The organism is Paenibacillus phocaeensis (assembly GCF_900021165.1).
GTDB lineage: Bacteria > Bacillota > Bacilli > Paenibacillales > Paenibacillaceae > Fontibacillus > Fontibacillus phocaensis.
The window spans coordinates 57672-115342 of sequence record NZ_FCOQ01000014.1 but is presented as its reverse complement, the minus strand read 5'-3'; the positions used below and the strand labels follow the sequence as shown (position 1 = coordinate 115342).

Here is a 57671-nt window from a genome sequence, read left to right as displayed (position 1 = left end):
TGTTGATGATCCGGTCGAAGCCGCGGTCATACTTGTTGCGGTGATAAGCAATATCCGGCGTCAAATAGGTATACGTACCGTCATTTTTCACCAATACGCGGTCTTTGTCGTCGCCGTAATCCGTCGTTTTCAGCCAGGTTGCCCCTTCCTGCTCATACGTCTGCCCCTTGTCGCGCAGCTCCGCGAGGGAAGCTTCCACTTGGCCATCCTGATACAGGGAGGTCTCGCTGAACCAGACGTCGAACCGAACCCGGAAGCGCTCCAGGTCGCGTTGAATTTTGGCAAGCTCTTTGTCCAGGCCGAATTTGCGCAGGAATGCTGTCCGCTCCTCCTCTGACATGCCGAGCAGTTTATCGCCTTGCTCAGCGACCAGCTCCTTGGCGAATCCTTTGATATCTTCACCGTGGTAGCCGTCTTCCGGCATCTCCACATCCTGCCCCAGCTCTTGGCGGTAGCGAGCCTCGATCGATTTGATCAAATTGACGATCTGGTTTCCGGCGTCGTTGATATAGTATTCGCGCGTCACGTCATAGCCGGCAAAATCCAGCACGTTACACAGCGCGTCGCCCACGGCTGCGCCCCGGGCGTGACCGAGGTGCAAGCTGCCTGTGGGGTTGGCGCTGACGAATTCGACCTGCACCCTTTTACCATTTCCGAGCCCGGTACGGCCGTAGTTCTCACCTTCTCGGTACACCTGCAGCAGAATCGGATACAGGTAGCTCTTGCTGAGCGTAAAATTGATAAACCCCGGACCGGCAATCTCCGCCTTCTCGATCCCGGCCTGCCCGTGATCCAGCTTGCCGAGAATCTCCTCGGCGATTTGGCGCGGGTTCTTCTTCGCGATCCGCGACAGCTGCATGGCCGCATTGGTGGCGAAATCACCGTGAGCCTTCTCCTTCGGGACCTCCAGCACGATAGCCGGAATTTCCTCCCGCTGCGCCAGGCCTGCGGATACGATCGCATCCAGGATCGCCTCTTTCAGCGCCTGGTTCATTTGTTCCAACGGATTGTGTGGCATTTAAACGTCCTCCTGTATATATAAACTGAGTTCAAAACGTCCGGATAGTTCCTCAAACACGTACAAATCGTATTCCCAGACCACCTGACCCACCGCGCCATCCCAATTCGACTCGAGCTTCACGGTATCGGTAGACAGGTTGAATCGAGTGAAGGGAGATCGGTAAAATCCCGGAATTCGGGAGCCGCTGCGAAAGGTCTGCTCCGCCTCCACGCCTCCGTGCCGCATGATTTTCAGCTCATCGCCGGTTAATTTGATCAGCGTGCGCGTCGTTGCGCCCTCCGGCCCCGAGTCGGGCTCTTCATACCGAATATAAACGGCTTCTCCTCGTCGGACGGCATCTCCGCGCAGGTGCTGCACCGTTTCTTCCGCTCCCTGCCGGCTCGTCAGCACAAGGCTTACCGGCTTGGTTTCCGGCATATGACCCATCTCCTTCCGGCATCCATCCTTACTGTACTACTATAGCCAGTTCGCCCCGGCAATTCAATACATTCGCGGCTCCTCTCGCCCCGCGACCAAAAAAAGAAGCCGCTGCAACAGCGGCTTCCTACTCGACATCATGCCTATAAGGGCTGGCTTAACACCATATATTGGACTTTGCCGTTCGTAAAATAAACGTGGAACCGGAAATAATCCCCGACCTTATAACTCCAGCAGCTGACCAGCTTCAGCGCCTGCGGCCCCAGCTTCGCCAACACCTCGTCCGTACCGATCCCCGTCTTCACCCCGTCCGCAGACTGATGCTCCGGCCGGGTAAATACGATCTTCCGATTTAAAGCCAGCACCCCATCCTTCAACAAACGAGCCTCCCTCACCTGGCCGGTGCCGTCGTCGTAATACGGCTTCGCCCAAACGATCTCCTCCGGTTGGGCCTTGGCTAACCGCTGCTCCCAGCCCTCGAAGTCGAGCCCATCGACCTGTGCGGTCTCCGCGTCCAACGGATCCGGGTCGACCGTGCCCGCCTGCTCTTGCTCCACCCGGGCCTGCTCCAGCAGCGCATCCAGCGACGCCAGCTCCTCTTGCTCGCGGAACAACCCCTGCATCAACAGCAACACCTGGTCGTCCGCGTAATAATACTGCCCTTGGTACTCAAAAGCGTTGTCGGTCAAATCATAGGTTAGCTCATAGCGGGTATCCGCCAGTTGAAATTGCAGCACGACCGGCTTCCGGGAAGCCGCTGGAATCGGAGCCGCAAGCGCACTCTTCATATCCGTGTAGCGCAGCGATTGCAGCAGCACGAATTGCCGTTCTGCCGGAATGTCCGCGTCGATGCCGTTCCCGCCGCCCGTAATCGCCTGGACTTCTTCTTCCTTAAAGGGAAGATGGTCCAGCAAATAGGGCGATTCTTCGGCTTGATCGAGATTCCCTTCCCCAGCGGGGCCGTCCCCCGGCTCTGCCGCCGGGGATTGGACCGCAGCGTTCATCGAAGGCTCTTCGGACGGCGCATCGCCGGGGCGGCCGTAAAAGATCCAGCCAGCCACCAGGACCACTATGATCATCGTAAGGCCCGCAAGCATGCTTCGAGCCGAATTGTTCGTTCTGATAAAAATCCCGCCTTCTCCCATAAGAAAGTACTGACATAAATCATCCTAACATACTTGAAACGGCTTGTTTTATAGTCCGAACGGCATATTTTATTTCACAAATCTGTGCGGATCTCCCGACTCCATGAAGCTGCGGCGGTTTGGGGATGCTCTACTTCACAAGATCCTCGACGAATTTGGGCAATACGAACGCGGCCTTATGGATTCGCGGCGTGTAATATTTCGTGTCCAGATCCGGGATCTTCGTCTCATCCACCTGCAGCGGATCATACACCTTGCTGCCTATCGTGAACGTCCACAGCCCGCTGGGGTAGGTTGGGATGTTGGCGCCGTAGACACGAACGATCGGAAAGATCTCCTTCACGTCCTTGTTCACTTTCCGGATTAAATCCGCCTTAAACCAAGGGTTGTCGGTTTGCGCCACGAAGATGCCGTCGTCCTTCAGCGCTTCATAAATCCCCTGGTAAAAGCCGCGCTCAAACAAAGGCGCCGCCGGTCCAACCGGCTCGGTGGAATCAACCATAATGACATCGTATTGATTTTTGCTTTCAATAATATGCATGTAGCCGTCGGCCACTTGCACGTCAACCCGCGGATTGTCGAGCTCCCCGGCGATTTCCGGCAAGTATTTTTTGGAATATTCAATCACCTTGCCGTCGATCTCAACCAGCACCGCCTGCTCGACTTCGGGGTGCTTGATCACCTCGCGAATGACCCCGCCGTCCCCGCCGCCGACCACGAGCACGCGCTTCGGATGCGGATGGGTGAACAGTGCCGGGTGCGCCACCATTTCGTGGTAGACAAACTCATCCTTAATCGTCGTCATGACCATGCCGTCCAGCACGAGCATCCGGCCAAATTCCTCCGTATCCAGCATCGCCAAATCTTGAAACTCGGTTTGTTCCGTGACCAGCGTTTCGCGTATTTTCGCCGTAATCCCAAAGACGGGTGTTTGCTTCTCCGTAAACCATAATTCCATAGGCTCAACCTTCTCTCCTTAAGATCGGTGGATTTTCCGTCAAAACATCTCTCCTATATTGTACCAAACGAAAAAATAATAACACACCTCCCGGAAATTCCGCGCTGCCGCCGCTTTCGCCGTGAATGATCTCTCCCAAACTTTCCCATACTAAAACCAGGATAACCGCAGCGTCGGTTACGCTTTAGGATCGGAAAGGAGAGTCCTTCGTGCAGAAACTCGTTCGCAGTGACCGACATCAACATAAGCGCAAACCTCGCCGTCCGTGGATTCTGCTGTTCAAGCTGACGATCGGCACCGGATTGCTCGGCCTCTGCGCCGCCGGCATCCTGCTCCTCTATTTGTCTCAAGCGGAGCTGCCGCTCGCCGATTCGGACCAAAATTCCCAGCTGATCAACAGCAAAGGGGAGACGATTGCAGTGTTCTCCGATGGCGGGAAGAATCGGGAAAGCGTCGAGCTGGCGAACATCTCGCCCTGGCTGGTCAAAGCGACGCTGGCGACCGAAGACCGGCACTTTTACAATCATTTTGGCTTTGATATAAAAGGGATGGCCCGGGCTGCCCTCGTTAACCTCAAGGAAATGGGCACCGTCCAGGGTGCGAGCACCTTAACCCAGCAGTTGGCGCGAAATTTATACCTCTCGCATGAACGGACCTGGTCGCGGAAAATCAAAGAAGCGATGTACACCGCCCAGTTGGAGATGAAATACTCCAAAGACGATATTCTGCGCATGTATTTGAACGAAATCTATTACGGACATGGCGCTTACGGGATCGAAGCCGCCGCCCAGATGTATTTCGGGAAGCCCGCCAAGGATCTGAGCCTGGCGGAAAGCGCGATGTTGGCCGGGGTTCCGAAAGGGCCGACCTATTACTCGCCGTTTAATCATATGAAGAACGCGAAGGACCGTCAGCGAACGGTGTTATCCGCCATGGTCGCCACAGGCGAAATTACGCAGCAGGAAGCGGATCAGGCCTACGAAGCCATGCTGAAGTTCCAATCGCCGAAGCAGCAAAGCCCCACCGACAAAGCCCCTTATTTCCGCGATTATATCCGGAATGTGGTGGTCGGCGAGCTCGGCTTTGATGAGACGCAGTTGGAACACGGCGGGCTCAACATCTACACGACGCTGGATCCGGAGGCCCAGCAGGCCGCGGAAGCCGCGGTGACCTCCGAGCTCGGAAACGCGCCGGAGCTGGAGGCGGCCCTGGTCTCCATCGATCCGCGCAACGGCTACGTCAAAGCGATGGTCGGCGGCGCGAACTACAAGCGGAGCCAATACAACCATGTCTTTGCCTCAACCCGCCAGCCCGGCTCCAGCTTTAAGCCGATTATGTATCTCACGGCGCTCTCCTCGGGAAAGATGACCAGCGCCAGCAAGTTTAGCAGCCAACCAACCTTGTTCCATTATGATGATAACCGCAAAACGTACAGTCCGAAGAACTTCGGCGACAAATATCTGGGTGAAATCGATATGCGCCAGGCGATCGCAGCTTCGGACAATATCTATGCCGTCAATACGATCCTGACGGTCGGGGCGGAGCAAGTCATCGAGATGGGGCGGAAAATGGGAATTACCAGCCCGCTTCAGGCCGTCCCGTCGCTGGCGCTCGGCACTTCGCCGGTCAGCCCGTTCGAAATGGCTACGGCGTTTGCGGTCATCAGCAACCAGGGCCGCAGTGTCAAGCCGGTGGCGGTGCTGAAGATTACCGATGCCAGCGGACGCGTGTTATATGAGGCCAAGCCGGCCAAAAGCGAGCAGGTCGTTGAGCCCTCCGCCGCCTACGTGCTGACACAATTAATGGAAAGCGTATTTGAAACCGGAGGAACGGGCAACCGTGTCTCGAACGAAATTAAACGGCCGGTTGCCGGCAAAACCGGGACGACCAGCACGGACGCCTGGCTGGTTGGCTTTACGCCGGAGCTGTCGACGGCGGTGTGGGTCGGCTATGACAAAGGCAAGACGCTCGGCACCGCCGAGTCGCGCAAGGCCGCGCCGATTTTCGCCAAATACACGGAGAAGGCCCTGGAGAAGGTGCCCCCGAAAATCTTCCCGATCCCCGACGGCGTTGTCAGCGTATATATCGATCCGGAGACGGGCCTGCTGGCCACGAAGGATTGTCCGGATAAGAAGCTCGAAGTGTTCATTCAAGGCACCGAACCCACCGAGTTCTGCACCGCACACGGGGAAGGCGACCCCGAACCGCTGCCGCCTCCTGCCGAAGAGGAGAAGAAGGAGAGCCATTCCTGGTGGAACGACCTGAAGCGCTGGTGGATGGATTAAACTCCGTAACCACGTGCGGGTTGGACAACATGCGCAAAAGTTCTTACGATATAAGGAAGCAAACCGGAATTGAAAATTGATGAAGGAGACTTCCTGATCTATGGACCCTATCTTGAAACCGATTATACCGGGGGCGCCGCTGCCCCCGGCTTTTTATCGCTTGCCGGCGCTGGAGGCCGCCCCTCTGCTGCTGGGGCAGACGCTTGTTCGCCGTACGGAAGAGGGCGACATCCGCTGCCGCATCGTCGAGACCGAAAGTTACGGCGGCATCGAGGACAAGGGCAGCCATGCCTATGGCGGCCGCCGGACGGCACGGACGGAGATCATGTTCGGCCCGGGCGGGACGGCCTACATCTATCTAATTTATGGCATGTACCATTGCCTGAATATTGTGACCGGCTCGGAAGGCGACCCGCAAGCGGTTCTCGTTCGGGCCGTAGAGCCCTTGACGCCGGCGGATGAAGCGCGAATGCGCCGCTACCGCGGGACCGCCGCCCGCAAGCCGGCGGATCTGTCCGGCGGCCCCGGCAAGCTGTGCCGCGCGCTGGACATCAGCAAGGCGCTGAACCGCCTGCCGCTGGATCAGCCCGGAGGGCCGCTTTGGCTGGAAGGCGGCCGGGAGGCCGCGGAGCTCGGGACCGCGGAGACGATCGTTCAGGCGCCGCGGATCGGCATCGCCTATGCGGAAGAATATGCGGCGAAGCCGTGGCGCTTTTATTTTCGCGGCAACCCTTATGTTTCGGTTATCGACAAGCAGGCTGAGGTTTGGCCGGAAGGCCGTCCATAATCGTGAATATGATCGCCGATTATTGGATTTTCCAGGGAATGCCACAACTTTTTGCAACATGACTTCGTCTCTTCCTAAGAAGATATGATTTCTACTTAGGAGGCATTGAACATGAAAGTGCATTCCAACCCTTTCCTTAAACGGGTAACGGCAGCATTCGGTCTCATTCTGATCGTCTGGGCCGGGTTCGCACCGGGCTTATCCCCATCGCCGACCGCTGCCGCTGCATCATCGAAGCAGGAACTGTTTACCTACGGGCTCGAACACCCGACCTTTAAGCAATCCGGCCAGCTTTATGTGCCGCTGAAGGAGGTTGCTCCCCTGCTCGATCTCCAAGTGGGCTACGATGCGAACCGTAAAGAGGTCCTCGTCACCGGCCTTCAGCAATTCGCTAAACTGAAGGTCGGCAAATCCAAAGCCACCGGGAAAAATAACGTCACCGTCTCTCTGGGAGCGCCCGTGCGCGTAGTCAAGGGCGACACTTATGTGCCGGCCACATTATTGTCTAAAATGTTCGGTATTCCCATCTCCGTTCAGAACGCCAAGGAACCGCAGGTGATTGCGACCGCCTACGCATCCAAATATCTCACGATGCGCACCGGCAACATGCTGTTCTGGATGAACCGGACGCAAGGAACCTTGTACGCCGGGCCAAATGGCCAACTGCCAGCCAAGGCCGGGAAAGTGACCCTTCAAAGTCCCGATTGGCTGGACGGAAAGGCTCGTCAAGTGGACGGTTCCACATTCGTGCTCGATGTAAATAACGCCCACGGCGAACCGCATATTTTCAATGACTGGTGCCGGGTTCTCATTCATGACGGCAAAGTGGCGCAACAGGCGGTGATGTCCTTCGGCGGTCCTTCGCTCGTTCACCTGATGGAGAACGTAGCCTCCTCAGAAGGCCTCATCGTCCTGAATGACGGGCATCAAGCCAAGCTGGTTACGCTGGAAGGACAGCTGGCCGAGACGCTGGATCTCGATCAGTTGGGCGGGGCCGAAGATGTCTACAGCCTGGAAGCGATGGAGAAGGATTTCCTGCTGATTCGCCCTTATTCCACCGGAAGGCTGCTGCTGATTGACCGGCAGTCCGGCGAACGAACCGCATTGTACTTGAGCCTGTTGGATCAGGAGATCATCGAACAACTGGAAAGCGACGACCTGGGGCTTAACGACGGGCTAGTCTATACTGGCCGTTCCGGCTCCGTATTGAATTTCAGCTGGCATCCCCCGTATAGCAGCGAGACCGAAACCAAATCCTTTGACATGTCCAAGTAACTTCATTGAACCTTAGAAACCAAAGGCCCCTCTCCAGCATCCAGCCGGTGAGGGGCCCTTCTTCTATCGCTTCGTCTATTCGATTACGCCTCCAGCGCCGCCTTCAGCTCTTCCGGTGTGCGATCCCACCACTCCGCGTTGGTCTCGATCAGCAGCCGTTTCAGCCCTGCCTTCTGGTCTTCGCTAAGTCCGTCCAATATCACTCTGCGCTTCAGCGCATAGTCCATTTTGTTCACATGGTCGGCGAGGATTTTCCAGCCGCGGCGCGCCTCTGTGTCAATCCACATCTCGCAGGCGGTCATCCCGCCGTAGAATTGCCCCTCGGGTCCCCGATCGACCGCTACCCATACGATCCAGACCTGCCGGCCGTTAGGAACGTCCTCGCGGTTGGTCGAGAACTTAATGCCCTTCTCTACCTTGCTTTTGGCATGCATCGCCCCAACGTCGATGTAGACCTCGTCGCCGTCGATGATGACCGGGGACATGCTGTTCAAATCGATCGAACCTGCGCCAAAACCTTTATGTTTGCTCTTCTCGTCGTTGCTGATAATATTGAGGGCAAAAATTTTTTTACCCGTTTTTGGTGTCTGATCCATCGTTCCCTCCATTTTCCCGCGATCTTGCCCTTTCAAGAATCCAGGGTCGGTTGAGTTCAAGATGCTCTTGTCGAGTACGCCTCCAGGGCTGCTTCGTGAGCAAAAGCCTTCTTTTTGAACTACCTCTCAATTTTAGCTAATAATCTTCCAATTGCAAACATATACATGCTGTAGATGCTTGTCAACGGGAGGTATCCATTGTATGACCCGACGTACTATAGTCTACAGCATTTCCATCCTTGCCTTGTGCCTCACCCTCGGAGCTGCCTGGCTGGCCCTGCGGGGAGGCGGGGATACGCCGGCTTCATTCGTCTCGACCAAGGCGGGGCCCAAAGCGGTCCAAAAAACCGGACAAACCCCTGCCCCGCCGCAAGCCGAAAGCATTCAGCAGCCGACCGCTGAAGTGCTCAGCAATCGGGTCGCCGAATACCACATCGATGTCCGGCTGAACGAGCAGGACGGCACGTTGACCGGCTCGGAGACGTTGACCTGGACGCATCCCGGCAAAAAAACGATCAACGAAGTCTATCTGCATTTGTACCCTAATGCATTTTCTTCCGAAGATACGACCTTTATGAAGGAATCGGGCGGAAAGCTGCGGAACGACATCATGCCTAAGGACGGTTGGGGATCCATGGAGATCACCGAACTGCGGACGACCGACGGCATTTCCCTGCTGCATCGGATTCAATACGTCCAGCCGGATGACGGCAATGCGAAGGACAAAACCTTGGCCAAGGTGCGCTTGCCCGTGTCGGTTCAGGGCGGCGAGAGCCTGACGTTGCGGATAAAGTTCACCGTAAAGCTGCCCAAGATCTTCGCCCGGATGGGCATGACCGACGATTTCGTCATGGCCGGACAGTGGTTCCCTAAGATCAGCGTATATGAACCGGCCGGCACTCGGGGGCGGACGTCGGAAGGCTGGAACCTCCACCAGTATCACGGGAACTCGGAATTTTACTCCGACTTCGGGATATTCAGCGTCAGAATCAATGTTCCTGAGACGTATACGGTAGCGGCCACCGGTTTCCAGACGAAAAGAGCGGTTTTGAAGGACGGACGGAAAACGGTGCAGTTCTACGCTGACGACGTCCATGATTTCGCTTGGTCTGCCTCACCGAATTTCATTTATGCGGAGGAGCCGTTCTCCTCGGCGGAGGTTCCGGGCGTTCGGATCAAGCTCTATCTCGATCCCGCTCACAAGGACCTGAAGGAACGCTATTTCTATGCCGCCAAGGTGGCGCTGGCCAACTACAGTAAATGGTACGGACAATATCCTTATTCCACGTTGTCTGTGGTTGTCCCGCCGGCAAGCGGCAACGGTGCAGGCGGTATGGAGTATCCAACCCTGGTCACCGCCTTCGGAGCTGTCAGCGATTCACCCGGCTACGACGAGCTGGAGCGGACGGTCATTCACGAGATTGCCCACCAATTCTTCTACGGAATGATCGCCAACAACGAGTTCGAGGAAGCCTGGCTGGACGAGGCCTTTGCCTCCTACGCGGAGGATAAGCTGATGGAGCAGGAATTCGGGATGGCCCCGAACCTGCCGATCCAATCCGCTTTGATTACTTCTCCGGCTCCGCTGACCCAGAATGCCTGGAAATACGGCTCCGGGGACGGGTACGCCAAGAACGTGTACTATCGCGGCAAGCTGATCCTGCTCGATATCGAGCAGCAGGTCGGGAGCAAGACGATGAAGCGAATTCTGAGTACTTACAGTCATAAATACCGGTTTAAGCACCCGACGACGGCTGACTTCCAGCGGGTCGTTGAGCAAGTGACCCGTCGCAGTTGGAAGAGTTATTTTCAACAATACGTCTATGACGGGAAAATGGCTGATTTTGCAGTAGACCGAATTCAAGTGACCCCGGTCGGTCCGGAGAGCGAGCGCGTGTATGAGTCGAGCGTGGTCTTCTCCCGCAAAGGGGCAACCCACCCGAAGGTTCCGCTGCTGTTTACTTTTACGGATGGACATACGGTGCGCAAGCAATGGAGCGGAGAGGACGAACGCGTCGAGATCAAGCTGCAATATAAAGCGCCGCTGGCTTGGGTACAGATCGACCCGGAATACACCTTAACGGTGGAGAACAGGCACATCAACAACTACCTTAAGGCGGAAATCCCGGAAACCACGCGGTCCCGCTCCAATATGAGCGTCACCAAGCTGCTCGAAGCGGTCCTCGGGGTGTTCCTGTGGTAGCCTCACCCAAGCGAGTCAACCCTTCACACCGATTCACTACAACGGTGAACCCGTATCCAGAGATTCGTGACTACCGATCGATGTTAATCCACCTCTAAAGGAGGGAAAAATATGAGTTTCGTTCGTTTGGGGTGGACCACCCTGAAAAGCCAATTTCCCTCGGTCATCATCTTGTTCCTGTACCAGCTGCTGTGGGGATTGTTCCTATACCGACTCGTCGATACGGCCGTGACGGCGCTGCTGCAACGATATCCCGACCCGCCGCCCACCGCACTGTCGCAAATCCTGTTCTTGCTGGAGGGACAAATCAATTTATGGAGGAACCCCGATATCCGGCTGTATTGCTGGCTGCTGGCGGGAATGATCGTCCTGCGCATGATCCTGACCCCGTTGATTCAAGCCGGGATCTTCTACGGCTTCACACCGGTCGACAGCCGAAGTCCGGGATTCCCCCTGTTCCGGGGAATGAGGGAGTTCGGCAAACCCGTCATCCTGTTCTACGCGCTGGAGCTCGTGCTTACCCTTCTGCCTGCCTTCTGGATTGTACCCAGGCTGCTGTCCCTCTGGCCGGGATTGGCAGGAGTAGAGACCCCGGTGTCGACCTGGCTAACCGGGCTCGGGTTGATTATAGGCTGGTTCATCTATGGCTGGTTGGTCCGGCAGTGTCTGCTCTTTGCCCAGTTTGGCTATCTGTTCAAAGCCGGTGTATGGAATTCGCTGCTTCTCTGCTTCCGGAGCCTCTTACAGGCGATCTCCATTTCGGTCATTCTCGGGGCATTCGGACTACTTCTCTTCCTTCTGTTCGGGACCGTCTCTTGGATCGGTACGGGCATGTTAGCCCTCATCCTGCAGCAGGCCTATCCTCTTTTTCGCTGCACGGTTCGGGTTTGGAAGGTCGCCTCTCAATTTCATCTTTGGCAGTCAAAGGCACAAAGAAGTTAAATTTTTTTAACCCCTCCAAAACCCAGCAAACTCAAGGCCTTCGCCGTTTGGCGGAGGCCTTGAGTCCTATTTTCCCCTCTTAATCTTGCGAATTAACCATTGCCAAAAGATACCTGCTTTTGTTACAATAACAGCAACGCAATTTCAGTAACAGTTTTGTAATTATTTTTGTCATCATTGGCAGGAGAATGACGCCGGATGTCGAATAAGTAAATTCAGGTGTGAAATCAAAGCCGAATTCCCTTCGCCAGGGGAACGGGGGAACCACTTTGGGTGAATTGATCTCGCTTTAGAGGGATCATAGGGAACCTTCAACCGAATCCTTAAGCTAACCTCGTAGGCATTGGAAGGAGCATAACTTCTTGAAGAAGCGTTTGACAGTAGCAGCAGTAAGTTTTGCCTTGCTTTTCACCATTGGAACTGGCAGCGTTTTCGCCGATTCCAAACTGGACAGTGCAATCGACGGCGCGCTTGGAAGCGACTATCTTGCTGGCGGAACCACCACAGCCGGGTTCGACTGTTCTGGATTTACCATGTATGTCTTCTCGAAAATCGGCATCAAGCTTCCTCACCAATCCGGCTCTCAGTACAAAATGGGAACCGAGGTTGAGAAGAGCGAATTGATCGCCGGCGATCTGGTCTTCTTCAATACTTCCGGCAAAGGGATTTCGCATGTCGGCGTCTATGTCGGCGACGGCAAATTTGCTCATGCCTCCTCTTCCAAAGGCGTAGTCATCAGCAAATTAAGCGAGAAGTATTATGTCGAGCGTTACGTTGGTGCCAAGCGCATCATGAGCACCGACAAGTATGAAGATGTGACCGGTGATGTAGCTGAACACGATGATGTTCAATAAGACTTGCCAACCGAAGCCCGTGGGGATGTTGATAACAACGTCTCTGCGGGTTTTTTCCTTTGCGCCCCGGCCCCTTAGGAACCATTACCCACGCAGTCCTTCGTCAAAACAGGCCAAAAGAAGCCTTTTTCCTAGCAAACTTGTCAACTCTGGACACCTTTGGTAGAATGAACAACGTAAAAGGTAACAACTTTGTAATGATTGTTGTAACTGTTCCATTGCAGCATCTTGGGTGCAACTACTACAATGAATAGCCGAATTCCCAGGCACCCGGGAAACGGGGGGCCCACCATAGGGTGAATTGATCTCGCGATAAGGTTCATAAGATGACTTTTTAACCCACCTTATAGTGAGATCATAGGGAACCTTCAACCGAATCCATAAGCTAACCTCGTAGGCCTTGGAAGGAGTATGACAGCTTGAGAAAGACATTGACAGCAGCGGTAACGAGTTTAGCCCTCCTATTCACCTTAGGGGCAGGGAGCGCTTTAGCCGATGCGGAAGCCGCAGAGACAACGCCGCTCACCAGTATCGTCGATTCTGTGTACGGAACGCCTTATAAGTACGGAGGCACCACGGCATCGGGCTTCGATTGTTCCGGATTTACCCGGTTCGTATTCAGCCAAATGGGCATCAAGCTTGCACGCGTGTCATCTGCCCAGTATAAGCAGGGAACACCGGTACCGAAGAGCGAACTCCAGGCAGGGGACCTCGTCTTCTTCAAAACCACGGGGAACGGCAAAGTCTCCCATGTCGGCGTATACGTAGGCGAAGGTGAATTCGCCCACGCCTCCTCATCCAAGGGGATCCGGATCGACAAGTTAAGCAACAGCTACTATCAGAACCGCTACGTTGGCGCGAAGCGGGTTCTAAGTAAATACGGCTATTCCGTCTACGCTGCGGAATCTTAATCTATCGGTTTCTTCAAGTTCATCATCTCTCGCCGCAGGTCGCGTTCCGATTCGGAACCGCTTGCGGTCTTTTTTTATCCGCACCCTTACCTATATAACGAGACATCCCGCCGAAAGGTTACCGAAAAGTTGAAAATCCCGCGAAAAATCCATGATTTCCCTCCTGAAAGCGTACACCTTTACAAGCTGCGTAAATCCGGCTATTGTGAGGGTAAAGAATCGAACTACACCGGACTTTCCTCTAATAAAGGAGGGGTAATATGGACCCATTGATTTCTCCGTTTCGGATCGTGCCCATGGAAGAAGCTCATGGCGCGGAAATTTGCACCTGGCGTTATGATTCCCCCTACGATGTCTACAGTTGGCTGCCCTGGGACCAAATGAAAGCGCTCGATGTGGAGTTTGGAAATCCGACGATCCGCGCCGAACAGTATGTCTCTTTGCTGAATGAGGAAGACGAGCTTGCCGGCTTCGCCCAATATTTTCCAATGGAGGGTGTAACCCGGCTGGGTATCGGCATGAAGCCCGTTTTATGCGGCCATGGGCTGGGCAAGCTGTTTGTGAGGACCATCGTGGAGGAAGCTCGTCGCCGGAAACCGGATAACCAGATCGACCTGGAAGTGCTCACGTGGAATACCCGTGCGATCCGGGCTTACCAGAAGGCGGGATTCGTCATTACCGATCTGTATGAGAAGATGACCCCGGGAGGGGTATCCAAACCGTTCTACTGCATGGTTCATAAGGGGTTGCCTGAATAAAGGGGCGCCCCTTCTCACACTCACCCAACCTCGCGCAGTGATTTATGGCACAGATTTTAATGCGTTTGGTTTATTTTTGTTCCTATTTTGGACACAAAGACTATGATCGAGCAGCGTGTTCCGTTATAATGTATAGGTAGCATACATAGGAGGGGCGATTGAAATGCAAAAGTGGATTATGAGCGGTTTGTTCGTCATCGCAGGCGCTTTAGCCCTTGTATTGATGTTCACCTTGCCAAGCCGGGAAGCGGCGGAGCAGGAAGCCAAACCGCAATTGCCTGAAATCACATTGAATGCGGAACAAGCCGAAGCCATCGTCAAAGCGAATTGTATCTCCTGTCACGGCGATACGCTGCAAGGCGGAGCGGGACCGAATTTGCAGAAGATCGGCTCGGAGTTGACGGCGGAGCAACTGTATTCGATCATCACTAAAGGGAAAGGCGGCATGATGCCTTCTTTTAAGGATCGCTTAAAGGAAGAGGAGATCGCGAACGTCGCCATGTGGCTTGCGGAGAAAAAATAAAGGCGCACACAAAGCACACCCGCCGGGAATGTCAGGTTCCCGGCGGGCGTTTTATTTGGGGGCCTGCTTATTCGCCTAGTCCCCGGACCGCATCTTCTCGAATGCCTCGTTGTATTGCTGCGCCTCTTTAATATCGACGGCTGTAATGCCGCCTTCCTCCCAGGAGGTCAAGCGGAGCGTTACCGTTTTATAGTCAATCGTGATAAAGGGGTGGTGGTTAAACGCTTCCGAGATCGCCGCCACCTCGTCGACAAAGGCGATCCCCTTCATAAAGTTGGAGAACGTGTATTTGCGGAAAATCCAACGTCCTTCCTCAAGCTCCCAGCCTTCCAGTTTTTCCAAATGCGCTTCTACTTCTTGTGGTGTAAACGGCATTTATCTTCCTCCCCGTTCTCTTCAAGAACTCCTGTATATGTAAGCATCCTCGTCACGCACCAGGATCTGAAGTTGATTTGTCCTAGCCTCGTCTCCAACTATTGTATTCTCGTACCCCTGCCTTCATGCGTAGGCCGCCGACCGACCCCATAGAACTCCGGGCTAAATTAAGGCAACTGAAGTCAGTTCAGCATCTCCGATCAGGATATTAATGCGATGGCCTTCCGGATCATAGATGACGATCGCACTGCCAACCTCGATCATCGGCTCTTTACCGAGCCCAAAGAACAAATCCTCCGCCAGGGCCTCAAGCACCTCGTTCCGATCTGCTTCCGATAGGACCTCCCACTCCGACGGCTCCATTTCAAAGAATAGATAACTATCTTGAATCCGGCCAACCGCTTTCGTCAAATCAGCCAAAATAAATTCATAATCTCTGCCATGTTTTACGCCCACTGCGATATCCTCCCTTTTGGCCTCTCCATTCCGACCGTATTCTTATTATACCGGAAAAAACCACTTAAAAAAAAAGGGAAATCTGTCGATAAAATAGTTAATCGTTTTAAACGGTGCAGGGACGCCTCTTTCCGCAAGGATGCGGGGAGGGTAAGAAATGGTTCAATTTCTCTCAAGGACGAGGTGTACAATGGAAATTTCAACAATTATTGGTTTGATTCTCGGATTCGTCGCCCTGATTTTGGGGATGTTCCTGAAAGGCGCGCCAGTGGAAAGCTTGGTTCAAAACCCTGCGGCCTTCGTCATCATATTTGTCGGGACGGCGGCGACATTGTTCATGGGCTTCCCGATGTCGGAGCTAAAGAAATTCCCGGTTTTGCTCAAGCTGACGGTCACCAAACCTAAAATGATCAGCAAGGCAGAATTGATTACCCTGTTTATGGAATGGGCTACGATTACTCGCCGTGAAGGCCTGCTCGCTCTGGAAGCGAAGGTCGAGGAGATCAACGATGACTTCTTGCGCGGCGGCATGCGGATGATCATTGACGGCAACGACCAGGAGTTCGTGCAGGACGTGTTGACTGAAGATATCGCCGCCACCGAGGAACGGCATAAAGCCGGGGCGCTGATTTTCTCCCAGGCAGGGATGTACGCCCCTACGCTCGGGGTGCTTGGTGCGGTCGTCGGCTTGATCGCGGCCTTGTCGGATATGAACGATATCAATGTGTTGTCGCATGCGATCTCCGGTGCGTTTATCGCGACCGTTTTCGGTATTTTTACCGGTTATGTTCTGTGGCACCCGATATCCAATAAACTGAAGCGGCTCTCGAAGAAGGAAATGGAGATCCGGTTAATGATGGTTGAAGGTCTGCTGTCCATTCAATCCGGCGTGTCGACCATCGCCATCCAGCAGAAGCTGGCCGTATTCTTAACCCCTGCCGAACGTGCGGAAATTCTAGAAAAGGGGGCGGGTGAAGGTGAGCAAAAAGAATAAGCATCAAGACCATGAAGAACATGCAGACGAGAGCTGGCTGTTGCCTTATTCGGACTTGATGACGCTCATGTTGGCCCTCTTTATCGTTCTCTTTGGGATGAGTACCGTCAACGCCCAGAAGTTCCAGGAGATGAGCGAAGCGTTCAGAAGCGTATTGACCGGCGGGTCGGGGGTTCTGGATCACAACGCCATGAGCAGCAACTCCAACACTTCCAACAGCGACAGCGAACTGCCGAAGCCTTCCTCAGACGGCTTAATGACCAAGAAGGATGAGCTGAAGCGCCAGGAGCAGCAAAACCTGGAGGCGCTGAAGAAGCAGTTGGATACTTATATCAAGGAAAACGGGTTAACCGATGACCTGGAGACGAAGCTGAACCAGTCCCAGTTGATGATCACCATCAGCGACAAGGCGCTCTTCGCTTCCGGGGAAGCCGTAGTGAAGCCGGAAGCCCGCCAGTTGGCCAAGGCGATCTCCACGATGCTTCAGCAATTTCCGGATTATGAGATCATCGTATCCGGCCATACCGACAACGTGCCGATTTCAACTTATGAGTTCCCGTCCAACTGGGACTTAAGTTCGGTTCGGGCCTTGAATTTCATGAAGATTTTGCTGATTAACACAAATCTGGATCCGAAGAAGTTCAGTGCGATCGGTTACGGCGAATATCATCCCGTAGCCGGCAATGACACGGCCGCAGGCCGGGCGCAGAACCGCCGGGTTGAGGTCTCGATCATTCGGAAATATACGGATAACAGCGAGCAGCTTGGCGTAACCGCTGCTCACGAATAAGGGCAAGAAGGACAGGCGCCTCTCCTGAGGCAAGCCTGTCCTTCTTCGCGTTATCGGATCTTAAGTCAGTTCATAATGAAGAGACGCGCCCAACTCCCGCTTCTCTTGTTCCGTTAAATCGCGCCAGGTACCGATCTTCTGTTGGCCGAGATGAATGTTCATGATCCGGATGCGCTGCAGCTTGCGCACCTCATATCCCAAGGCGCTGCACATGCGGCGAATCTGCCGGTTCTTCCCCTCGGTCAGAATAATCCGGAATACCCGTTCCGACATCCGCGTCACCCTGCAAGGCAGGGTCATCTCCCCGAGAATCTTGACCCCTTCGCTCATTGCTTTTACAAAACTGGGAGTTATCGGCCGATCTACTGTCACGATGTATTCCTTCTCATGTTTGCCTTCCGCACGCAAAATTTTGTTGACGATATCGCCGTCGCTGGTAAGCAGGATCAGTCCTTCCGAATCCTTATCCAACCGACCGATCGGAAAGATACGCTCCGAATGCCCGACAAAATCGACGATATTCCCCTTCACATGGGCTTCTGTCGTACTGGTAATGCCCACTGGCTTGTTTAAGGCGATGTACACATGTTTGGCGCGCTTAGTCTCAATGGGCCTTCCGTTCACGCGTACATCGTCCCCCGGCTCTGCCTGGCTGCCCAGAACCGCCTGGATGCCGTTAATCGTCACTTGTCCCGACTCGACCAGCTTGTCCGCCTCTCGCCGGGAACAAAAGCCTGTCTCGCTGATAAATTTATTGATTCGCATGATAGTGCCTTCGGTCCCTCCGCCCGACCTAGCTGTTCGCTCCATCGGCGAGATCAGCTAGCCCTTCGTTATGTTCTTCTTCCTCCTGCGCTAGCGGGAGGGTAATCGTTACCGCCGTTCCTTGGCCCAGCTCGCTGTCGATCCTCAGCGTCCCTCGGTGTCCCTCTATGATCCGCTGGCTGATCATCAGACCCAGGCCGGTCCCCTTCTCCTTATTGGTGTAGAACGGCTCTCCGAGCTTCTGAAGCCGATCCTTGGCAATGCCTTCGCCTTCATCGATCACGCGCAGCACAGCCTGCCTCCGCTCGTCTTCCTCCACCTGCAGGAGAATCCTGCCGCCCTTGGGCATGGCCTCCATGGCGTTCTTTAGCAGGTTGATGAAGACCTGCTTCAATTGATTCTCTTCACAGTGTACCAGAATCGGGTCTGGGGAGAAACGGACCTCGAATTCGATATTATGTAGATGGGCTTCGCTATCCAGTAGCGATACGACATCGCCCATCGTAAAGCGGACGTCCTTGGTCTGGAACTGCACCGCCTGCGGCTTGGCCAGAATCAGAAATTCACTGACGATGAGATTAATCCGGTCCAGCTCGGCCAGCATGACATCGGTATGCATGACGTTCACGAGCCGGGTTCGCTGCTGCATTTGCAGGAAGCCCCGCAGCGTCGTGAGCGGGTTGCGAATTTCATGAGCCACCCCGGCGGCGAGCTGCCCCACGGTGGTCAGCTTCTCCGAGCGCCGGAGAAGGTCCTCCATCTTATTGTGCTCCGTCATATCTCTGGAAATGCTGATCAATGCGGTGATCCGTCCCCCTTGGTCAAAAATGGGAGATACGCTGATGCTCACCTCGACTTGACTTCCATCCTTGCGCAATCGAACCGTTTCGGCCAATACGGAGTCGCCCGTTGCGATCACTTCCGTTTCCGGACGCCAGATCGCCCTTCCATCCACTTCCGACATCGGGAGGAATTCCAGAAATTGTCCGACAATTTCATCACTGCTCCAGCCGTATAACCTTTCGAAGGCCGCATTCACCTGCAGTACCCGGCCCTTGATATCCGTGATATGAATGGCATCGGCGGTCTGGCTAATAATCGATTCGAGATACTCCTTCATGGAACGGTTCTCTTCGTTCTTCCGCTTCAGCTCGGTTGTATAACGGCCCAAGTTGTCCGCCATAATGTTGATCTTATGCGCCAACAATCCAAGCTCATCGAAACTGCCAACCTTTAGCCGAGTCTCAAGCTTTCCCGAAGCCAGTACATTCACCTGGTCCAAAATATGACGGAGCGGGCGGATCAATCCCCCGGCCATCCAGTAGCTCCCCATGATCATGATGCCCAATAGGGCCAAAGAGACGATGAGTTGGCTCACCATCTGTTTGGAGATCGCATCGGCAATTGGAGCATAACTGGAGACAATCCGAATGACGTAGGGTTGTTCGCCGCTCCTTGTCACGGGAACATAACTCTCCAGGACACGTTCGCCATTGATCCGAGTATCCACCAGGAGGCTACGATTCTGCGAAATCGCTTCCGAAACGGAGCGCTTCAGCCCTTCATTATTTATATAGTTATAGGTTCCGAACAACAATTGACCTTTATCAAATCGATTCGGGTCAATGCCTGTGATCTCCAGCAGACTGTGATTCGTGCTCAACGATTTTTGCGAGACTCGCTCCGGGCTGGTCATGGTCAGGACGGCATCCGTCATGTCGCTGCTCATTCTGCCGCCCAACGTTAGTTTGACATAATGATATACCGAGCGGCTTTGTTCGACAGCAATAGCGATTTGATTGGCCGTCAGCATCATATTGGCTTCGCTATCCCTGCGCAAATTATCCCTTACCGTGAAATAACTTAGAACGATATTCAGAGACAGGATCATCAGCGCAAAACAAGATATAATCAAAGCAAGCTTTGTTTTTATAGTCAAGCGATTATCCCACCTCTGAGCTGGTTTATGGATATATATGGGAACTCAATTTTCTACATCCATCATACCTTTTACGACATGTTTTGCAAAGACGTTGAAATTCCCAGTTCCTTTCCCTACAATATGTAGAAATGCCTACAGAGTTGGTGCTCAAGACTCACTCAGACGGGTTTCGCAGAGAGCAAGTTATCCACATATTATTAACATACTCACAACCGTTTGGGATAAAATGTGTATAATAATGGGGATAATCCTGCGGTTATGCACAATGTTACCCACAACATGTTAACAACGAATGCCTGTTCGTTGGACAAGACTTGTGGATACGCTGATAAGGAGTTGATTTTTACGCACATGTCATCCTCATTCCCATTGATACCCGAGCCGCCTGCCTCTACTCATCCTCATGAATATTGGATGGCGGAAGCCCTTCGTGAAGCTCAGAAAGCCGAAGCCCTTGGGGAAGTTCCGATTGGCGCGGTCATCGTTCGGGGCGACGAGATCGTTGGACGCGGCTACAATCTCCGGGAGAGTTCCCTCGATGGGACCGCCCATGCGGAGATGATTGCGATTCGCGAGGCCAGCGAGCGCCTCGGGGCCTGGCGTCTGCTTCACTGCCGCCTCTACGTCACACTGGAGCCTTGCCCCATGTGCGCCGGGGCAATCGTGCAATGCCGAGTTCCCCACGTGATCTACGGGGCTCCGGATCCCAAGGCCGGCTGCGCGGGAACGTTAATGAACTTGCTGCAGGAGCCGAGATTTAACCACCGCACTGACATCACCGCCGGTGTGCTGCGAGAAGAATGCGCCTCGTTGTTAACTGAATTTTTCCGTCGGCTTCGCAAGAAGTAGAAGTTGCCGCCGAACGCCAAAAACCTCCAGTCCCATGAAGTACATGGAACTGGAGGTTCTTTTTTTATAGAATATGGGATGATCCCTTCGCGAATGTCCAGGTTTTAATAACCAAACTGGCCCATCTCTTCTTGCAGTTGCTCCAAGGTCAGCGTATCCGTAGGAATGCCGATTTCGAAGGCCGGTTTCTCGTTGATTTGCGTAAAGCGGCTGGTCATTTGGATGGCCGCCTTGATGTTCGTCTGCGTATCCGGATCGTTTACGGCAACATCTGCCTGAAAGTTGTAATATGCCGGGTAGTTGTTCGCATCGATCGCAGTATCCACCGTGAACTTGTTGATTTGCAGAGAATTCTTCATCTCATCCAGTGCCTTGCCCAGTTCATCCTGGTTGCCTTCCTGCAGCTCCTTCTTCGCCTCCGCAATATCCTCCGGCGTTAGCTGCAGCATCGAGCTGTATTCTTCCTTGGCCAGGATATCCAGCATCTTCGGCAGCGCCTGATTCACCAGAATCGTCACTGCTTCCTTCACATTCTCATTGGTAATGGCAAATTGGACCACCTGCTTCGCCTTGAAGCCTTCCGGCAACGAAGCGTCTTTCGGATCAATGTTGGTGAAATAATTGCCCGATTCATATTCGGCGAATAAAGCCCCCATCAATTCCGTAGCCAGCTTCTGGCTCTTCTCCGGATTGAATAAGTCCGGATTAAACTCCTCACCGCTCTGCTCCGCCAGCTCCTTCATGTCGAGAACCAGGAATTTGCCGGTTACCGATTCCGGCATCGGCAGGAACGGGATGTTAGGTACTTTCACGTACAGCTTCTCCGGCGTCATGACGAGCGGAATGGTAATCGTTGTCGTCATATCCCCCGTCAGCTTGACCTCCAGCGTAGCCTCGGTTTGCATCGGATCCTTCTGATAAATTTGCTTGACGTTGATCTCGGCGTTCTTGAGCATGGATAACACGGCGCCCACTTCCGGCGACCCCGCTTCCTCAGTTCCTTCAACCGAGAAATCCAGAATCTTAATCTGGTTCTCAAGCACGTACGAATCCATCTCTAGCGCCTTCACAGCTGCGCTGCTCAGGGCTTCCTTCGGTTCCTTCTTGCTGCTGCAGCCGGACAAGACCAATACAACGGACAGCATCACCAGCAAGCAGGACGTTAACCACTTCTTAGACATTACTTTCTCCTCTCTCCTACCTTTTGAACCTCAGTAAAGCTAAATTTTTCTAAACATTACCTATCATAAACCATACGCAAGGATTACGGAATACGTTTCGCCAAACTAATGGATGGCCTTTTTCTTGAAACGTCCGCCCTTGACGTCATGAATATTTCCGACTGCCAAAAATGCATTTTCATCGTAATGATTCACAATTTCCTTCAGCTTGGCTTCTTCCAAGCGGGTGATGACACAGAAGATCACTTTCTTCGGATCGCCGGAAAATCCGCCTTCCCCGGTCAAATACGTAACACCGCGTCCTAAACGGCTTAGGATCGCATCGCCGATCTCATCGATTTGATCGCTGATGATCCAAACCGATTTCGACTCATTCAAACCGTCCACAACGATGTCAATCGTCTTATAGGCAATATAATAAGCTAGTATCGAAAATAATGCGCGCTCCCAACCAAATACAAAACCTGCGCTGAGCAGGATAAAGAAGTTAAAAAACATGATGATCTCGCCAACGGAAAATACGGTTTTACGAGAAATGAGAATGGCCACGATTTCGGTACCGTCCAACGAACCGCCGAAGCGGATGACCAAACCGGTCCCCAAACCAAGCAAAATACCGCCAAACACAAATGCGAGCAAGGTATCGCTCACAAAAGCCTGCACCGGGTGCAGCAGCGCCGTGCCGACCGACATGACGATAATGCCTAATAGGGTGGATATAGCAAACGTCTTGCCAATTTGCTTGTACCCGACAATGAGAAAGGGGAGGTTAAAAAGGAAGAGGAATATCCCAAGCGGGAGTCCAGATAAGTATGAGGTCATGACGGAGATACCGGTTATGCCGCCGTCCGTAATTTTATTAGGCACGAGGAATAACTCCAGTGCGACGGAGACGATCAACGCCCCAATCACGATAAACATGGATCTGAAAATGGTGCTCTTCAGCGTCCGTTGTTTATGTTGACGTACTTGGGTTGCTGTAGGTGGAATCAATTGGTTTGGATTAACCGCGTTCAAATGGCATCACGATCCTTTCAGTAAGTATATATTGTTCTTCCCTCTCACCATGCTTTCCAAAATATTCATGTCCTCGAACAAGAACACACCCTATCTTTATTATGACATTTTCTGCGCTTGTTGTCTTGCTCTAATTCACGAGGTTCAAGGGTCTATAGACATCTGAAAAAACCCCAGCAGAGCTGGGGCAAGGGATTTGCGTATTGCGGGCAATCTTCCGCTCAGGACTAGCCTTCCGGATTAAAATTGCCGTCTTGTTTTCGGATCTTGGCCTTTTTCGACCCGGACAGCGGTTCAGGGCCGCCTTTGCCCTCGTTCCGCCCGCGATCCCGGTTCCCCCCGTTGCCGGAGCCTGAGGTTTGATAGGTTTGCGGTTTCGTCATAACGAATGAAGCCTCCCTTGATTTAATCGATCCACAGGATTAATTTGCGGAAAAACGACCTCTCTTATGCACGAAAACAAGTGCGGCAACGCTGTGCGACTATCACGCCGGGGCCTAGGAACATGCCTTAGGGCATGTCCGCTTCACGGCCCGTTCGAATCCCACCTTCGCCATACGCAAAAAACCGACTCCTTTTCAGGAATCGGTTTATATTCTCGTATGGCGGAGAGGGTGGGATTCGCTCCGTCGTACGTTGCCGCACTTGTGCGGCAACGCTGTGCGACTATCACGCCGGGGCCTACGAACATGCCTTAGGGCATGTCCGCTTCACGGCCCGTTCGAATCCCACCCTTCGCCATACGCAAAAAACCGACTCCTTTTCAGGAATCGGTTTATATTCTCGTATGGCGGAGAGGGTGGGATTCGCTCCGTCGTACGTTGCCGCACAAGTGCGGCAACGCTGTGCGACTATCACGCCGGGGCCTACGAACATGCCTTAGGGCATGTCCGCTTCACGGCCCGTTCGAATCCCACCCTTCGCCATACGCAAAAAACCGACTCCTTTTCAGGAATCGGTTTATATTCTCGTATGGCGGAGAGGGTGGGATTCGAACCCACGTGGGCTTGCACCCTAACGGTTTTCAAGACCGCCCCGTTATGACCGCTTCGGTACCTCTCCAAGCTGAATCCGATTTAGCGTAACAAATCAGATTCTACCATATCCTCGGCAGGTTCGCAAGCTAATTACGCTTGGTAATCTTCTGCAAATTCCCCATATACGGGCGCAAAACCTCAGGAATCTCTACACTGCCGTCCTCCTGCTGATAGTTCTCGAGGATTGCGGCGACGGTGCGCCCTACTGCCAACCCTGAGCCATTCAGCGTATGCACGAACTCCGGTTTCGCCTTCGGCTCAGGACGAAACCGAATGTTCGCCCGGCGAGCTTGGAAGTCCTCCACGTTGGAGCAAGAGGAGATTTCGCGGTACACCCCGCTCTCCGGAAGCCATACTTCGAGGTCGTACGTTTTGGCAGCCGTAAAGCCCATGTCACCGGTACACAACGCGAGCACACGGTAAGGCAAGTTCAGAAGCTGCAGTACGCGCTCGGCGTTGTTCGTCATTTTCTCCAGCTCGTCATAGGAGGCGTCCGGGTGGACAATCTTGATCATTTCTACCTTATTGAACTGGTGCTGGCGAATCAAACCGCGGGTGTCGCGCCCGGCCGCGCCGGCCTCTGAACGGAAGCAGGAGCTGTACGCCACGTAATTCCGCGGCAAGTCCTCCGCATTCAAGATCTCGTCGCGATGGTAGTTCGTTACCGGCACCTCAGCCGTCGGAATCAGATAATAGTCGCTGCTGCCGGAGAGCTTGAACAAGTCCTCCTCAAACTTCGGAAGCTGTCCGGTACCGTATAGGCTGTCGCGGTTAACGATATAAGGAGGAAGCATCTCCTCATACCCGTGTTCGTTGCTGTGCAGATCCATCATAAAGTTAATGAGCGCACGTTCAAGACGGGCCCCCAGCCCTTTGTAGAACGTGAACCGTGAACCGGTAACCTTCGCCGCAGCCTCGAAATCCAGAATCCCCAGGTCGGCCGCAATATCCCAATGCGCCTTCGGGGTGAATTCGAACTTCCGCGGCTCGCTCCAGCGGCGAACCTCGACATTATCCTCTTCCGATGCCCCCACCGGAACGCTGGAGTGAGGCAGGTTGGGGATAGAGAGCATCAGCTCATCGATTTTGGCTTCGAGCGCCCGAACCTCTTCATCCAGCTCCTTGATGCGATCTCCGACTTCGCGCATCTCCACGATCAGCTCATCGGCGTTCTCCTTGTTCTTCTTGCGCTGCGCCACCTCTGCGGAAACCGTGTTCCGACGGTTCTTGAGCGCCTCGCTCTCTTGAAGCAACACCCGGCGTTTCTCATCCAGCGGAGCAAAACCGGAGATCAGCTCCAATGATTTCCCCCGATTCTTCAGCGCTTCCTCAACGCGCGCATATTCATTTCGCATGATTTTCACATCTAACATGAGTAGTCCCTCCTAGAATGATCCCGCACAGACCTGCCGACCTTCATCTGGGGAGACCCGCGGACGGAAAGGCTGCTATCGGAAGTTCAAAAACGCCGGTAAAACAGATAAAACCTCAACCCGCAAAGGAGTCAAGGCCTGTTTACGGCTGCTTGGCTTGCTTGATCATCTCCACAAAATACGTATGTAGCGAGAAGTCCTCGGTCAACTCCGGATGGAACGACGAGACGAGCAAATGTCCTTGGCGCGCCGTCACAATTTCATCCTTATAGGTCGACAACACTTCTACCCCTTCTCCAACCGCCGTGATCAGCGGGGCACGAATGAATACCGCCCGCAGCGGAGCATCCAGACCCTTCACGTCAAGATCGGTCTCGAAGCTTTCGCGCTGACGTCCAAACGCATTGCGCGATACTTTGATATTCATCAGACCGAGATGAGCTTCCTCGCCGCCTTCGATCTCCTTGGCCATCACGATCAGACCTGCACAGGTTCCGAATACCGGCTTCCCTTGTCCAGCAAAAGCCCGAATGGCATCCATGAATCCGTATTTCCGCATCAGTTTGCCGATTGTCGTGCTCTCGCCGCCAGGAATGATCAGTCCATCCAGCTCGGCAAGCTGTTCGACGTGCTTTACAGTTACGCCTTCTACTCCGGTTTTCTCCAAGCTGCGGATATGCTCCGCAACCGCGCCTTGCAGCGCCAACACACCCACTCTCATGACAAACCTTCTTTCTCTATATCGGTAGTTCACTATGATGTACCCCGACCATCGTAAAGAGACGGCCGGGGTCGCAGAATAGCTTCTAATTCCTAAGGTTGTTTCGCGAACCGGGGATTACCAACCGCGATCCGACATCCGCTCAGCTGCGGACAATTTGGAAATCTCGATGCCTTTCATCGGCGTACCCAAATTCTTGGAAACTTCGGCAATCAATTTGTAATCCGTATAGTGCGTCGTCGCTTCAACAATGGCCCGAGCGAATTTCTCAGGGTTATCCGACTTGAAAATACCGGAGCCAACGAACACCCCGTCCGCACCCAAATGCATCATTAAAGCCGCATCCGCCGGAGTTGCTACGCCGCCAGCCGCAAAGTTAACGACCGGCAGTTTGCCGTTCTCGTGAACTTCGAGGAGCAGGTCGTACGCCACGCCAAGGTTCTTCGCTTCAGCATAAAGCTCATCCTTGGACATGTTCTGCACCTTGCGGATTTGGCTATTGATCAGACGCATGTGACGTACCGCTTCCACGATGTTGCCCGTACCCGGCTCACCCTTGGTCCGGATCATCGAGGCGCCTTCACTAATCCGGCGAAGCGCTTCGCCCAAGTCCTTCGCGCCGCACACAAACGGTACGGTGAAATCCCGTTTATCGATATGGAACACTTCATCCGCCGGGGTCAGCACTTCACTTTCGTCCAAATAGTCTACCCCAAGCGATTCCAGAACTTTCGCTTCCACGTAATGACCAATTCGTGCTTTGGCCATAACCGGGATGGAGACAACCTTCATGACTTCCTCGACAATCGTCGGATCCGCCATGCGGGCTACGCCGCCGGCCGCCCGGATATCGGAAGGCACACGTTCCAGTGCCATAACGGCGGTTGCTCCGGCCGCTTCGGCAATTTTGGCTTGTTCTGCATTCATGACGTCCATAATGACGCCGCCTTTTTGCATCTCAGCCATACCTCTTTTTACACGCGATGTTCCTGTTTCCATGTCCAATCCTCCCGATAATAATCTAACTAAATATTCTACAAGATACGCCCCAAATACACAACCCGTTTACTCGGATATGAACCCGACGATTAGAAAAGATTTTTGATGCCGTTAAACAGATCGCCGAAGAAATCCCCGATCGCCCGCATCAGCAGCTTAAACCAGCCGGCTTTCTCCGCCTCCTCGGCCGTAATTAGGTTGACCGTCTTCTCGAGCGTTTGATCCATGCCGGGTGCCTTAAACGAATACGTTACGGTTCCAACCTTCGTTCCCTGCTTCAACGGTGCCGTCAGAGTACTTTCATCAGACAGCGATACATTTGCTTGTACCGCACTTGTATCTACACCTTTAGGAACGACGAAGCTGACTCCTTGATCCGTAACAACAGGAACTTCGGTGTTTTTGGCTTTCTTCACCGTAACGGTTTCCGTTCCCACTACCGTCGTTTTCGGCGGCACGATTTGTTTCGTTTCGAAGTTGTTGAAGCCGTAGTCCAGGACTTTCCGGGTCTCGACAAAACGAGCTTTGTCCGTAGCCGTACCCATGACCACGCTGATCAGCCGCATGCCGTTACGCTCAGCCGTACCGGTAAAGCAGTTTCCGGCATTGGTGGTGTGTCCCGTCTTTAAGCCGTCCAGACCTTCGTATGCAAATTGTTTAAAGTTCGTTACGTCTTTATTCGCTTCCAGCATCCAGTTCAAGTTCACCATCGGAGCAGTGTCGCGATCGCGGAACTTCTTGCTTTGAATCGTTGTGAAGCGGGTAAAGTCCGGGTGATCCGTTACAATATATTTGGCCAAAATCGCCGCGTCCAGCGCTGACATCACGGTTTCTTTCCCATCGGACGGCCGGAAGCCCTCCGGCATATCCGCGATATCCAAGCCGGTGGAGTTCGCAAAGTGAGCGGTCGTCATCCCCATCCGTTTGGCTTCATCGTTCATCATTTTTACGAAGGCTTGCTCGGATCCGGCCACATGCTCAGCTAAAGCGACCGTTGCATCATTGGCAGAGGCAATTGCCATCGCCGTATACAGTTCTTCTATAGTATGTTGATCCCCTTCAGCCAGAAAAATCCGCGAACCAATCGTTTTGGCCGCATTTTTCCTTACTGTTACCACTTCGTCCCAACTGAACTTCCCTTGCTTCACAAGCTCAGCAACGATATACTCAGTCATCATCTTGGTCATGCTGGCTGGAGGCAGCGGTTGATCTCCATTTACATTCAACAGGATTTGTCCAGAGACCGGCTCCAATAAAATAGCGGAGCTTACCTCCAACCCTAAAGACTCCACGGAAGGAATTGAGGTCGCTGTTTGCACTGTCGTCGTTTCAGTTGTCGTAGATTCGGTCGTAGTAGATTCCGTTTGTTCCCCCTCCGCCAGCGCCAAAGCCGGAACGAGCGAGAAACATAATAGATTCAGCAGCAGTACAGAAGCTACGCTTTTGCGCAGGAAACGCCGTTTGGTTGTCGATTTACGTTGTGGTTGTTTGAGTTTCAATGCCCTTAAAGCTCCCCTCATATTCTTTCATTTGCTTTATCTATTCTATCACAGGGGTACCCGCAAAAAAAGACAAGCAGGGCGGAAATCGCCCTGCCAGTGGTGGAAGATTATAGTAAATTAATTTGGAGGCCCGTTCTGCTCAAGGTTACAGCGAGTAGTTTGGCGCCTCTTTCGTAATTTGCACATCATGCGGATGGCTCTCGCGCAGGCCGGCGCCCGTGATGCGGATAAACTGCGTATCGTTCCGCAGCTCATCGAGCGTCTTCGTGCCGCAATACCCCATCCCGGAACGCAGTCCGCCAATCAGTTGATGGATCGTATCGGAGATCGGCCCTTTGTAGGCTACGCGGCCTTCGATCCCTTCCGGAACCAGCTTCTTGTCATCGTCCTGGAAGTAACGGTCCTTACTGCCTTGCTTCATCGCGCTTAGAGAACCCATACCTCTATATACTTTATACCGGCGTCCTTGGTAGATTTCCGAGTCGCCAGGGCTTTCTTCTGTGCCGGCAAACAAGCTGCCCAGCATCACCGCATGCGCACCGGCCGCGATCGCTTTCGTAATTTCGCCGGAGTACTTGATGCCGCCGTCCGCAATAATCGGAACTCCATATTCGCGGGCAACCGTCGCACAATCGTAAACCGCCGTAACCTGCGGCACGCCGATCCCGGCGATAACGCGGGTCGTACAGATCGAGCCAGGGCCGATACCGACCTTCACCACAGAAGCGCCCGCCTCAATCAAGGCTCTCGTCGCTTCGCCTGTGGCGACATTCCCGGCGATAATCGTCAGATCCGGATACCGCTTGCGAAGCTCGGCAACCGCTTCGATAATATTGATGTGGTGGCCATGCGCCGAATCGACCGTGATCACATCGACTCCGGCTTTAACCAGGGCATCCGTCCGGTCAAAAGTATCCTTGGAGATCCCGACGGCTGCGCCTACGAGCAGGCGCCCTTGCGCGTCCTTAGCGGCGTTCGGGAATTGGATCGCTTTCTCGATATCCTTAATGGTTATAAGGCCCTTCAACGTATTATGTTCATCCACCAAAGGGAGCTTCTCAATCTTATGCTGTTGCAAAATGACTTCCGCTTCCTGCAGAGAAGTTCCTACCGGTGCGGTAATCAAGTCTTCCCGCGTCATCACTTCGCTGATCTTGATATTGTAATCATGGACGAAACGCAAATCGCGGTTCGTCAGGATCCCAACCAGCTTGTGCTCCTCATTTACGATCGGCACGCCGGAAATACGGAATTTGCCCATGACCTGCTCCGCATCGGACACGAGATGATCCGGAGTCAGCGAGAACGGATTCGTGATCACGCCGCTTTCGGAGCGTTTCACCCGGTCGACCTCTTCGGCTTGTTGTTCGATCGGCATATTTTTATGAATAATCCCAATGCCGCCTTCCCGTGCGATCGCGATCGCCAGCGCAGACTCCGTGACCGTGTCCATTCCCGCACTGATCAGCGGAATATTCAGCTTCACCTTATCGCTGAGCCGGGTGGAGACGTCCACCTCTTTCGGCAAAACCTCCGATTTACGGGGTACCAGAAGCACATCGTCAAACGTTAAGCCTTCCTTGTCAAATTTACTTTCCCACACCGTGATGAATCCTCCTTCGATTTTGTTGATTTGTTGGGCCCTTTCCTGAAATCCGGGTATAAAAAAAACGACTACCGATGTAATCCCTTAGAAGATATAACCCTTATATATCAAGACCGTATAGCCACTTACGAAAATATATTGTTCCCATCTTAGCAAAGCCCCCCTAGGCTGTCAAGGACAACCGGGGCTAAAAATAGGAGCGGCCGTCCAGCGAACACGAGTGTCTTTTTCACGCGTACATCCGCCGTGCTTCTCATGGATTCTGATGCTAATCCTGCCCCAAACCCCTTGGTTTGATTCTGCAAAAAGAAAAAGGACGGAAGGGCCGCGTTCGCCCAACTCCGTCCTTTAAATTTGCCAGATGCCCTCCGCATCAGGATCGTTTATCATGGGTAATGACCTGGTCAATAACCCCGTAATCCCGCGCTTCCTCCGCGCTCATGAAATAGTCGCGGTCCATGTCCTTTTCGATCCGTTCCAGCGGTTGTCCGGTGCATTCCGCAGCGATCTGATTGAGACGTTCCCGGATCCCTAAGATCCGTTTCGCACTGATCGCAATGTCGCTGGCCTGCCCCTGCGCACCGCCATGCGGCTGGTGGATCATAATTTCGCTGTTGGGCAGAGCGAACCGCTTGCCTTTGGTCCCGGCCAGCAATAGAATCGCGGCGAAAGACGCCGCCAGACCGGAGCAAATCGTCTGCACATCCGGCTTCACATATTGCATCGTATCGTAGATGGCGAAACCGGCCGATGTCGAGCCGCCCGGGCTGTTAATATAAAAGTAAATATCCTTCTCCGGATCTTCTGCCGCCAAAAACAGCATCTGCGCCATGATACTATTCGCAACCTGATCGTCAATCGCCGAGCCGAGAAACACGATCCGGTCCTTCAGCAAACGCGAATAAATGTCATACGACCGTTCGCCCCGGCCGGTTTGTTCAATGACGTAAGGAATAACGGAACTCATGGGATACCCTCCTTTGAGATCAGGCGGCATGACCGAAGGCAAAGAACGTTAGCCGGCTCTCTACCGGATCCACCACAGGAGTACTTGACTTGCCCCGTAGAGAGGAGCGCCGATACGATTGGAGTGTTAATACTGGAACTACATCCTGTGGCCGTACGTCGTTAAACAGCATCGCAAGTGCAGCAGCATCTTCCCGACGAACCGCATCAAGGTACGCATGGACCAAGATCTCATGGGAGGCGTCCGCAAAAGCCGTCTCCTCTACGATTGGAACCCCATCCGAGTTGTCTCCCCCTTCTCTTCGGGAGGAGCTTTCCACTGCGTTTCGCAGCCTCACCCTCGCCCGATGCAAAGCGGCTTTGACGGCCCCTTCCGTCGAGTGGATCAACTGCGCCGCTTCACCTGCCGTATATTGCAAAATCTCGATGAGCAGAAATGCGGTTCGCTGAAGAGGGGATAGCTCGGAAACCATGGTTTCTACCGCAGCCCACACCGCAGCCGTATCGGTCTGTCCCGGAGCCTGCAACAGTTCTTCTACGGGAAGCGGTTCGGCTGTAAGCCTCTTCTTCCGGCCGCGATCAATCCATGCATGCTGGGCCGTTCGATACAGGTATGTTCGCGTTAAGCGAAAGCTCTGGCCTTTACCGCGTGCAGCCGACCAAATCTTAAGCCACGTATCCTGCGCCAAATCATCGCCTTCCCAAGCAGAGCCGGTCAGAAATCGGCAGTAATGACGCAGAGCCTTACCGTAGACTTGCACCCAGTCCGAGAAGCTCCCCTTCTCAGACTGAGGCCCAGTGCGCTCGTGTTGCTGCAAATGCTTCTCCTTCACCGCCGTAGCCACCCGGGACACCTCCTGTCGTCATCTAAGTTCGGCTTTTACTCAAGCCATCCTAGCCCGTTCGTACCTTCTCAATCGACCTATGCCAACCTGGAGTAAGCTTAATCCTCACTCACCGGTATAAACGTAAAAATCGGTGAAATCGATACGCGGGATATCTACCTGAATAAAGTCTAACAAATATTGTTTGGTTTTTGGTTTTGTTCAACCGTCATACCTATTGTATCCCCGATCAGTCCGGCAAAATGCCATAAAATCCTCGCAACGCTGTTTTTATTTTCGAATAGTTGCAGGTGTGCAGTTAATTCTCGCCTTTTCGGCAAATCGAGCCCAATAGTTGCCCATATGCAGTTAAATTTGCTCAAACAGCCGCATTCCCCGAATATCGTCGAAAATAACTGCATACAGACAATTAATTGCCCAAAAACGGCGGTTTCTCCAAAAATAACTGCAGCTCCGCACTTAATTCTCAAGTTTGCGCCGGACACCTGTGTAACGCCTCGCCTCGCCGCCGAGATGCCCATCAAATGTTCAATCGATGCTCTCGGTGCTCTTTGGCATCCCTTGACGAAGTAGAAGTTACTGAAATAGTTGTGCCTGTGCAGTTAATTCTCACCTTTTCGGCAAATTAAGCTCAATAGTTGCCCACATGCAGTTAAATTTGCTCAAACAGCCACATTCCCCGAATATCGCTGAAAATAACTGCATACAGACAACTAATTACCCAAAAGCGGCGGTTTCTCCGAAATTAACTGCAGCTCCGCACTTATGGATAAAACTAAAAGAGCACCGCCGGATTAACGGCAGTGCTCTTTGTCTTTGCTTGGCGGCGTCCTACTCTCCCAGGACCCTTCGGTCCAAGTACCATCGGCGCTGGAGGGCTTAACGGTCGTGTTCGGGATGGGAACGCGTGGAACCCCTCCGCCATCGCCACCAAACGGTTCAAGCGTTTTGATCGCCTGAAAACTGGATACGAAACGTAGTTTGCGTGTTAGTTTTTTTGGATAAGCCCTCGACCGATTAGTACCTGTCAGCTCCATACATTGCTGCACTTCCACCTCAGGCCTATCAACCTCGTCGTCTTCAAGGGGTCTTACTAATTGGGAAATCTCATCTTGAGGGGGGCTTCACGCTTAGATGCTTTCAGCGCTTATCCCGTCCGCACTTAGCTACCCAGCTGTGCTCCTGGCGGAACAACTGGTGCACCAGCGGTGCGTCCATCCCGGTCCTCTCGTACTAAGGACAGCTCCTCTCAAATTTCCTACGCCCACGACAGATAGGGACCGAACTGTCTCACGACGTTCTGAACCCAGCTCGCGTACCGCTTTAATGGGCGAACAGCCCAACCCTTGGGACCTACTTCAGCCCCAGGATGCGATGAGCCGACATCGAGGTGCCAAACCTCCCCGTCGATGTGGACTCTTGGGGGAGATAAGCCTGTTATCCCCAGGGTAGCTTTTATCCGTTGAGCGATGGCCCTTCCATGCGGTACCACCGGATCACTAAGCCCGACTTTCGTCCCTGCTCGACTTGTCAGTCTCGCAGTCAAGCTCCCTTTTGCCTTTGCACTCTTCGAATGATTTCCAACCATTCTGAGGGAACCTTGGGGCGCCTCCGTTACTCTTTAGGAGGCGACCGCCCCAGTCAAACTGCCCACCTGACACTGTCCCCATACCGGATCACGGTACCAGGTTAGAACTCCGATACGATCAGGGTGGTATCCCAACGGCGCCTCCACCGAAGCTGGCGCTCCGGCTTCCTAGGCTCCCACCTATCCTGTACAAATCGTATCAAAGTCCAATATCAAGCTGCAGTAAAGCTCCATGGGGTCTTTCCGTCTTGTCGCGGGTAACCTGCATCTTCACAGGTATTAAAATTTCACCGGATCTCTCGTTGAGACAGCGCCCAAGTCGTTACGCCATTCGTGCGGGTCAGAATTTACCTGACAAGGAATTTCGCTACCTTAGGACCGTTATAGTTACGGCCGCCGTTTACTGGGGCTTCGGTTCATAGCTTCGGGTTAAACCCCTAACCACTCCCCTTAACCTTCCAGCACCGGGCAGGCGTCAGCCCGTATACTTCGCCTTGCGGCTTCGCACAGACCTGTGTTTTTGCTAAACAGTCGCTTGGGCCTTTTCACTGCGGCCCCCTCGAGCTATTCACTCTACCGGGGCACCCCTTCTCCCGAAGTTACGGGGTCATTTTGCCGAGTTCCTTAACGAGAGTTCTTCCGCGCGCCTTAGAATTCTCTTCTCGCCTACCTGTGTCGGTTTGCGGTACGGGCACCTTCTCCTGACTAGAGGCTTTTCTTGGCAGTGTGAGATCATGACCTTCGGTACTGTAAATTTTCCCTCCCCATCACAGCCCAGCCTTACGATGTGCGGATTTGCCTACACACCAGCCTCACTGCTTGGACGGGGCATTCCATCGCCCCGCGTCACTACCCTACTGCGTCACCCCATCGCTCATAACGGATTACGGTGGTACAGGAATTTAAACCTGTTGTCCTTCGACTACGCCTTTCGGCCTCGCCTTAGGTCCCGACTTACCCTGAGCGGACGAACCTTCCTCAGGAACCCTTAGGCTTTCGGCGGATCAGATTCTCACTGATCTTTTCGTTACTCATACCGGCATTCTCACTTGAATACAGTCCACCAGTCCTTCCGGTCTAGCTTCAACCCGTATTCAACGCTCCCCTACCCCTGATGCAATGCATCAAGCCATAGCTTCGGTGGTGTGTTTAGCCCCGTTACATTTTCGGCGCAGAGTCACTCGACCAGTGAGCTATTACGCACTCTTTAAATGGTGGCTGCTTCTAAGCCAACATCCTGGTTGTCTGTGCAACTCCACATCCTTTCCCACTTAACACACACTTGGGGACCTTAGCTGATGGTCTGGGCTGTTTCCCTTTTGACAATGGATCTTAGCACTCACTGTCTGACTCCCGGTTATTCAGTCTATGGCATTCGGAGTTTGACTGAGCTTGGTAACCCTTGGCGGGCCCCGCACCCAATCAGTGCTCTACCTCCACGACTATCCCACCGAGGCTAGCCCTANGTTCCTCCACATCTCTACGCATTTCACCGCTACACGTGGAATTCCACTCTCCTCTTCTGCACTCAAGCTGCCCAGTTTCCAGTGCGACCCGGGGTTGAGCCCCAGGATTATACACCAGACTTAAACAGCCGCCTGCGCGCGCTTTACGCCCAATAATTCCGGACAACGCTTGCCCCCTACGTATTACCGCGGCTGCTGGCACGTAGTTAGCCGGGGCTTTCTTCTCAGGTACCGTCACTCCCCTAGCAGTTACTCTAGAGGACGTTCTTCCCTGGCAACAGAGCTTTACGATCCGAAAACCTTCTTCACTCACGCGGCGTTGCTCCGTCAGACTTTCGTCCATTGCGGAAGATTCCCTACTGCTGCCTCCCGTAGGAGTCTGGGCCGTGTCTCAGTCCCAGTGTGGCCGTTCACCCTCTCAGGTCGGCTACGCATCGTCGCCTTGGTGAGCCGTTACCCCACCAACTAGCTAATGCGCCGCAGGCCCATCCGTAAGTGACAGATTGCTCCGCCTTTCCCAAGTCTCCCATGCGAGAAACTTGCGTATCCGGTATTAGCTACCGTTTCCGGTAGTTATCCCAGTCTTACGGGCAGGTTGCCTACGTGTTACTCACCCGTCCGCCGCTAAGTTAATCAAGAGCAAGCTCCTAATTAACTCCGCTCGACTTGCATGTATTAGGCACGCCGCCAGCGTTCGTCCTGAGCCAGGATCAAACTCTCCAATAAAGGATGGAAGGAATCTCGAACCCAAAGGCGCCGAGGTCTTCCATCCAAGGTGTTTGACTTGCTCATTTAAACAAACTGACGAGATTTAAAATCTCAGTTTATTACTCACTCGTTGTTCAGTTTTCAAAGATCAACTTCGTTATCGTCTTATCGGCGACAACTTTTATAGTATATCATGTCCGGCGTTATCTTGCAAGCATTATTTTTATCTGCGATTCTGAGCTGAAGTTCATAATGCCCACGAATAACGACCGGATATATAATATATCATCTTTTCAACCCGGGCGCAACCCGAATACCGGCTTTTTAACCATCCAAATTCACCCAACCGAAAGCAGAGGTCTCCTATTCGACATTTATGAAAAAAGCCCGGCAATAAGCCGGGCTCACTAGTATCCTATTGCTTATTCCGCCGAGCGCATATGCGGGAACAACAGCACATCGCGGATGGAAGCCGAATCGGTCAGCAGCATCACGAGGCGGTCGACCCCGATGCCCAAACCGCCGGTAGGCGGCATCCCGTATTCCAATGAACGGATGAAGTCTTCATCCATTTCATGCGCCTCATCATTGCCCTGTTCACGCTCCAGGAGCTGCGCTTCGAAGCGCTGGCGCTGGTCGATCGGATCGTTCAGCTCCGTGAAGGCGTTGGCGTGCTCCCGCGCGACGATAAATAATTCGAAGCGGTCCGTAAAGCGCGGATCCTCTGCGTTCTTTTTGGCCAGCGGCGAAATCTCCACCGGATGTCCGTACACAAACGTTGGTTGAATGAGCGTTTCCTCCACAAATTGCTCGAAGAACGCGTTCAAGATGTGACCAAAGGTCATATGCGGCTCCACCGGAACCTTATGCTCCTTGGCCAAACGATGCGCTTCCTCATTGCTCATTTGCACGCCGAAATCAACGCCGGTCACTTCCTTCACCGCATCGACCATCGATACGCGGCGCCATTGCGGAGCCAGGTTCACCTCATGACCCTGGTAGTGAACCACTTGCGTACCCAGCACTTCCTGGGCAATATGGGAGATCAGATTCTCCGTCAAAGCCATAATATCTTTATAATCCGCATAAGCTTCATACAGTTCGATCATCGTGAATTCCGGGTTATGTCGCGTCGAGATCCCTTCGTTCCGGTATACCCGGCCGATTTCATACACTTTCTCCAGACCGCCGACGATCAAACGCTTCAGGTGAAGCTCGATGGCAATCCGCATATACAGCTGCATGTCCAGCGCATTGTGATGCGTAATGAATGGGCGCGCGGCCGCCCCGCCGGCAATGCTGTGCAGGGTTGGCGTTTCCACTTCCAGATAACCGAGGGAATCCAGATAACGGCGCATCGATTGGATGATCCGGGACCGCTTGATGAACGTCTGCTGTACTTCCGGATTGACGATCAAATCGACATAACGCTGGCGATAGCGCAGCTCCACGTCTTTTAACCCATGATATTTATCCGGCAGCGGGTACAGGGACTTGGACAATACCTCTAAGTCCTTCACCTTGATCGTTGTTTCGCCGGTCTTGGTCTTGAATACCTCACCGGTCACACCTACAATATCCCCGAGGTCCAGCATGCTGAACGCTTCATATTTCACTTCCGGCACGCTGTCCTGGCGGACATAGATCTGGATTTTGCCCGACAAGTCCTGGAGATGCGCAAAGCTGGCTTTCCCCATCCCCCGTTTCGCCACGATTCTTCCGGCGATGGATACCTCGACCTGCTTCTCCTCCAATTCTTCCTTGGAAAGCTCGTCATACAGCCGGAGGATGTCACCCGCCATGTGGGTGCGTTCGTATTTTTTGCCAAAAGGGTCGATCCCGAGCCCGCGCAGCTCGTCCAATTTATCGCGACGAATCTGCAGCAGCTCGCTGACCTCCAAGGCTTCCTGGTTATTGTTCTCTTCGCTCATAGCCCTACTCCACTCCTTAATCCCGCTAAAATTTGCTCGCCGACAAAAGAAACAGTGAAAGAAGCTTCCGCTGGGGAAGCTTCTTTCGTCGCTCATTCCGCCTTACTTCTTAATGTCTACGATTTTATATTGAATCACGCCGGCCGGAACGTTGACGTCCACAACGGCGCCTTTTTTCTTCCCGAGAATGGCTTTGCCGACAGGACTTTCATTCGAAATCTTGTTCTGCATCGGATCGGATTCCGCCGTCCCCACGATGGCATATTCCATCGTATCGCCGAATTCCAGGTCCTCGACCGTCACGATCGAACCGATGCTGACCGTATCCGTATCGATTTCATCGTTGTTGATAATCCGCGCGTTGCGCAGCATTTTCTCGAGTGTGATGATCCGCCCTTCGATAAAGGCCTGCTCGTTCTTCGCGTCCTCGTATTCCGAGTTCTCACTGATATCCCCGTAACCGATGGCTACCTTAATCCGTTCGGCAACCTCGCGGCGTTTCACGGATTTCAAGTTCTCCAATTCTTCTTCCAGTCTCTTCAGACCGTCCTGGGTAAGGATAACTTCTTTATCGCTCATCTCAACCGATTCTCCTGTCATGGAAAAAATTTTCGCACGGTGCGTGCGGCACCCGAAAACCCTCCTGGAAAATGAACGCTTCCCGAAAGGAATTGTTCCTTTGCCGTCCACTGCCGCTTAGGTGCTGGGAAGCGCTCGCTTCCGGCCGCAATGGTCACTTCATTCCTTGCTCATTGTGTATATCATATGCATTATGTGATAAGGGTCAGACCACCCCAAAGGGAAAGACTAACGCTTGAGGCGAATTTATATTGTGAAATTATAGGTGAACGATTCTCAAATGTCAATGACACCCGAATTTACAAATGTAAACGTTTCATGAAGAAGGAGGCACCTGAAAAAAGAGCCCCCTCTCCCCGGTCCTGCCTTATGCGGACACCTCATCGAGTATTGCTCCCGACTTCAAGTCGGCGACAAAATCCTCAAGAATGCGCACCATCTCGTCACGACGGGTTTCTTCCATTATGAGGTCTTTGATGCGCGCCGCGCCCTTCAGACCTTTCAAATACCAGGCCAAATGCTTGCGCATTTCGCGTACGGCCACAGGCTCGCCCTTCAGTGCAGCCAGGCGGTCCATGTGAAGGATCGCAATGCGGATTTTCTCCTCAGCCTCCGGCTCCGGAAGCAATTCGCCGGACTTCAGATACTCCACCGTTCGGTACAACATCCAAGGGTTGCCCAGCGCCCCGCGTCCAATCATCACCCCGTCGCAGCCGGTCTCATCCAGCATCCGTCTCGCATCCTCCGGCGTCGCCACATCGCCGTTGCCAATGACGGGAATCGACACGGCCTCCTTCACCTGACGGATATAACTCCAATCCGCTTTCCCGGTGTACAACTGCTCCCGCGTCCGGCCGTGCACGCTGACGGCTTTGCCGCCGGCCTGCTCCACCGCTTTGGCGTTGTCCACTACGTAGATATGTTCTGCGTCCCAACCGATGCGCATCTTCACGGTGACCGGCTTGCTTACGGCATCCACGACGGCCGAGACCATCTCGTAAATCTTATTCGGGTCCAGCAGCCACCGTGCGCCGGCGTCGCATTTGGTGACCTTCGGCACCGGGCAGCCCATATTAATATCGATGATGTCGGCGTTCGTCTCCTGATCGACGACTTTAGCTGCCTCCACGAGCGAAGCGCGGTCCCCGCCGAAAATTTGCAAGCTGAGCGGCTTCTCCCGCTCGTCCACGAAGAGCATTTCCCGGGTGCGCTTGTTGCCGTGAAGGATCGCTTTATCGCTAACCATCTCTGCGCAGACAAGCCCTGTCCCAAATTCTTTGGCAATCAGGCGGAAAGCCGGATTGCATACGCCTGCCATCGGGGCAAGCACAACTTGGTTTTTCAATTCGATATCGCCGATCTTCAGCAAGATGGTTCCCTCCTATCGATAAGGTTGTTTTCACGCAGCCTACTTACCCTCTATGGTTCCGGCTTTAGCTCCGCCAAGGTAATCCCCAAACAATCTGCAATTTTAGTTAAAATTTGATCATCTGCCCGGCGATTACCCCGTTCCACCGCTCCTAATAAAGCTAGGGATACGCCGGACTTCTCGGCCAGCTCTTGCTGAGTGAAGCCTTTTAATTTTCGGAAAGCGCGGATGCGCTGTGCCAGTTGCATGTTTTCCAAAACCGGACGCCTTCCTTTCCATCTAGGGTGTCCAAGGCACGGTGAATACGCTCATACAGCCCGGAAGGGTCTCCTTCCGGCACAATGTCGGACAAGGGAACAAGCACGAAAGCCCGCTCCATCATCCGCGGATGAGGCAAATTCAGAAGGGGGGTGCTCATTTCCCTGCCGCCGGCCCACAGCAAGTCAAGGTCCACGGTACGCGGCCCGTTACGGATGGTGCGCTCCCGCCCCAATCGCAGCTCAATGTCCAGCATCACAGTAAGCAGCGCCTCAGGATCCAACGAAGTGTTCAGCGCAAGTGCCATATTCACGAAACAAGGCTGATCCAGGTACCCTACCGGGTCGGTCTCATATAAATCGGAGCAGCGCAGCACCTCAATCGCCGGATGCTCCTGCAGCGCAGTGATCGCCTGCATCAGGGTAGCCTCGCGGTCTCCCAGATTGGCGCCTAAAGCAATATAAGCCTCTGAGTGCTCAGAGGGAGAAGTCGTGTTCATAAACGATAGCTCACTTTCTGGTTCGATACATCTCCACCGTCACGCCGTCAAAATGGATATCGAACGGAGGATGCGGCTTCGTCACCCGAACCGTTAACGCATCTACCCTAGTATAAGTGTCCAATACCGCAGATGCAATATGCTCCGCCAGCGCTTCGATTAATTGGAAGCTTTTCTCCTCGACGATCGTTTTGACCAGTCCATGGACTTCGGCATAATTAACCGATTGGGTCAAATCATCCCCCATCCCCGCCGGATGCAGATCCAGCTCCAATTCGAGATCCACGTAAAAGCGCTGACCCAGCTTGCGCTCCTCCTCGAAAACACCGTGGTATCCGAAATATTCCATGCGCCGCAGCGTCATTTTGTCCATGAAATCCGGCTCCTTTTCCTGTAATTTATGAGACGTATACGATCGCATCGCACATCTGTACCGTTTGCTTGATCTCCTTCACATCATGAACGCGAACGATTTGGCAGCCCTGCGCAATCCCCAGCGCCACGGTTGCCGCCGTGCCAAGCACGACCTCATCGACCGGCAAATCCAGTGCGGTACGGATAAATCGCTTCCGGGATGTACCGAGCAGCAACGGATAACCGAGCGCCACCAGATCGTCCAGTGCGCGCATCACGCGAAGATTCTCCGTATAATCCTTGGCAAAACCGATCCCGGGGTCCAAAATGATGTTCGCCTCGCGCACGCCGGCTTGTCGGGCGATCGCCACGCATTCCTGCAAATCGGCAGCGACGTCGGCAAGCAAATCGCCGTAATTGCGATCCGGGCGGTTATGCATCAGGATCACCGGACAGTCAAACTCCGCCGCCACCGCCGCCATTCGGGCATCAGCCTTAAACCCCCATACATCATTAATAAGATGCGCGCCGGCCTTCAGCGCTTCCCTCGCCACTTGGGCCTTGTAGGTATCCACCGACAGCGGAACCTGCGGCAGCTCGCGGTGCAGCGCCTCCACCACCGGGATGACCCGCTCCAGCTCCTCTTGTTCACTTACGGGTTCATGACCCGGGCGCGTCGATTCCCCGCCGATATCAAGGATATCCGCACCTTCCGCCACCATTTCACGAGCATGCTGCAAGGCGCGCTCCACGGTAGTATAACGTCCTCCATCGGAAAAAGAGTCCGGCGTCACATTCAAAATCCCCATCACCAACGTGCGCTCCCCAAGCGTAAAGGACGCCTCGCCGAGCGAATAGCTGCGTTTATAAATGATCGGCTGCATCGCCATTCCTCGCCTTCTCCCTATACTTTCCCAGCAGCGATTGCGTAACCGGCCCGATAAGTCCGGCTCCGACCTTGCGCCGCTGCATCCCCTGGCGGACCTGCATGTCGAGCTCGACCAATTCCGTCACCGGCACAAGCTCCTGAATCGAATTCGTCAGAAATACTTCATCAGCCGTCAGCAGCTCGTCCCAGGTATAGCGGCCTTCCTCCGTCGGAAGCCCCTGCTCGGCCGCCAGCTCTAGCACCACGGCGCGAGTAATGCCGGGGAGAATGCCGGTATCGATATCCGGCGTATAACATTTGCCATTCCGCACAAAAAATACATTGCTGACGATCCCTTCCGCCAGCCAGCCCTCGGCCGTCAGCAGCAGCCCTTCAGCGGGGACGGCCGAGGGGCGCGGCTCGTGCACCTCGAAGACGGACGCCCCCTGCTGCAGCGCCTCGCGTTCCATTCGGGCGAGCTCGCGCTTCGCCAGCACATTGTTCATATAGTGCAGCGATTTGAAACGAACCTCGCCCTCCGGCGTGTTCCTGGGAATCGCCAACCGCCACAACGGCTTCCCCTTCGTGTACAACGCTGCCCCCGGCTCCGGCAGCGGCTTCACATAGATCACAACCCTCGGCTTGTCGTAGTCGCCGGCCGGCAGTCCCAGCGGTCCCTCGCCGGCGGTCACGGTATAACGAATATAGCCTTCGTCCAAGCCGTTCCGCTCCAGCAGCTCGCGAATCTCGGCCTTGACCTGGCGGAGATCGGCCTTGTAGTCGATCCCCAGCGCCTTGCAGCCCGCCGTCAGCCGCTCCAGATGCCGCTCCAGCAGGAATGGCTGCCCTCCGTAAGTGCGGAACGTCTCAAATAAGCCGATCCCGTACATAAAGCCGTGATCCATTACGGAGATCACGGCTTGATCGGCCGGGGTCGGAACCCCCTCCACCCCGATGTAATTCATGCTTTCGCTTCCGCCTTCCGATTCAGGAAGTTACGGAGAATCTGGTGGCCATGCTGAGTAATAATCGACTCGGGATGGAATTGTACTCCTTCTACGGCGTACGCTTTGTGGCGCAGCCCCATGATTTCCCCTTCCGCTGTCTCAGCCGTAATCTCCAGACAATCCGGCAGGCTCTCGCGCTCCACAATAAGGGAATGATAACGCGTGGCCGTGAACGGCGACGGCAATCCGGCGAACACAGACTCCCCCTGATGGTAAATCGGCGACGTCTTGCCGTGCATCAGCCGCTCGGCGCGGATTACGTTGCCGCCGAAGGCTTGACCAATAGCCTGGTGCCCCAAGCAAACGCCAAAGATTGGGATCACTCCCTTAAAATGATCGATCAAATCCAGCGTAATCCCCGCCTCATTGGGGGTACACGGGCCGGGAGATATTAAGATATGATCCGGCTGCAAAGCCTCGATTCCCGCAAGATCGATCTCATCGTTGCGGCGGACAGTTACTTCCTCACCTAACTCGCCTAAATACTGCACCAAATTGTACGTGAAAGAATCATAGTTGTCGATCACCAAAATCATCTCGTCTCATCTCCTGTCCTAGACTTTGTCCAGCTGGCTCTTCTCGCTCTGTTGAATCGCCAAAGCAACAGCTCTGGCCTTGTTAAAGCATTCCCTGTACTCACGGTACGGGTCCGAATCGATCACGATCCCCGCTCCCGTCTGCAAATAACCCACGCCGTCCTTCGCGACCAGCGTACGTATAATAATATTTAATTCCATATTGCCGGTATAGTCAATCCATCCCATCGCGCCGGTATAAGGCCCTCGCGTGACCGGCTCCAGCTCCTCGATGATTTCCATCGTGCGCACCTTGGGCGCTCCGGTAATCGTGCCTCCCGGAAAAACAGCGGCGATCGCATCATACAACGTATGATCTCCGCCGAGCCCCCCTTCGACCTCGGATACCAGATGCATGACATGCGAATAACGCTCCACGGTGAACAGCTCGCTGACCCGCACCGTTCCGTACTCCGCCACGCGGCCGATATCATTCCGCAGAAGGTCGACCAGCATGATATGCTCCGCCTGCTCTTTGTCGCTGGCCCGCAGCTCCGCCTCCATCCGCTGATCCTCTTCCAGCGAATGTCCCCGCCGCCGCGTTCCTGCAATCGGGCGCGTACTGATCTTCCCTCGCTCCACCTTCACCAGCAGCTCCGGCGAAGCGGATACGAGCCGGAAATCGGGAAAACGGAGCAAGCCCATATAGGGCGACGGATTTAGCCGCCGAAGCTGCTCGTACACCCGCTCCGGCGACGCCGCCAATGCAAAGGCCTGGCGCAGCGACAGGTTCACCTGGAACACGTCGCCGGCGGCAATATACGCCTTCACCCGCCGCACCGCCGCTTCAAACGCCTCCTGCGTCATCGAGACGCTTAAACGGCGATGCTCCAGCTCCTCGTCACTGATCGGCGAAGGCGCCGCTTGGCTTCCCGATGCGGATGGGTCGGTCGCTTCGCAGAAGCAGAAGCCCGCCCAACGCTCCGCCATGAGCGAAGCCCGTTCTTCGGCGCGGCGGTAGCTCTCGCGCAGCTGATCCTTGGACGCTGAATCCATCGGGACATGGACGACACAGTAGACATGACCTTCTTCTTGATCGACAGCCCACAATTCCGTAAACCGCATCCAGATATAATCGTCCAGGCCAAGATCGTCCTGCGCCAAGTCCGGCAGCCGCTCCAACGATCGCGCCACATCGTAGGCGAGGTACCCGACGGCGCCGCCGCTGAATTTAGGCAGTCCAGGCACCGCTGGCGCCCGGAACGGCTCCATCCAGTCCCGCAGCAGCTCCAGCGGCTTGCCTTGCCGGGTTGAAGCCGTATCGGCAGGAAGATCGTAGACGACCGCCTCATCGCCTTTGCCGCGAATGACCGATACCGGGGCCAAGCCCAAAAAGGTGTAACGTCCCCCTTTGCCGCTCTCCAGCACACAAGTATACGGCCCGGCCTCCGCCCATGCCCGGGACCAATCCTCAGGCAAGCCGGAAGCCGCCAGCGGGCATTTGACCGCAAAAGGCAGCATCGTCCATGCTCCTGTCTCCGCCCATTTCATCCATTGCTCCCAAGTCGTCATGTTCTCCATCAACCGCGTTGATCCTCCACATCTTCCATCATTCTGAAGCAGCTCTGATCTTATTGGAAGCTAGTATACTAGAAGACCGCCTGAAAATGAAAGCCCCCGGACCGTTCATTTCGAACAGCCGGGGGTTGGGATCGCTCTCCTGAGGAACGATTAAGCTTCGAAGTTGTACAGCGGCGTGCTGAGGTAGCGTTCGCCGTTACTTGGAATCACCGCGACGACCCGCTTGCCTTTGCCGAGTTCTTTAGCCACCTTCAAAGCGGCGAACACCGCAGCGCCGGAGGAAATCCCGGACAGGATGCCTTCCTCTTTCGCTACCGTCCGCGCTTGTTCAAACGCCTCATCGTTCTCCACATGAATGATTTCATCATAAATTTCGCGGTTCAAAATCTCCGGAATGAAGTTCGCACCAAGACCTTGGATCTTGTGCGGTCCAGGTTTGCCGCCGGACAAAATCGGCGATGCCGCCGGTTCAACCGCGTAAATTTTCAGATCCGGGAACCGTTTCTTCAATACTTCACCCGCACCGGTAATCGTACCGCCCGTACCGATCCCAGCAACGAACGCATCCAGACGCCCGTCCAGCGATTCGATCGCCTCAACGATTTCCGGGCCTGTCGTTTCACGGTGGATCTTCACGTTCGCTTGCGTTCTAAATTGGTCCGCCAGGAAATAATCCGGATTCGCTGCCAGCAGCTCCTCGGCTTTCTTCACCGCCCCGTTCATCCCTTCGGCTCCCGGAGTCAATACAAGCTCGGCCCCATAAGCGCGCAGCAGGTTGCGGCGTTCCAAGCTCATCGTCTCCGGCATCACGATAACGGCTTTATACCCTTTAGCCGCCGCAACCATCGCCAGGCCAATCCCGGTGTTCCCGCTGGTAGCTTCGATAATCGTTCCGCCCGACTTCAGCTTGCCGGCTTTCTCCGCTTCTTCCACAATGCTGATCGCAATCCGGTCCTTCACGCTGGACCCTGGATTTTGGTATTCCAGCTTCACATAAATTTCTGCGCTGTCCTCCGGCACAACCCGGTTCAACCGGACCAGCGGCGTATCTCCGATCAATTCCGTCACGCTATTTACGACTTTTGCCATATCAAATATCCTCCCTTTGGATAAAAAAATAACCTAGTCGATCTGGCTGCCCCAATATGAAAGCTAGACAGTTTAGGATGTGCGATTTATCAGCTTTCATTTATTTCCGAGTAAATAAGTTGGTTTTCTGATTATATCTTAACAACCCCGATTGGAGTTGTCAAGAAAAGTCACAAAAAATACTTTGCAACAAAGGTCTTGCCGACCGATCCGCAAAGTATCTTTTGTCCTATAGGCTTGGTTCAGGTTTTCCAGCCGCTCTTGTCCTATTTCTCCGCTTGAGCAATCAGCTGATCGAGATCCTCGGTTGTAAATAGGTAAGGTTCGTTGCAGAAATCACAGACAACTTCCGTCTCTTGATCTTCGTCCCGCAGCTCCTCCAGCTCCTTCCTGCCCAAGCTGATCAGCGTGCGCTCCACCCGTTCCCGGGAACAGTTGCAGGAGAAGACGATGTCCATTTCCTCCAGCACCTGCACATCCGGTACGATCCGGCGCAGCATATCCTCAAGCTCCAGGCCTTGATCAAGCAGCGTCGTCACCGGCGGCAGTTGGCCAACCGCCTTCTCGATCGTGTCGATCTCCGAATCGCTTAAGCCCGGGAGCAACTGAATAATGAAGCCGCCCGCCACGATCACCGAGTTGTCCACGTCCACCAACACCCCTAATCCGACGGCAGAAGGCGTTTGCTCCGACACGGCAAAATAATACGTGAAATCCTCGCCCAACTCGCCGGAGATCAGCGGCACGCTGCCGCGGTAGGGCTCCTTCAGCCCCAGATCCTTCGTCACATGGATAAATCCATCCGTCCCGACAACGCCGCGTACATCCAGTTTCCCCTGGCTGTTGCTCGGCAGATGAACATGCGGGTTCTTGACGTACCCGCGCACCTCGCCTTTGGCGTTGGCATCCGCGATGATTTGGCCGATCGGCCCATCGCCTTTGACCTGGACGGTCAGCTTCTCCTCGCCTTTGAGCATCGCCCCCATCATGGCAGCGGCGGTTACCGTGCGCCCCATGGCGGCCGTTGCCGTTGGATAGGTATCATGCCGGCGGCGCAGCTCCTCTACCAATTCCGTTGTTCGCACGGCGAAGGCGCGTACTTTCCCGTCCATCGCGATCCCGCGGATCAGCCGGTCTTGTTTGTTGTTCTGGTCCATCATGCGAAGGGACCTCCTTTCACTACCTCCCAGGAGTAACTTGAACTTCTACCAGTATAACCATCGCCCGCTTTATTGATTGCGTTCGTATATAATTCGCAGCCCCTCCAGGGTTAACTGCGAGTTGACTTCCTCGATTGTCCGCGTTTCGCTGGCGATCAGCTCGGCTAACCCCCCGGTTGCGATGACTTTCGGCTTCGCGCCCATCTCCTGGGCGATCCGTTCCACAATGCCATCCACCTGGCCGGCATAACCGAAGATAATCCCCGCTTGCATCGCATGCACCGTATTGCGGCCGATCACCTTCTTCGGCTTCTCCAGCTCGATCCGGGGAAGCTTGGAAGCCCGTTGGTACAGCGCCTCCGTCGAAATGCCGATCCCCGGCACGATCGCGCCGCCGAGATAATTGCCGGCCGCATCGATGCAGTCAAACGTCGTGGCCGTGCCGAAATCGACGACCACCAGCGGCCCGCCGTACTGCTCGATCGCCGCAACGGCGTTGACGATCCGGTCCGCGCCAACCTCGCGCGGATTTTCGTAGCGCAGGTTCAACCCGGTTTTGATGCCCGGGCCGACAACGAGCGGCTTATGGTGCAGGTATTTCTCGGACAACTCTTCCAGCACGTGCATTAACGGCGGAACAACCGAAGAAATGATGACGCCTTCGATCTCGTTCTTCCGAACACCCACCATATGGAACAGGTTGTGAATCAAGACGCCGTACTCGTCCACCGTGGCTTGACGGTTCGTGCTGATGCGGAAATGATGGAGCAGTTCCTTCTCCCGGTAAATCCCCAGCACGATATTCGTATTGCCTACATCGACTACAAGGAACATGCGGTAGTTAACCCTCCTTCTTGCCGTTCAGATCCAGACTGATATCCAGGCTTTCAAAAGAATACGTCAACCGTCCCACGGAAATGACGTCCACGCCGCTCTCGGCAATGCCGCGGATCGTCTCCAGCGACACGTTGCCCGACGCCTCCACCTTCACATGCGGGGCTTTGGCCTTGATGCGGCGCACCGCTTCCTTCATCAGATCGGGGGCCATATTGTCGAGCATGATAATATCCGCTCCGGCCTGCAAGGCTTCTTCGACCTGATCCAAGTTTTCCGTCTCCACCTCAATGGTCATCGTATGCGGAATATGAGCGCGGGCGCGGCTGACCGCTTGGGCGATGCCTCCGGCCCCTTTAATGTGATTATCCTTGATCATCACGGCATCGTACAACCCGAAGCGGTGATTGGCGCCCCCTCCGATGCGAACGGCGTATTTCTCCAGCATCCGGTGGCCCGGTGTCGTCTTCCGCGTGTCGACCAGCCGAACCGGCAGCTCGCCAAGCGCCTCCACGTAAGTGTTCGTACGCGTTGCAATTCCGGATAAACGCTGCAGTAAATTCAGCGCCAAGCGCTCCCCGGTCAAAATGCTGTGCGTGCTTCCTTCAACCTCGGCCAGAATCGCGCCCTTCTCGATTCGATCGCCATCTTTCACGCGCGGCGTAAACATCAGGTTCGGATCGACGATCTCAAAAACCAACCGCGCTACCGGCAGACCGGCCACAACCCCGCCCTGTTTGGCGTGAATGATTCCTTTGGATTCATGGCCTGCCGGGATCGTTACGGAGGTCGTTACATCCCCGGAGCCCACATCTTCCTTCAGCCAATTTCGGATCGCCTCAACGAGCCCTTCATTATATCCATTAAACATCATCGCTATATTCCTCCAACATTCCTTTATCCCGCTGCCACAGCAGATGCTTGCGCCACTTCTCGTCGCGGCGCTCCGGGAAATCCTCGCGGTAATGTCCGCCCCGGCTCTCCTCCCGCGCCAGCGCAGACTTGGCCAGCAGCAGCGCGCAGGTCAGCATATTGGCGTACTCCCATTCTTCCCGGGTATGCAGCACCTGGCTAAAAATCGCCTGATGCTTCTCCAGCTCCTCGATCCCTTTGGCAAGGCCTTCGGCCGTTCGGCGCAAGCCGGCGCGGCGAACCATCGTCTTCTGCAGGTCCAGCCGCCGTTCGACCAGCGAGGCCGGAGCCGGAGCTTGACGGCCGGCGCGGTAAGCGATCGCCTCGCCGGTTCGGGTGCGTGGCGGCAGCTCCCGGATTCGCCGGATAATCCGGCGTCCGAACACAATCGCCTCGGACAGCGAATTGCTCGCCAGCCGGTTCGCCCCATGCACGCCGGTTGACGAGACCTCCCCGCAAGCGAACAAGCGGTGCACGCTCGTCTCGCCGTGATGACTGACGCGAACGCCTCCCATCATATAATGCGCAGCCGGCGCAACCGGAATCCAGTCGGCCGTCAGATCGAGTCCATAGCTCAGGCAGGTTTCGTAAATCGTCGGAAACCGGGCTCTGACTTTCTCCGGATCTTCATGCGTGATATCGAGATAGACGATGCTGGCGCCGGTCTCCTCCATTTCGCTCACGATCGCCCGGGCCACGATATCCCGCGGTGCCAGCTCCAGCAGCTCATGGTATTTGCTCATAAAGCGCTCGCCTTTGATATTGCGCAGCACGGCCCCTTCGCCGCGAACGGCCTCGGAGATCAGAAACCGCGGAGCGCCTGGGTAACAGAGTGAAGTGGGATGAAATTGAATAAACTCCATGTCACGAAGAACCGCGCCTGCCCTGTAAGCGATGGCCATACCATCGCCCGTAGCCACTTCGGGGTTAGTCGTATAGCGATACAACTGCCCGGCTCCCCCGGAGCACAGAATCGTGGCCTTCCCGCGCAGGAACACCCGCTGTCCGTCAGGCTGCTGGACAAGCGCGCCCAGGCATTCATTCTCCTCGGTAATCAAATCGATCACATAATGATTGTCCCAAACCTCGATGTTGGGATGAACGCCCGCCTGCTCCGACAAAGCCCGCACAATCTCATACCCCGTGGCATCTCCATGAGCATGCAAAATGCGGCGATGGCTGTGCGCTCCTTCCTTCGTCAGGGCTAGCTCCCCATTCTCCAAATCGAAGGCCGTACCCAGCGTCATCAGCTCCTTAACGCCTTCGGGCCCTTCGTTCACCAGAATGTCCACCGCTTCGGAGGAGCACAATCCCGCCCCGGCCAACAGCGTATCCTGCCTGTGATAAGCCGGGGAATCGTCCTCGGAGATCACGGCGGCAATCCCACCTTGGGCGTAGCGGGTATTGCTTTCCAGCATCGATTTTTTCGTAATCAGGATTACGCGATCTTTTTCACTTGCCTTAATAGCGGTAAAAAGACCCGCGATCCCCGAACCGATCACGATCACATCCGTATCAACAACCGGCAGCCGACCTGCCTCGAAATCAACCAAATATTGTGGAATCACAATCTCACCTATCTTGGACAAGAGAGTAGCGCATGCTACTTAACTTGTAACATGCGCTCTAAGGATAATCTGGCTTTGTCGGCAACGACGGGCGGTACGTAAATCTGCGGTTGCATCGTTTCCAGGCATTTGACCAGTTTTTTCAGGTTATTGACTTTCATGTTCGGGCACACCAGGAATTTCGTGGCAAAATGGAAGGTCTTATCCGGGCTGTCTTTGCGCAGCTGATATCCCGTTCCATCCTCCGTGCCAACGATAAACTCCTTGGCGGAGGAATTCTTGCAATACTCCAGAATAGCCGTGGTGCTGCCCACGAAATCCCCCATCGCCACTACCTCCGGACGGCATTCCGGATGCACGACAAACTCGGCGTTCGGGTATTTCGCTTTCATCTCAACGACGTCCTTGACCGTCAACATATCATGGGTATTGCAGTAACCTTCCCAGATGATCAGCTTCTTGTCGGTATGCTGCTGCACGTAATGACCAAGGTTCTTATCCGGCACCCAAATGATTTCGTCCGCATCAACGGAATTGATCACCTTCACCGCATTCGACGAGGTGCAGCAGATATCGGTTTCCGCTTTGATTTCTGCGGAAGAATTGATGTAGGTCACCACTTTGGCATTCGGGTGCTGCGCCTTCAGCTTGCGCAAGCCGTCGACATTCACCATATCGGCCATCGGGCAGCCGGCGCGTTCGTCGGGAATCAGCACCGTCTTGTTCGGCGCCAGGATCTTCGCGCTTTCCCCCATGAAATGAACGCCGCAGAACACGATGGTCTCCGCGTCGGTCGAAGCGGCCTTCTGTGCCAGCAGGAACGAATCCCCCCGAAAATCGGCCACCTCCTGAATTTCATCCCGCTGATAATAATGCGCCAGAATGATGGCGTTGCGTTCTTTCTTGAGCTGCACCAGTCTTTCCCGCAATTCGCGGTTCATTTCGGCCTTCCGCTCAAGCGCTAGAGCCTCCACTTGAATTCCTCCCCCATAAGCTCAGGTATCGTCTGTTGCTGTTTACTTACTCCCATCCGGGCTCTCTATCTCTTCGCATCGGCCGGGTTCCTTCATGCGTTGTATGGCAATCCTGCGTGAAACGGCAAGAACGTATTAAATTTCACACGGTGTTTATCAACTAATTTACACAAGGTGAAAGGCACTGTCAATGCGGCGTGCGCCGGCGTATAGCGGCAATTGCTTACGATTTTGCAGGGAAAATCAGGATTAACGGGGGGATTCGCGCGTTCGTGATTATCTAAAATTTTTGGCAAACGGGCCGGGGTGTTGGCTCCCTTCCATCATGGATCTGAGCCCAAATGGATTCGATTTTTCGCATACCTAACGTCGCTGAGAGCCCTGAATCCGAAATCTATTCGATTTTTCATACCGATTTCAGCGCTTCTGCTTCCTAAGGCACAAATGAACATGAAATTTCATATAGATTCGGCCAAAATCGCAAGTTCCTCCGAAATCTATTCGATTTTTCGCATACATTCGCCCCACGCCACCCCAAAGCTCCTTCCTCCGCAACAAAAAATCCGGGAAACCTCACGTTTCCCGGATTAGGTCTTAGCATATTGGTTTACACGGTTGGCGTTCCGCCGCCGTTGTTGTTGTTATTGTTGGGATCTTTGCCTCCACCCGCCGAATCGGCTTGGCCCGGCGTGTCGCTGACGGTGCCTTGCGGTGCGTCGACAACCGGATCCTTCGTCCGATCGCTGGCGGTTCCGCCCGGAACGTCATTCGGGATGTCCCCGGCCGGAGCGGCAGGCGCCGGATCCTCGGTTTTGCCTTGGATGCGGACGCGAACATCACCCACGTTGTCGATGGTCGGTTCACCCGGTTCCGAAGAACCGTTGCCGCCGTCTGGCCCGTCTTTCTTCAAGCCGTCCAGCGTGCCGGTTTCGATCAGCGATTTGATCTGCTCCAGCTCCAAGGTCTCCACTTCAAGCAGCGTTTCCGCGATGAGGTGGACTTCCTTGGCATGCTCGGTCAACAGCTGTTTACAACGTTCATACGATTCGCTGATGAACCGGTGCATTTCCTGATCGATCTCGTAAGCGATTTGATCGCTGTAGTTCTGTTCGTGGCCGATATCGCGGCCCAGGAATACCTGGCCTTGCGAGGTGCCGAACTGCATCGGTCCGAGCTTCTCGCTCATCCCGTATTCGATAATCATGCTGCGCACGATATTCGTTGCTTGCTGGAAGTCGCTGTACGCGCCGGTCCCGATTTCGCCGATAAACAGCTCCTCGGATACGCGGCCCCCGAGCAGACCGGTCACCCGATCCAGCAGCTCGTTCTTCGTCGCCAGCATGCGGTCTTCCTTCGGCAGCATAATCACATACCCGCCGGCACGGCCGCGCGGAATGATCGTTACCTTATGCACCATATCGGCATGCTCCAGGAAGTAACCTACGATCGTATGGCCCGCTTCGTGGTAAGCCACGATGCGTTTCTCCCGGTCGCTGATCACGCGGCTGCGTTTCTCAGTCCCGACAATGACGCGATCGATCGCATCATCCACTTCCGGCATGGAAATGTCTTTGCGGTTCCGGCGTGCGGCGAGGAGCGCCGCTTCATTCAGCAGGTTCTCCAGATCAGCACCGGTGAAACCGGTCGTTCTCTTCGCGATAACGTCCAGCTTAACGTCCTTGGTGAGCGGCTTGTTGCGCGCATGCACTCTCAGCACGGCTTCGCGGCCCTTCACATCCGGACGATCCACCGTGATTTGACGGTCAAAACGTCCCGGACGCAGCAAAGCCGGATCCAGAATGTCCGCACGGTTCGTTGCCGCTACGATAATGATGCCCTCATTGCCGCCGAAGCCATCCATCTCTACGAGCAATTGGTTCAGCGTTTGTTCGCGTTCATCATGCCCGCCGCCGAGTCCAGCTCCGCGTTGACGACCTACGGCGTCGATTTCGTCGATGAAGATAATACAAGGCGCATTCTTCTTGGCGTTCTCGAACAAATCCCGGACACGGGATGCCCCGACCCCCACGAACATTTCCACGAAGTCTGAACCGGAAATGCTGAAGAACGGAACTCCGGCTTCGCCGGCAACTGCCCGGGCGAGCAAGGTTTTACCGGTACCCGGAGGGCCCACCAGCAGAACGCCCTTCGGAATTCTTGCCCCAACGGCGGAGAATTTCCGCGGATCCTTCAGGAACTCAACGACTTCGACAAGCTCTTGCTTCTCTTCGTCGGCACCTGCAACGTCTTCGAACGTGACTTTCTTCTTCTCTTCATTATAGAGGCGGGCCCGGCTCTTGCCGAAGTTCATGACCTTGCCGCCGCCGCCCTGCGCTTGGTTAAACAGGAAGAAGAACAGGATGAACATAATCGCGAGCGGAACGATCGAAGTCAGGAAGGTCAGCCAGATGCTTTCGCCCTGCATTTTCTTCCATTCCACGCTGAAACCGTTCTGGTCGCTATAAGCGATAATTTCCTTGACCACGTTCTCGTCAAAAGGAACATAAAGTGAGAAATTCTTCGTCTTGTCGTTATTGACAGCTTCCTTATACTTACCGGTTACCAGATAAGCGTAACCGTCAAATTTAACGGTTAAATCAGCAACGTTGTTATCCTTCAGTTCCTGACGTAAGTCCGAATACTTAGGGGTGACGGTTGCTTCTTGTCCGCCATTGAGGAATTGGACGATGCCCACCACGACTAAGAAAAGTATCAAATAAAAACCAGAATTCCGGATGAACCGATTCATCCCCTACCTCCTCTCAAGACCTTAAGTTATTTTACCATAGCCAATCTCGCCATTTCAAAATTCCGGCAAGGGTGGTCCTTCGTCCATGCGGACGACGAAATCAACTGGTGTAAATCTCCGGCTTCAGTACTCCGATGAATGGGAGGTTACGGTATTTCTCGGCATAATCCAGCCCGTATCCAACAACGAAAGCGTCCGGCAGAACGAATCCCGACAGGTCGGCTTCCAATTTCACCGTGCGCCGTGCAGGTTTGTCGAACAGCGTGACGATTTTAACGGATTTCACCTTGCGCCGCTCGAGAACATCGATCAAATAGCTCAGCGTCAGCCCGCTATCGATAATATCCTCCACAATCAGGATATCGCGTCCTTCTACAGAATGATCCAAATCCTTGATGATCTTAACTTCCCCCGAAGAACGGGTGCCCGCGCCATAACTGGAGACGGCCATGAAATCAAGCTCGATCGGTACCGTAATTTCCTTGACCAGGTCGGCCATGAAAATAAACGCACCTTTCAAGATACAGATCACGAGCGGATTGCGACCTTCGTATTCCGCGCTTAACTGCTTGCCCAGCTCGATAACCTTCTCCTGAATTTGTTCTCGCGTAATCAAAACTTCCTGGATATCGTTTAGCAAAATGAGTGAACCTCCTACGTTATACTATGAATGCCGGTCTTTTGCTAATCCTCAAGGTGCGAACGGATCTTGGCGCGGCGTCAGAACCATATGCACAACGGAAGTCGTGCGCGGGTTCACCGCGGCGACTGCGGATCGGCGAACGCCGGGAATCCACAGGATCCGGCCTGCGGCATCCGTCACAATCGGGATGCGGGAGCGGAGGGATGGAGGTATTTTCGCATCGATGAAAATATCTTTTACCTTTTTGCTGCCGTTTAATCCCATAACTTTCATGGCATCCCCCGGAAGCCGGGAACGCACGGTAAGCGGATAGACCAGCTTATCCGCATCAAAATTCGCTTCGCTATTCCCCTCTGCCTTTGCGAGAACGCCCTCCCTGCCGGCACCATGCCGCGTCAAGCGCAAGCTCTGGCTCATGCCTTCGATCGGCACCTCCGCCGGAAATTGTTCCACCAAATATGTATAATGAGGAATCCGACTTTCCACTGCCGGGGGGATAAAGCGGATTCTGTCATACTCGCGTACGCACTTGACGCCGCTGCCGAGATCCAAGCTCCACGTCGTGGGCCGATCCTGAATCGACCCCTGGCGAATGGCCTCAACCTTGACAAAATCACGATCCTCCGCGCTTAAAGGCAGATAATTTAATATTAGTTTAATCAACCTCCGTTGTAAAGCAACATGTACAGTAGCGAAAAGCGGGGCCGCAAACGAGAGAATCCCGTCTTCCGCCCGCACCAGATCGGCATACGCTTTCGACGCCTCCAGCTGCAGATAATGATCTTCCGCCGCAGCCAGCTCCGCCAGTCGGTTCAACGATTCCGGCAACTGACCATTATATTGCCCCAAAAAAGGCAACACATCCAGCCGAATCGAATTTCGCGTCAACTCTTTATCCAGGTTACTGCTATCCTCTACGAAAGCCAGTCCGGACTCGCGGCACGCCTGGAGCAAATCCGTCTTGTATATACGAAGCAGGGGACGGAGAAGTTCCACATTTTTTTCCCGGCGCTTCAGCCTTATTCCGGCCAGCCCGGACGGACCGCTCCCCCGCAGCAGCCGCATCATCACCGTCTCGGCCTGATCGTCGGCATGATGAGCAAGCGCGATGGCCGAAGCCCCGTAACGCTGCGCTACCTGATGCAAATATTCATACCGCTTCTCCCGAGCCGCCAGCTCGAGGCTTTTCCCCGTTTCCCTCATATAAGCGCGTACATCGGCATGTCCCAGCTCAAAGGGGATGCCAAGGCGCCTCGCAAGCTCGCGTACAAATTCCGCATCCCGATCCGCTTCTTCTCCGCGTAAGCCATGGTGAAGATGGGCGCAGATCAGCTTTAGATTCAGCTCCTTGTCTCCAGCGATTTCCTTCATTATATGCAGAAGCACTGTTGAATCGACCCCGCCGGACACCGCCACGACGATGACGTCCCCGGGGGACCATAACCGCTCTTGCCGGCCGAGGCGACGAACCTGCTCTGTCAATCGGTGCAACGTGGATTCTTTCATCGGATCCCACCTTCCGTCGAAAATGATCGTGACCTCTTGGAGCCCTGTGAGTTAGTTCGTAAACGTTGCGGATCGGAAGCGCTAAAACCTAAAAGTAAAATAAAGAGCGCAAGCAAGCAACGTCAGCGACACCGCAAACGCGCCGACGATCCAGCCCGGCGTGGCGGAACGGGTTCGCCGCCGCGGAGCGAACCGGTCCGCAACCAGCTCTTTCCACAACCAGCAAGCTTCCGCCGTGTCGCGGAACTCCCCGTTCAACGCCCGCTTCAGCCAGACGCGGTACGGCGCCAGCGCCTCGTTCCCCTCCACGATGGCGAGAAGATCGCTGCGGCTGCGCGTCTGCGGCAGTTGGGTGGCGGCTTTCTTCAGCGGGGTCTCCGCGAGCAAGTGAATGCAGACGACCGCAAAGGAAAACCAGTCGTAGGCCGGGTCCGCCGTCCGGCTCCCGGCACTCCAGAAGCCGCGGTCGTACCACTCCGTGAACTGCTTCACGCTGCGCCCTTCGCCGGTGACCCCGCCATAGTCGATCAGCTCGACTTCGCCGTAAGCACCGGCGAGCACATTCTCCGGCTTGAGGTCGCCAAACACCCAGCCGGAGCTGTGCAGACGGCCGAGCTGCTGCAGCAGCTGAAGGCCGACCACGTCCAGCCAGCGTTGACCGCGCCGTGCCAAGAAGGCGCGCAGCGGCTCCCCCTGCACATAGCGCATAACGTAGAAAGGAATCTCCCTCCCCTGGAAGGTGAAATCGTCCACCTCCACCAGGTAATTGAGATCCCGTTCCGCCGCGCCGCGCCGCCGCCCTTGACGCTGCAGCGCTTTCAGCACATTGATCTCCGATTGGATGTCCAGCGTATCAAAGCCCAGCTTCAGGGCGTATAATTTTCCGTTCTTCTCCCGTTTCACCAGGAATACGACGCCGTTCGCACCCTGCCCCAGCAAGCGCTGGATGATATACCGTCCCCCGTTCCAGCGTCCGGTAATCCGCGTCCCCTGCGGCAGGTTGATTTTAGACGACGTAGTCGCCGAGGATTCCATCTTGTCCCTCCGTCTTCTCATGCCAAGACTTCCCATGTTCATCCAGTGTACCATATCGCATGAAATCCATCACCTTCAAGAGCGCCGGTCCCGTTGGCGTTGCCCCTCTCATGACGAGACGCTGGAAGATGGAACGCGCTGTACCTAGATCACGGGTCCAGTCCACGTCCAGGACGGCATCCTCCCCGCTGTGCGAACCGGGGAAATGAAATACGGCCAGACGGCTCTCCCCTTTCCGAGAGCCCAAGCTCAGCATCATGTCCCGAATCGCTTCCTCTACGGCCCGAAGCTTCGGCTTCATGCTGGCGCTGGCATCAATCAGGAGCGCCACCTGCAGCGGACTGCTCTCGCTCAGTTCGTCGATGACCTCCACGACCTGTGACCG

At 54.4% G+C, this 57671-nt stretch carries 53 protein-coding genes, 1 tRNA gene, 1 rRNA gene, 2 riboswitches and 1 other annotated feature (2 of these 58 cut by a window edge); of the genes, 12 read left to right on the top strand and 43 right to left on the bottom strand.

The features are described from left to right. From argS to speE, 4 genes are all read right to left on the bottom strand, one after another. Positions 1-1018, bottom strand: partial view of an arginine--tRNA ligase gene (argS, locus tag BN3795_RS09235; protein WP_068784409.1) — the 5' portion only. 662 nt of this gene lie to the left of the window's left edge; 1018 of the gene's 1680 nt are visible here — the first part of the coding sequence; it begins with the start codon at positions 1016-1018; its stop codon lies off the left edge, out of view. Further along, entirely contained in the window at positions 1019-1438 is a 420-nt protein-coding gene (locus tag BN3795_RS09230; protein ID WP_068784408.1) for a DUF1934 domain-containing protein, read from the bottom strand. Positions 1439-1581: 143 nt separating this feature from the next. Beyond that, complete coding sequence (locus BN3795_RS25840; protein ID WP_232729887.1) at positions 1582-2517, bottom strand: hypothetical protein; 936 nt, start codon at positions 2515-2517, stop codon at positions 1582-1584. Positions 2518-2713: 196 nt separating this feature from the next. Then, positions 2714-3541 carry a polyamine aminopropyltransferase gene (speE, locus tag BN3795_RS09220; protein ID WP_068784406.1) on the bottom strand — a complete coding sequence of 276 codons (828 nt, stop codon included), beginning with the start codon at positions 3539-3541 and terminating at the stop codon, positions 2714-2716. Between the two features lie 209 nt (positions 3542-3750). On the opposite strand from speE, the gene BN3795_RS09215 reads away from it, so the two are divergent. From BN3795_RS09215 to BN3795_RS09205, 3 genes are all read left to right on the top strand, one after another. After that, positions 3751-5826 (top strand): transglycosylase domain-containing protein, encoded by a 2076-nt coding sequence (locus BN3795_RS09215; RefSeq protein ID WP_068784405.1) that lies wholly within the window; start codon positions 3751-3753, stop codon positions 5824-5826. Between the two features lie 100 nt (positions 5827-5926). Then, positions 5927-6613 carry a DNA-3-methyladenine glycosylase gene (locus tag BN3795_RS09210; RefSeq protein WP_068784404.1) on the top strand — a complete coding sequence of 229 codons (687 nt, stop codon included), beginning with the start codon at positions 5927-5929 and terminating at the stop codon, positions 6611-6613. 111 nt (positions 6614-6724) lie between these two features. Further along, a complete protein-coding gene (locus BN3795_RS09205) occupies positions 6725-7888 on the top strand; it encodes a copper amine oxidase N-terminal domain-containing protein (protein ID WP_068784403.1) in 1164 nt (387 codons plus the stop codon). Positions 7889-7971: 83 nt separating this feature from the next. Here BN3795_RS09205 and BN3795_RS09200 read toward each other — a convergent pair whose 3' ends face one another. After that, positions 7972-8484, bottom strand: a complete 513-nt coding sequence (locus tag BN3795_RS09200) for a YwhD family protein (RefSeq protein WP_068784402.1) — start codon at positions 8482-8484, stop codon at positions 7972-7974. A gap of 202 nt (positions 8485-8686) precedes the next feature. Between BN3795_RS09200 and BN3795_RS09195 the strand changes: the two genes are divergently transcribed. The 6 genes from BN3795_RS09195 (at position 8687) to BN3795_RS09170 (ending at position 14675) form a co-directional block, all read left to right on the top strand. Further along, the gene (locus BN3795_RS09195) at positions 8687-10687 is read left to right on the top strand and encodes a M1 family metallopeptidase (RefSeq protein WP_068784401.1); all 2001 of its coding nucleotides are present in this window, start codon (positions 8687-8689) and stop codon (positions 10685-10687) included. A gap of 111 nt (positions 10688-10798) precedes the next feature. Next, positions 10799-11629 (top strand): hypothetical protein, encoded by an 831-nt coding sequence (locus BN3795_RS09190; protein ID WP_068784400.1) that lies wholly within the window; start codon positions 10799-10801, stop codon positions 11627-11629. Between the two features lie 221 nt (positions 11630-11850). Beyond that, a riboswitch (cyclic di-AMP (ydaO/yuaA leader) is annotated at positions 11851-11987 on the top strand. 4 nt (positions 11988-11991) lie between these two features. Further along, on the top strand, positions 11992-12483 hold the full coding sequence (locus BN3795_RS09185) for a C40 family peptidase (RefSeq protein ID WP_068784399.1): 492 nt from the start codon (positions 11992-11994) through the stop codon (positions 12481-12483). A gap of 242 nt (positions 12484-12725) precedes the next feature. Continuing rightward, positions 12726-12898, top strand: a riboswitch (cyclic di-AMP (ydaO/yuaA leader). A 4-nt stretch (positions 12899-12902) separates the two neighbouring features. Continuing rightward, positions 12903-13394: a C40 family peptidase gene (locus BN3795_RS09180; RefSeq protein WP_068784398.1), complete on the top strand. Its 492-nt coding sequence runs from the start codon at positions 12903-12905 to the stop codon at positions 13392-13394. Positions 13395-13654: 260 nt separating this feature from the next. Next, complete coding sequence (locus tag BN3795_RS09175) at positions 13655-14152, top strand: GNAT family N-acetyltransferase (RefSeq protein ID WP_068784397.1); 498 nt, start codon at positions 13655-13657, stop codon at positions 14150-14152. Between the two features lie 163 nt (positions 14153-14315). Further along, positions 14316-14675 (top strand): c-type cytochrome, encoded by a 360-nt coding sequence (locus BN3795_RS09170; RefSeq protein ID WP_068784396.1) that lies wholly within the window; start codon positions 14316-14318, stop codon positions 14673-14675. 75 nt (positions 14676-14750) lie between these two features. Here BN3795_RS09170 and BN3795_RS09165 read toward each other — a convergent pair whose 3' ends face one another. Together BN3795_RS09165 and BN3795_RS09160 are read right to left on the bottom strand one after the other, a co-directional pair. Next, positions 14751-15050 (bottom strand): 4a-hydroxytetrahydrobiopterin dehydratase, encoded by a 300-nt coding sequence (locus tag BN3795_RS09165; protein WP_059040461.1) that lies wholly within the window; start codon positions 15048-15050, stop codon positions 14751-14753. A 162-nt stretch (positions 15051-15212) separates the two neighbouring features. Beyond that, positions 15213-15506 (bottom strand): hypothetical protein, encoded by a 294-nt coding sequence (locus tag BN3795_RS09160; protein WP_068784395.1) that lies wholly within the window; start codon positions 15504-15506, stop codon positions 15213-15215. A gap of 190 nt (positions 15507-15696) precedes the next feature. Here BN3795_RS09160 and motA point away from each other — a divergent pair, with 190 nt between their 5' ends. Together motA and motB are read left to right on the top strand one after the other, a co-directional pair. Further along, on the top strand, positions 15697-16500 hold the full coding sequence (motA, locus tag BN3795_RS09155; RefSeq protein WP_068784394.1) for a flagellar motor stator protein MotA: 804 nt from the start codon (positions 15697-15699) through the stop codon (positions 16498-16500). Continuing rightward, positions 16484-17290 (top strand): flagellar motor protein MotB, encoded by an 807-nt coding sequence (gene motB / locus BN3795_RS09150; protein WP_068784393.1) that lies wholly within the window; start codon positions 16484-16486, stop codon positions 17288-17290. Before motA ends, motB begins: the two co-directional genes overlap by 17 nt. A gap of 60 nt (positions 17291-17350) precedes the next feature. Here the strand turns inward: motB and rluF are convergent, their stop codons facing one another. Together rluF and BN3795_RS09140 are read right to left on the bottom strand one after the other, a co-directional pair. Continuing rightward, positions 17351-18055 (bottom strand): 23S rRNA pseudouridine(2604) synthase RluF, encoded by a 705-nt coding sequence (gene rluF, locus BN3795_RS09145; RefSeq protein WP_068784392.1) that lies wholly within the window; start codon positions 18053-18055, stop codon positions 17351-17353. A gap of 28 nt (positions 18056-18083) precedes the next feature. After that, positions 18084-19994 carry an ATP-binding protein gene (locus BN3795_RS09140; RefSeq protein WP_068784391.1) on the bottom strand — a complete coding sequence of 637 codons (1911 nt, stop codon included), beginning with the start codon at positions 19992-19994 and terminating at the stop codon, positions 18084-18086. Between the two features lie 354 nt (positions 19995-20348). Here BN3795_RS09140 and tadA point away from each other — a divergent pair, with 354 nt between their 5' ends. Continuing rightward, complete coding sequence (gene tadA, locus BN3795_RS09135) at positions 20349-20846, top strand: tRNA adenosine(34) deaminase TadA (RefSeq protein WP_068784437.1); 498 nt, start codon at positions 20349-20351, stop codon at positions 20844-20846. Between the two features lie 104 nt (positions 20847-20950). Here tadA and BN3795_RS09130 read toward each other — a convergent pair whose 3' ends face one another. From BN3795_RS09130 to BN3795_RS08975, 34 genes are all read right to left on the bottom strand, one after another. After that, positions 20951-22027, bottom strand: coding sequence for a hypothetical protein (locus BN3795_RS09130; protein ID WP_068784390.1), 1077 nt, complete (start codon positions 22025-22027; stop codon positions 20951-20953). Positions 22028-22132: 105 nt separating this feature from the next. Continuing rightward, positions 22133-22948 (bottom strand): YitT family protein, encoded by an 816-nt coding sequence (locus tag BN3795_RS09125; RefSeq protein WP_232729888.1) that lies wholly within the window; start codon positions 22946-22948, stop codon positions 22133-22135. Between the two features lie 323 nt (positions 22949-23271). Further along, a complete protein-coding gene (locus BN3795_RS25030; protein ID WP_110945098.1) occupies positions 23272-23427 on the bottom strand; it encodes a small acid-soluble spore protein P in 156 nt (51 codons plus the stop codon). Positions 23428-24017: 590 nt separating this feature from the next. Then, positions 24018-24106, bottom strand: a tRNA-Ser gene (locus BN3795_RS09120). Positions 24107-24167: 61 nt separating this feature from the next. Next, entirely contained in the window at positions 24168-25454 is a 1287-nt protein-coding gene (serS, locus tag BN3795_RS09115) for a serine--tRNA ligase (RefSeq protein ID WP_068784389.1), read from the bottom strand. A gap of 142 nt (positions 25455-25596) precedes the next feature. Continuing rightward, a complete protein-coding gene (gene pdxT, locus BN3795_RS09110; RefSeq protein ID WP_068784388.1) occupies positions 25597-26175 on the bottom strand; it encodes a pyridoxal 5'-phosphate synthase glutaminase subunit PdxT in 579 nt (192 codons plus the stop codon). Positions 26176-26292: 117 nt separating this feature from the next. Further along, positions 26293-27174: a pyridoxal 5'-phosphate synthase lyase subunit PdxS gene (pdxS, locus tag BN3795_RS09105; protein ID WP_068784387.1), complete on the bottom strand. Its 882-nt coding sequence runs from the start codon at positions 27172-27174 to the stop codon at positions 26293-26295. An 89-nt stretch (positions 27175-27263) separates the two neighbouring features. Then, positions 27264-28694 carry a D-alanyl-D-alanine carboxypeptidase family protein gene (locus BN3795_RS09100; protein WP_068784386.1) on the bottom strand — a complete coding sequence of 477 codons (1431 nt, stop codon included), beginning with the start codon at positions 28692-28694 and terminating at the stop codon, positions 27264-27266. A gap of 127 nt (positions 28695-28821) precedes the next feature. Further along, positions 28822-30279 (bottom strand): IMP dehydrogenase, encoded by a 1458-nt coding sequence (gene guaB, locus BN3795_RS09095; protein WP_068784385.1) that lies wholly within the window; start codon positions 30277-30279, stop codon positions 28822-28824. A 376-nt stretch (positions 30280-30655) separates the two neighbouring features. Further along, positions 30656-31249 (bottom strand): ATP-dependent Clp endopeptidase proteolytic subunit ClpP, encoded by a 594-nt coding sequence (gene clpP, locus BN3795_RS09090; RefSeq protein ID WP_068784384.1) that lies wholly within the window; start codon positions 31247-31249, stop codon positions 30656-30658. Between the two features lie 19 nt (positions 31250-31268). Beyond that, on the bottom strand, positions 31269-32093 hold the full coding sequence (locus BN3795_RS09085) for an RNA polymerase sigma factor (protein WP_068784383.1): 825 nt from the start codon (positions 32091-32093) through the stop codon (positions 31269-31271). Positions 32094-32263: 170 nt separating this feature from the next. Further along, positions 32264-32578: a hypothetical protein gene (locus tag BN3795_RS25505; RefSeq protein WP_198524686.1), complete on the bottom strand. Its 315-nt coding sequence runs from the start codon at positions 32576-32578 to the stop codon at positions 32264-32266. Positions 32579-32911: 333 nt separating this feature from the next. After that, a 5S ribosomal RNA gene (gene rrf, locus BN3795_RS09080) occupies positions 32912-33028 on the bottom strand. 62 nt (positions 33029-33090) lie between these two features. Continuing rightward, positions 33091-35873, bottom strand: a sequence feature (most likely nonfunctional fraction of RNA operon). Positions 35874-36277: 404 nt separating this feature from the next. Further along, on the bottom strand, positions 36278-37786 hold the full coding sequence (gene lysS / locus BN3795_RS09070) for a lysine--tRNA ligase (RefSeq protein WP_068784381.1): 1509 nt from the start codon (positions 37784-37786) through the stop codon (positions 36278-36280). Positions 37787-37888: 102 nt separating this feature from the next. Further along, the gene (greA, locus tag BN3795_RS09065; RefSeq protein WP_068784380.1) at positions 37889-38365 is read right to left on the bottom strand and encodes a transcription elongation factor GreA; all 477 of its coding nucleotides are present in this window, start codon (positions 38363-38365) and stop codon (positions 37889-37891) included. 367 nt (positions 38366-38732) lie between these two features. Then, entirely contained in the window at positions 38733-39734 is a 1002-nt protein-coding gene (gene dusB / locus BN3795_RS09060; protein WP_068784379.1) for a tRNA dihydrouridine synthase DusB, read from the bottom strand. A gap of 50 nt (positions 39735-39784) precedes the next feature. Further along, a complete protein-coding gene (locus BN3795_RS25020) occupies positions 39785-39991 on the bottom strand; it encodes a helix-turn-helix domain-containing protein (RefSeq protein ID WP_110945096.1) in 207 nt (68 codons plus the stop codon). After that, a complete protein-coding gene (gene folK / locus BN3795_RS09055; protein ID WP_068784378.1) occupies positions 39943-40491 on the bottom strand; it encodes a 2-amino-4-hydroxy-6-hydroxymethyldihydropteridine diphosphokinase in 549 nt (182 codons plus the stop codon). Before folK ends, BN3795_RS25020 begins: the two co-directional genes overlap by 49 nt. A gap of 10 nt (positions 40492-40501) precedes the next feature. Continuing rightward, a complete protein-coding gene (folB, locus tag BN3795_RS09050; protein ID WP_068784377.1) occupies positions 40502-40864 on the bottom strand; it encodes a dihydroneopterin aldolase in 363 nt (120 codons plus the stop codon). Between the two features lie 25 nt (positions 40865-40889). After that, positions 40890-41729, bottom strand: coding sequence for a dihydropteroate synthase (gene folP / locus BN3795_RS09045; protein ID WP_068784435.1), 840 nt, complete (start codon positions 41727-41729; stop codon positions 40890-40892). Beyond that, positions 41710-42678 (bottom strand): aminotransferase class IV, encoded by a 969-nt coding sequence (locus BN3795_RS09040; protein ID WP_068784376.1) that lies wholly within the window; start codon positions 42676-42678, stop codon positions 41710-41712. Before BN3795_RS09040 ends, folP begins: the two co-directional genes overlap by 20 nt. Continuing rightward, positions 42675-43256, bottom strand: a complete 582-nt coding sequence (gene pabA / locus BN3795_RS09035; protein ID WP_068784375.1) for an aminodeoxychorismate/anthranilate synthase component II — start codon at positions 43254-43256, stop codon at positions 42675-42677. The genes BN3795_RS09040 and pabA overlap by 4 nt, the downstream gene beginning before the upstream one ends. A gap of 18 nt (positions 43257-43274) precedes the next feature. After that, a complete protein-coding gene (locus BN3795_RS09030; RefSeq protein ID WP_068784434.1) occupies positions 43275-44816 on the bottom strand; it encodes an anthranilate synthase component I family protein in 1542 nt (513 codons plus the stop codon). A 150-nt stretch (positions 44817-44966) separates the two neighbouring features. Continuing rightward, entirely contained in the window at positions 44967-45905 is a 939-nt protein-coding gene (gene cysK / locus BN3795_RS09025) for a cysteine synthase A (protein WP_068784374.1), read from the bottom strand. A 266-nt stretch (positions 45906-46171) separates the two neighbouring features. Further along, positions 46172-47062 carry an Hsp33 family molecular chaperone HslO gene (gene hslO / locus BN3795_RS09020; RefSeq protein WP_068784433.1) on the bottom strand — a complete coding sequence of 297 codons (891 nt, stop codon included), beginning with the start codon at positions 47060-47062 and terminating at the stop codon, positions 46172-46174. Positions 47063-47134: 72 nt separating this feature from the next. After that, positions 47135-47899 (bottom strand): type III pantothenate kinase, encoded by a 765-nt coding sequence (locus BN3795_RS09015; RefSeq protein ID WP_068784373.1) that lies wholly within the window; start codon positions 47897-47899, stop codon positions 47135-47137. Positions 47900-47906: 7 nt separating this feature from the next. Continuing rightward, positions 47907-48773, bottom strand: coding sequence for a carboxylating nicotinate-nucleotide diphosphorylase (nadC, locus tag BN3795_RS09010; protein ID WP_068784372.1), 867 nt, complete (start codon positions 48771-48773; stop codon positions 47907-47909). After that, positions 48763-50379 (bottom strand): L-aspartate oxidase, encoded by a 1617-nt coding sequence (gene nadB / locus BN3795_RS09005; protein ID WP_068784371.1) that lies wholly within the window; start codon positions 50377-50379, stop codon positions 48763-48765. The genes nadC and nadB overlap by 11 nt, the downstream gene beginning before the upstream one ends. 35 nt (positions 50380-50414) lie before the next feature. Continuing rightward, positions 50415-51353, bottom strand: a complete 939-nt coding sequence (gene nadA, locus BN3795_RS09000; protein WP_068784370.1) for a quinolinate synthase NadA — start codon at positions 51351-51353, stop codon at positions 50415-50417. 607 nt (positions 51354-51960) lie between these two features. Beyond that, positions 51961-54102, bottom strand: a complete 2142-nt coding sequence (gene ftsH, locus BN3795_RS08995; RefSeq protein WP_068784369.1) for an ATP-dependent zinc metalloprotease FtsH — start codon at positions 54100-54102, stop codon at positions 51961-51963. A 100-nt stretch (positions 54103-54202) separates the two neighbouring features. Next, complete coding sequence (gene hpt, locus BN3795_RS08990; protein WP_068784368.1) at positions 54203-54742, bottom strand: hypoxanthine phosphoribosyltransferase; 540 nt, start codon at positions 54740-54742, stop codon at positions 54203-54205. A gap of 51 nt (positions 54743-54793) precedes the next feature. Then, positions 54794-56251 carry a tRNA lysidine(34) synthetase TilS gene (gene tilS / locus BN3795_RS08985; protein ID WP_068784367.1) on the bottom strand — a complete coding sequence of 486 codons (1458 nt, stop codon included), beginning with the start codon at positions 56249-56251 and terminating at the stop codon, positions 54794-54796. Positions 56252-56332: 81 nt separating this feature from the next. Next, positions 56333-57286 (bottom strand): protein kinase domain-containing protein, encoded by a 954-nt coding sequence (locus BN3795_RS08980; protein WP_068784366.1) that lies wholly within the window; start codon positions 57284-57286, stop codon positions 56333-56335. Beyond that, on the bottom strand, positions 57258-57671 hold the 3' portion of the coding sequence (locus BN3795_RS08975; protein WP_068784432.1) for a VWA domain-containing protein. 330 nt of this gene lie beyond the right edge of the window; the window shows 414 of its 744 coding nt (coding positions 331-744); the start codon falls outside the window, past its right edge — the gene reads right to left on this strand; it ends in the stop codon at positions 57258-57260. Before BN3795_RS08975 ends, BN3795_RS08980 begins: the two co-directional genes overlap by 29 nt.

Coding starts and splice junctions, on each gene's coding strand:
- BN3795_RS09230 (WP_068784408.1), bottom strand. CDS start 1,438: ATGCCGGAAACCAAGCCGGTAAGCCTTGTGCTGACGAGCCGGCAGGGA.
- BN3795_RS25840 (WP_232729887.1), bottom strand. CDS start 2,517: ATGATCATAGTGGTCCTGGTGGCTGGCTGGATCTTTTACGGCCGCCCC.
- speE (WP_068784406.1), bottom strand. CDS start 3,541: ATGGAATTATGGTTTACGGAGAAGCAAACACCCGTCTTTGGGATTACG.
- BN3795_RS09210 (WP_068784404.1), top strand. CDS start 5,927: ATGGACCCTATCTTGAAACCGATTATACCGGGGGCGCCGCTGCCCCCG.
- BN3795_RS09205 (WP_068784403.1), top strand. CDS start 6,725: ATGAAAGTGCATTCCAACCCTTTCCTTAAACGGGTAACGGCAGCATTC.
- BN3795_RS09200 (WP_068784402.1), bottom strand. CDS start 8,484: ATGGATCAGACACCAAAAACGGGTAAAAAAATTTTTGCCCTCAATATT.
- BN3795_RS09195 (WP_068784401.1), top strand. CDS start 8,687: ATGACCCGACGTACTATAGTCTACAGCATTTCCATCCTTGCCTTGTGC.
- BN3795_RS09190 (WP_068784400.1), top strand. CDS start 10,799: ATGAGTTTCGTTCGTTTGGGGTGGACCACCCTGAAAAGCCAATTTCCC.
- BN3795_RS09175 (WP_068784397.1), top strand. CDS start 13,655: ATGGACCCATTGATTTCTCCGTTTCGGATCGTGCCCATGGAAGAAGCT.
- BN3795_RS09170 (WP_068784396.1), top strand. CDS start 14,316: ATGCAAAAGTGGATTATGAGCGGTTTGTTCGTCATCGCAGGCGCTTTA.
- BN3795_RS09165 (WP_059040461.1), bottom strand. CDS start 15,050: ATGCCGTTTACACCACAAGAAGTAGAAGCGCATTTGGAAAAACTGGAA.
- motA (WP_068784394.1), top strand. CDS start 15,697: ATGGAAATTTCAACAATTATTGGTTTGATTCTCGGATTCGTCGCCCTG.
- rluF (WP_068784392.1), bottom strand. CDS start 18,055: ATGCGAATCAATAAATTTATCAGCGAGACAGGCTTTTGTTCCCGGCGA.
- tadA (WP_068784437.1), top strand. CDS start 20,349: ATGTCATCCTCATTCCCATTGATACCCGAGCCGCCTGCCTCTACTCAT.
- BN3795_RS09130 (WP_068784390.1), bottom strand. CDS start 22,027: ATGTCTAAGAAGTGGTTAACGTCCTGCTTGCTGGTGATGCTGTCCGTT.
- BN3795_RS09125 (WP_232729888.1), bottom strand. CDS start 22,948: ATGTTTATCGTGATTGGGGCGTTGATCGTCTCCGTCGCACTGGAGTTA.
- BN3795_RS25030 (WP_110945098.1), bottom strand. CDS start 23,427: ATGACGAAACCGCAAACCTATCAAACCTCAGGCTCCGGCAACGGGGGG.
- serS (WP_068784389.1), bottom strand. CDS start 25,454: ATGTTAGATGTGAAAATCATGCGAAATGAATATGCGCGCGTTGAGGAA.
- pdxT (WP_068784388.1), bottom strand. CDS start 26,175: ATGAGAGTGGGTGTGTTGGCGCTGCAAGGCGCGGTTGCGGAGCATATC.
- pdxS (WP_068784387.1), bottom strand. CDS start 27,174: ATGGAAACAGGAACATCGCGTGTAAAAAGAGGTATGGCTGAGATGCAA.
- BN3795_RS09100 (WP_068784386.1), bottom strand. CDS start 28,694: ATGAGGGGAGCTTTAAGGGCATTGAAACTCAAACAACCACAACGTAAA.
- clpP (WP_068784384.1), bottom strand. CDS start 31,249: ATGAGTTCCGTTATTCCTTACGTCATTGAACAAACCGGCCGGGGCGAA.
- lysS (WP_068784381.1), bottom strand. CDS start 37,786: ATGAGCGAAGAGAACAATAACCAGGAAGCCTTGGAGGTCAGCGAGCTG.
- greA (WP_068784380.1), bottom strand. CDS start 38,365: ATGAGCGATAAAGAAGTTATCCTTACCCAGGACGGTCTGAAGAGACTG.
- folK (WP_068784378.1), bottom strand. CDS start 40,491: ATGAACACGACTTCTCCCTCTGAGCACTCAGAGGCTTATATTGCTTTA.
- folB (WP_068784377.1), bottom strand. CDS start 40,864: ATGGACAAAATGACGCTGCGGCGCATGGAATATTTCGGATACCACGGT.
- folP (WP_068784435.1), bottom strand. CDS start 41,729: ATGCAGCCGATCATTTATAAACGCAGCTATTCGCTCGGCGAGGCGTCC.
- BN3795_RS09040 (WP_068784376.1), bottom strand. CDS start 42,678: ATGAATTACATCGGGGTGGAGGGGGTTCCGACCCCGGCCGATCAAGCC.
- pabA (WP_068784375.1), bottom strand. CDS start 43,256: ATGATTTTGGTGATCGACAACTATGATTCTTTCACGTACAATTTGGTG.
- BN3795_RS09030 (WP_068784434.1), bottom strand. CDS start 44,816: ATGGAGAACATGACGACTTGGGAGCAATGGATGAAATGGGCGGAGACA.
- cysK (WP_068784374.1), bottom strand. CDS start 45,905: ATGGCAAAAGTCGTAAATAGCGTGACGGAATTGATCGGAGATACGCCG.
- hslO (WP_068784433.1), bottom strand. CDS start 47,062: ATGGACCAGAACAACAAACAAGACCGGCTGATCCGCGGGATCGCGATG.
- BN3795_RS09015 (WP_068784373.1), bottom strand. CDS start 47,899: ATGTTCCTTGTAGTCGATGTAGGCAATACGAATATCGTGCTGGGGATT.
- nadC (WP_068784372.1), bottom strand. CDS start 48,773: ATGATGTTTAATGGATATAATGAAGGGCTCGTTGAGGCGATCCGAAAT.
- ftsH (WP_068784369.1), bottom strand. CDS start 54,102: ATGAATCGGTTCATCCGGAATTCTGGTTTTTATTTGATACTTTTCTTA.
- tilS (WP_068784367.1), bottom strand. CDS start 56,251: ATGAAAGAATCCACGTTGCACCGATTGACAGAGCAGGTTCGTCGCCTC.
- BN3795_RS08980 (WP_068784366.1), bottom strand. CDS start 57,286: ATGGAATCCTCGGCGACTACGTCGTCTAAAATCAACCTGCCGCAGGGG.